Genomic DNA, 57,392 nt, shown 5'->3' with positions numbered 1-57,392 from the left:
GCACTGAAAACTAATTAAGTAAAATTTAAAAGGAACAGCTTTAATTGATAAAATATTTAGAAAAGTATTGAAAAGTGATTGTAATAGAGCCTCTGTTGTATTACAATTTTGGTACGGGCCATGCATTATAATGAATGTTTATGATAGCCTCATAAACGCCTCATATAATATCCGGTTCTGCAGGAGGCAAGTTCATGTACAGACAAAATACCGTCTATATCATCGGAGACAGCAAAACATCATTGAACAATCCGATTATGCAAAAATACAATGGCTTCTTTATAGGTCTTGTAATTGACAGGGACACAGATGAAATTGTAGATGCAGAATGCTCATCTACCATTAACTTAACCTCATTATTTATTAAATCTATATTTGTCGGCAAATCCATACTGGAAGCAGACAAGGTAATGGAAGAAATCGAAAGCCGCTACTTCGGCTCCTCGCAAAAGGCGCTAATGGTTGCCTTTAAAAATGCCCATATAAAATATACACAAATTATGAATAAGTAAAGCTGCTTTTTCTGTTTTCCGCAGATGAAATCCAGCTATCAGAGAAGAGCATTATTTTCTCCGATAGCTGGATTTTTTGCATTCTGCCTGTATAAGGCAGATTGGAGGTAAATTTTACAGAAAATATCAAATAATCTATAATATAAAACTATAACAATATAATATTTGGGGGATTCAAATGAAGCTTTATCTATCTGTTGATATGGAAGGAATAACGGGTTTGGCTGATCACACACATGTAGACTCTTCGAAGCACAATTATGAACGAAGCAGGGTAATCATGACTGATGAAGCAAATCATGTGGTAACAGCTGCCTTTGATGAGGGCTGCAGCGAGGTTATTGTAAATGACAGCCACTCGAAAATGAATAACCTGCTGATTGAAAGGATGCATCCTGAAACACAGCTGATTACGGGCGATGTGAAGCCATACTCAATGGTTCAGGGGCTTGACTCAACCTTTAGCGGTGCCATGTTTGTTGGTTATCATGCACGTGCTTCCATGAAGGGAGTGATGTCCCACTCTATGATATTCGGTGTTAGGCATATGTACATCAATGACCATGCCATTGGGGAAATGGGCTTTAATGCTTATGTGGCAGGTTATCATGGCGTACCGGTCCTTATGGTGGCCGGAGATGACCAGGCGGCTCTGGAAGCAGAAAAATTAATTCCGAATGTCACCACTGCGGTTGTAAAGGAGACGATATCCCGTTCAAGCGTGAAATCGCTGACACCTGCAAAAGCCGGACAGCTTTTAAGAGAAAAAGCAGCAGAGGCTCTTAGCAGGAAGGAACTTGTAGAACCGCTTGTTCCGCCAGAAAACCCTGTATTGAAAATTGAATTTGCCAACTATGGCCAGGCTGAGTGGGCTGCTTTAATGCCTGGTGCGGAGATAGAAGAGAATACAACCATTGTCCGCTATCAGGCTAAAGATATTCTTGAAGCATACCAGGCGATGCTGGTGATGACTGAGCTGGCCATGAGAACTACATTCTGTTAGGAAGTGTTAATGAATGACTGGATACATAATAAAACGCCTTATCGCAATGGTCGTCACACTTTGGTTCATTATCACTCTGACTTTTTTCTTAATGCATTCCATACCGGGGTCGCCTTTTAATGAAGAAAGAAATACAAGTGAAGCGGTCCAGCGGAATCTGGAAAAATTCTACCATTTGGATGAGCCGCTCTATGTCCAATATGGGATGTATTTGAAGTCCGTTGTGACATTCGACTTTGGGCCATCTATTAAAAAATCTTCCCAGACGGTTAATGAAATGCTCGGACGGGGTTTTCCGGTGTCTTTCGAACTGGGAATGGTCACATTGATCGTGGCAGTTTTTTCGGGAATTGCCCTCGGAATCATAGCTGCCCTCCGGCACAATGGCTTTATTGATTATTTAGCGATGACCATTGCTGTTCTGGGCATATCAGTGCCAAACTTTGTGCTTGCCACACTGTTAATTCAGCAGCTTGCTGTCAACCTGGCAATCCTGCCGGTGGCTACCTGGTCAAGTCCGAAGCATATGATCCTGCCGACTCTGGCGCTTGCGACCGGGCCCATGGCGATTATCGCCCGTCTGACACGTTCAAGCATGCTGGAGGTGCTGACTCAGGATTACATAAAAACAGCCAAAGCAAAAGGCTTATCACCGGTGAAAATTGTGTTTAAGCATGCACTGAGGAATGCCCTTCTGCCTGTCGTAACTGTACTGGGATCCTTGGCAGCGAGCATTTTGACAGGTACGTTTGTCATTGAAAAAATCTTTGCCATTCCTGGAATGGGAAAGTATTTTGTAGAAAGCATCAATACACGTGATTATCCCGTCATAATGGGAACCACCGTTTTTTACAGTTCAATATTGATTATTATGCTGTTCCTTGTGGACATTGCATACGGAATTTTAGACCCGAGAATTAAGCTGCACAAAAAGGAGGCGAGCTAATGGAACTGCGAAAACAGCATGATGACCGCAATCTTGCACCCGATATTCCGGATGATTGGTTTGTGCCTAAGGCCAAGGACCAGGATGCAGCGGAAGCAGTTGTAAGGCCGAGCCTTTCCTATTGGCAGGATGCATGGCGCCGGCTCTTGAAAAATAAGCTGGCAATGGCAGGTCTATTCTTTCTTATTGCTTTAGCCTTTATGTCTATTTTTGGACCGATGATTTCTCTGCATAGTGTATCTGAGCAGTCTCTGACCAATCAGAACCTTCCGCCATCATCGAAATATTGGTTCGGCACTGACGAGCTTGGCAGAGATGTATTCGCCAGAACATGGTATGGGGCAAGAATTTCCTTATTCGTGGGAATCGTTGCTGCCATGATTGATTTTGCAATCGGAGTCATCTATGGCGGTATCGCCGGCTATAAAGGCGGCAGAACAGATAATGCCATGATGAGGGTTGTGGAAATTCTATATGGACTTCCTTATTTGCTTGTTGTTATTTTAATCAGCGTCGTAATGGGACCAGGTTTATTCACGATTATATTTGCCCTTTCTGTGACGGGCTGGGTTGGGATGGCCCGGATTGTCCGCGGGCAGGTTCTGCAGATTAAGAACTATGAATTTGTACTGGCATCAAAGACTTTTGGGACAAAAACTTCGAGGATTATTAAGAAAAACCTGCTGCCGAATACAATGGGCCCTATTATTGTACAGATGACACTTACCGTTCCGTCAGCCATCTTTGCAGAGGCGTTCCTGAGCTTTCTGGGATTAGGCATTCAGCCTCCTTTTGCCAGCTGGGGATCCATGGCTAATGATGGGCTGTCTACAATCCTATCAGGTCACTGGTGGCGCCTGTTCTTCCCTGCCTTTTTCATCTCCCTGACCATGTTTTCATTTAATGTGCTCGGAGATGGATTGCAGGATGCCCTCGATCCGAAGTTAAGGAGGTAGCAGCATGGAGAAAGTACTGGAAGTAAAAGACCTGCATGTCACATTTACCACTTATGGCGGTGAAGTCCAGGCTGTAAGGGGAGTAACATTTGATTTGTATAAGGGAGAAACCCTTGCGATAGTCGGTGAATCCGGCTGCGGAAAAAGCGTGACTTCCCAGAGCATCATGCGGCTGATTCCATCCCCGCCAGGGAGAATAGCTGATGGCGCTGTCCTTTTTAAAGGGAAGGATTTGACTAAATTAAAAGAGTCTGAGATGCGGGATATTCGCGGTGCAGACATTTCGATGATCTTTCAGGATCCAATGACCGCTTTGAACCCTACGATTACCATTGGGGAGCAAATTATTGAAGGAATTATGCAGCATGAATCCATTTCCCGGCAGGATGCCCGTAAAAAGGCCCTGGAAATGCTAAATTTAGTTGGGATTCCAAATCCGTCCGAAAGATTGAAGCATTATCCGCACCAGTTCAGCGGAGGGATGAGGCAGCGGATTGTGATTGCCATGGCCCTTGTCTGTGAACCGGAAGTGCTGATTGCCGATGAACCCACTACAGCACTTGATGTAACGATTCAAGCTCAAATATTGGATTTGTTTAAAGATATACAGAGGAAAACAGGGGTATCTATAATCATCATTACCCATGACCTGGGGGTTGTCGCTCAAGTAGCGGATCGCATTGCCGTGATGTATGCAGGAAAAATAGTGGAAGCCGGTGAAAGAAGGGAAATCTTCTATAATCCTCAGCATCCCTATACGAAGGGCCTGCTGAATTCAGTTCCGCGTCTTGATTTGGACGGAGCTGATCTTGTTCCCATTGGCGGATCACCTCCGGATTTATTCGCTCCGCCGGCTGGCTGCCCATTTGCTGCCAGATGCGGCTTCGCAATGGAAGTATGTGACCGGGTCTATCCATATAAAACTCATTTAAGCCAGGATCATCATGTAGATTGCTGGCTCCAGGATGAGCGGGCACAGAAAATGCTTGCAGGTGTAAAATAGGTTTTTCCTTTCAAAGTGCCGGACCGGTACTTTGAAAGTTATGATTCTATCAGCTGTCAAACAGCCAGCTGATAGATAAAGAAATATATTTTAAGAGGGGGAAAAAGAATGAAAAAGTTTTTATCACTGCTGCTGGCGGGCGTATTGCTATTTGTCATGGCAGCCTGTACGGCAAATGAAAATGCCGGCAATGAATCAGACAGCAAGGATGATGGCAAGAAAGAAGAAGAAAGTGCTGAAAAAGTACTTTATTTGAACAATGGCCAGGAGCCGACTTCGTTTGACCCTCCTATCGGCTTTGACTCTGTTTCCTGGAGCGCACTGAACAACTTGATGGAAGGTTTGACCCGTCTTGGGCAAGATCATGAACCAGAAGCAGCAATTGCTGAAAAATGGGATATCTCAGAAGATGGAAAGACTTACACCTTTCATATCCGTGAGGATGCAAAATGGTCAAATGGTGATCCTGTAACTGCAGGTGACTTCGAATTTGCATGGAAGCGCCTTTTAAATCCTGATACTGGTTCTTCAGCCGCTTTCCTCGGCTACTTCATTGAAGGCGGAGAAGCTTATAACAATGGGGAAGGATCAGCTGATGAGGTAAAAGTAAAAGCAGTTGATGACAAAACATTTGAAGTTACTTTAGTTAGTCCGCAAGCTTACTTCTTAAGTGTGATTACTAATCCTGCGTTTTTCCCAATTAACGAAAAAGTTGCAACAGAAAATCCGAAGTGGTTTGCTGAAGCTGAATCCTTTGTCGGAAATGGGCCTTTCAACTTAACGGAATGGGAGCATGACAGCCATTTTGTGATGGAGAAAAACGATCAGTATTGGGATGCTGAGACTGTAAAGCTTGATAAAATTCACTGGGCAATCATTGATGATACAAATACAGAATATCAAATGTATCAATCGGGAGAACTGGATGTATCTGATGTACCTTCTGAGCTAAGCGAGCAGCTGCTGGGAGAAGCAAAGGTTGAAGACCAGGCTGGAGATTATTTCTATCGATTTAATGTAAACATGGAGCCATTCCAGAATCTAAACATCCGTAAAGCATTTGCGATGGCAGTGGACCAGCAGCAAATTGTTGATTTCGTCACAAAGAATGGTGAAAAGCCAGCATATGGATTTGTTTCATATGGTTTTGCTGATCCTACAGGAAAAGATTTCCGTGAAGTATCGGGTGACCTTGTAAAAACAAATGCAGAAGAAGCGAAGGCATTACTTGAAAAAGGTATGGAAGAAGAAGGATATGATAAGCTTCCGGAAGTTACCTTAACATACAGCACGGATGATACACATAAGAAAATAGCTGAAGCACTTCAGCAAATGTTCAAAGAAAACCTTGGCGTTGAAGTAAAGCTTGCCAACATGGAATGGAATGTATTTGCTGAAGAACAAAAAGCGCTTAAATTCCAATTATCACGCAGCTCATTCCTTGCTGACTATGCTGACCCAATCAACTTCCTTGAAAACTTCCAGACAGGACATTCCATGAACCGCACTGGCTGGAGCAACGAGAAATACGATCAGCTGATTAAAGATGCAAAGAATGAAGCAGACGAAGCAAAACGCTTTGAACTGATGTATGAAGCTGAAAAAATCTTATTCGAAGAAATGCCGATTATCCCTATCCATTACTACAACCAGGTTTATCTCTATAATGATGCAGTTTCAGGAATCGTCCGCCATCCGGTTGGATACCTGGAGCTTAAATGGGCAGATAAAAAGTAATACTTCTTCGGCTTGACGTGAAAGTGACAGGAAAAGGGGTGTTCGTGTGAACATCCCTTTTTTTCAGAGTAGCATTCTGAATTATTTCCCGAAAAATAATATATTTTCTCGAATTTTAGCTTATATCCTCGACAATTATTTCATTTCCCAAACAATGCTTTTACTTAAGGAGCATATAATGCTAATAAACAACTAAAAGGATGTGGCAGCATGGCAATGAAACCTCAGCGCTTGGAAAAAGGCGATGCTATTGGAATTATAGCACCGGCAAGCCCGCCCAATCAGGAAAACCTAAAGCGATCCCTGGCCTTTTTGGAGGAGCTTGGCGTAAAGGTAAAAATGGGCGATCATGTGACTGATCAATATGGATACCTTGCCGGAAATGACGAGGACCGGCTGGCAGATTTACATAAAATGTTTCTGGATAAGGAAGTCAAAGCAATCATTTGCGCAGGCGGCGGCTATGGCACAGGGAGAATTGCATCCCAAATTGACTACAGCCTTATTAAAGAAAACCCGAAAATTTTCTGGGGCTATAGTGATATTACATTCCTGCATACTGCAATCCGCCAGCAGACAGGATTGGTCACCTTCCATGGCCCGATGCTGGCATCCGATATTGGCAAGGAGGATGCTGATCCACTATCAAAGCAGTATTTTAACCAGTTATTTAAGCCTGTAACGCTTGACTATCCGGAAGGGATTTCGAATCTGGAGACGCTGGTGAGCGGGAGTGCTTCAGGAATCTTAACGGGCGGCAATCTGTCTCTCCTGTCCAGCACGATTGGAACACCATATGAAATTGATACAAAAGATAAGCTTGTGCTTATTGAAGACATCAATGAAGAGCCCCGTGCGGTCGACCGCATGCTAAACCAGCTGCATATGGCCGGGAAGCTTGAGGATGCGGCCGGCTTTATCATCGGGGACTTTAATAATTGCGTCCCGGAAAGAGAACTTTCCTTAGAACTGGATGAAGTGCTTGATACGTATATAAAAAGGGTGAATAAGCCGGCTGTAAAGGGCTTTAATATCGGCCATTGCTCTCCGCATATTTCTGTGCCATTAGGTGTAAGTGCAAAATTGGATGCGGCCGGTAAAAAGCTGATAATCGAAAGCGGCGTTAAGTAAAAGGGTGGTATGGATGAAAATAAACACGATCGAAACATTTAGAGCTGCGGTACCACTGAAAAAACCATTTAAAACAGCTTTGAGAACGGTTGAGACAGCTGAAACGATTGTTGTAAAAGTAACTTGCGATAACGGTATTGCCGGCTGGGGGGAGGCCCCTCCAACTGTGGTAATCACAGGAGACAGCCTATCAAGCATCGAATCCGCCATTCATCATGTATTAAAGCCGATGCTGGTCAATAAGAGCCTTCTAAACTATGAGGATATCTTCCAGGGAATTCAGTCAGCTTTGATAGGAAATCCGAGTGCAAAGGCAGCGGTGGATATGGCATTGTATGATTGTCTTGCACAGCAGTGCAAACTGCCTCTTTACCAATTTTTAGGCGGGCATAAAAATGAGGTGGAAACGGATTATACGATAAGCGTCAATGGCCCGGAGGAAATGGGGGAAGATGCTGTTTCCTATGTTCAGCAAGGCTTTAATGTCCTTAAGGTGAAAGTCGGCAAGGATGATATTTTAACAGATATTGAGAGAATTAGAGAAATACGCACACGAGTCGGACCTAAGATTAAAATCCGCCTGGATGCCAATCAGGGCTGGAAATCAAAGGATGCTATCTATGCCATTCGAAAAATGGAAGCTTTGGACTTGAATATTGAGCTTGTCGAACAGCCTGTGAAGGCATGGGATATAGAGGGCCTTAAGCAAGTTACCGATGCGGTTGATACACCGATTATGGCAGATGAAAGCGTCTTTTCTCCGAAGCAGGCATTTGAAATCATTAAAACGCGAAGTGCTGATTTGATTAATATTAAGCTGATGAAATCAGGCGGTATTTATCAGGCGCAGATCATCAATCAGCTCGCTGAAGTATGCGGGATGGAGTGCATGGTAGGCAGCATGATTGAAACCAAGATCGGCATTACGGCCGCAGCCCACTTTGCCGCAAGCAAAAAGAATATAACCCGTTTTGATTTTGACGCCCCATTGATGATGGCAAAAGAAATTGTAGAAGGCGGAATTCAATATTCCGGCCGCAAAATCACCCTGCCATCCGAACACGGCCTTGGCATCAGGAATGTATCGTTAATCGTAAACAAGCAGGAACTAACTTCCTGATAAAGTATGGATAATTTAAAGGAGGAATTCGTTTTGGCAATTCAGCAAAAATGGCTGGTTTCGGTTCCTGCTGCAACCTTGTGGACAGCAAGTGATTCATCAAGAGAAATAGACCTTGACGCCATCACCAATCCAGTTCATCTGGATTCCTGGCTTGAAAAACTCACATATGAACCCAGGCTGGAACTTTGCAATGGGAATCTTGTTCAATCACAAGTTCTGTACGGAGAAGAAGTAATTGTATTGGAGGAGAAGGATGGGTGGGTTCATGTTGTTGTGCCGAGCCAGCCTTCTTCTAAGGACGGGAGAGGATACCCTGGATGGGTGCCGATAGCCCAGCTAACAAAAAATGAAGATTGGAAGCTTGATAGCAGAAAGGCTGCGGTCATTCAGAAGAAAAAGGCAACGCTCTATTCTAATGATAGAGAGCCTGAACTTGTTCTAAGCTATCAAACTATACTCCCGGTGTTAAAAGAAGAAGCCGAGTGGATTCAGGTGCAGACACCTGAGGGAACAGGATGTCTAAAACCTGAAGATGTGCAGGTGTATGAATCAATCGGGGCTATACGGAAAGGCAACGGAAAAGACATCATCGATGCGGGGGTACAATTTTTAGGCCTGCCATATCTATGGGGCGGCATGAGCAGCTTTGGATATGACTGCTCAGGCTTCAGCTATTCTATGTGCAAAGCAAATGGATATATCATCCCCCGTGATGCCCATGATCAGGCGGAAGCAGGGAAACTGGTTGAACTTGACGCCATTGAACCCGGGGACTTATTATTTTTTGCTTATGAAGAAGGAAAAGGCAAACTCCATCATGTAGGCATCTATTATGGTGATGGAAAGCTGCTTCATTCTCCTAATACCGGTAAAACCATCGAAATTATCGACTTGAAAGATACTATCTATGAAAAGGAATTATGTGCAGCTAGACGTTACTGGCAAGAGACGGGGGAATAAATATGTCAAAAGAAGCACTCTTACAGGTCAATCATTTAAAAAAGCATTTTTCAATGGGGAAAGGCCAGACTCTGAAGGCAGTTGATGATGTCTCCTTTCATATCAAACAAGGCGAAACTTTCGGGATTGTCGGCTAATCCGGCTGCGGAAAATCAACCGCAGGGCGTACAATTATTGGTTTATACAACCGTACAGAAGGCGAAGTCCTTTATGACGGAAAGAATGTCCATACCATGACTGAAAAAGAAAGATTTGCTTTTCACAGGAAGATGCAGATGATCTTTCAGGATCCATATGCTTCGTTAAATCCGCGGTCAACCGTCCAGGAGATTATTTCGGAGCCCATGGAAGTGCATGGATTATATCCGAACAAAAAGGAACGGCTTGAGCGGGTCTATCAGCTTCTGGAGGATGTGGGTCTTAACCGCGATCATGCCAACCGCTATCCGCATGAATTCAGCGGCGGACAGAGGCAAAGAATTGGAATTGCCCGGGCTTTGGCGCTTGATCCGGAATTTATTATTGCTGATGAGCCGATCTCCGCACTTGATGTATCGGTACAAGCCCAGGTAGTCAATCTGCTTAAAGGGCTTCAAAAGAAAAAAGGTCTAACCTACTTATTTATCGCCCATGATCTCTCGATGGTCAAACATATCAGCGACAGAATTGGCGTTATGTATTTGGGGAATCTAGTGGAATTAACCACTAGCGAAAACTTATATAAAAATCCGCTTCACCCTTATACACAGGCCTTGCTGTCGGCGATTCCCATCCCTGACCCTGATGTCGAGGATCACCGGGAAAGAATTATTTTGGAAGGGGAACTCCCGAGTCCGATGAATCCTCCTAGCGGCTGCGTATTCCGCACGCGCTGCCCTTATGCGATGGAGGCCTGTGCTTCCATGAAGCCTGAGTGGCAGGAGATTGAGAAGGATCACTTTGTGGCCTGCCATTTATATAATGAAAAGGTAACGGGCGACCATAACCGGCCGCAAGTAGCCGCTGCGAAATAAAATGAACTTTCATACTTTCAAAGCGGAAATTCTTAAATTGGCCAGCTGCTGTGACGGCCGCGTTTCCGTATATATCCATACAGAAGATGGTGTAATCGAAACAAATGCCGATGATGTTATCTCTTCCGCAAGCTTGATTAAGGTTCCCATTTTACTCGCGGGGCTTTCACAGGCAGAAAAAGGGATGCTTCAGCTTGATGAAGAAGCAGAGGTGAAGGATGCTGCCCGGGTTGGAGGAGCCGGGGTATTGCAGTCCATGAGCAAGGGTCTGAAGGTGAAGTTTATAGACTTAATGACGCTCATGATCATTGTATCTGATAATACAGCAACTAATTTAATCATTGAGAGGCTGGGAATAGAGAAAATCAATCAGCTAATCAAAGGTTTGGGGTATAATTGTACAGAATTAAACAGGAAGATGATGGACTTTGAGGCATTGAAAAACGGCATGGACAACACTACGACTGCCAGGGATATGGTGTCTGGCATAAAGGCGTTGGCAGAGCAGTCACTTTTAACCGGGAAATACACACAAAAAGCACTGGATATATTGGAAAAACAGCAGTACAAAAACAAACTTGCAAACACGATAGACACGGAAAAAGTCAAGGTTGCCAGCAAAACAGGCGAACTTCCAGGAATAGAGCATGATTGCTGCATATTTACCCATAAAGGAAAAACTGTTTACGCCGCTGTACTTGTGGACCAGCTTCAAAGCCAGGCAGCGGGCAGAGAATTACTGTCCGCAATCGGCAGTCTCATTAATCAATATATAACCCTAAAATAAGGAACCGTATACTGAGAACGGTTCCTTATTTATTTATGCAGTTTTTGCTTTTCAGGTAAAATTAGGAGATGGACGTTCCTCGAAGATAATTCGTGCGTTAGGCGCTGCGCTTTCAAAATTATTTATGATGAAAAGGGCATTTCCCTTCGATTGGTTTAATGTCATCACCGATAAAGTATTGTTTCCACTCACGGTGTTCGGGATCGCCATAATGGCTGATGTTTGGATGGGTAGGGAGGCCATCCCATTTTTCAACCCGTTCCCTTACTTTTTCCCTGGACATGATGCCGCCTTTAGAGGTGCCTTCAAGGCCTTCAAAAATGCGGCGCGGCTGGAAACCGAGCACAAGGCTATTGCCCAAATCCCTCGTCTTTCTCTGCTTGTAGGCAGGCGCATTTCCAAACACAAAGAATGGTTCCTCGGCAAAAGAAAACGCCCATAAATGATGGTCAGGATCTGTCGGATAATCCTTTGGCCAAGGCTTTGTATCAACCTTATGCAGGTACTGAAGGATATTCCAGAAATATTTTCTGTAATGTTCAAGCGGGTTTTCATCTGTTTCCGGCTCCACAAATACAAACAAGCCATGTCGAATCAGTTTTGGTGCGTCAAATAGCTCGATAAAGGATTCGAGGGCTTCCGGCAGGTTAGACCAGTCCTCCTGTGTAATATAGGCATATCTCAATTCGCCGCGCATCTCAGCAGTCATTCCAAAATAGCACGGGAAGGTTTTATCTGTAACCGTATCATGAAATGTTTTATATTCTTGAATAACCCACTCAGGCACAATTTCGGGGTTAGTCATATCCTCTTTTGTTAAGAGAAACTTACTGGCAGTTTTCATTTTTTCACCTCAGAATGATTTACTTATGAAATATGTACCCCTTAAAAAGTCCTTTGAAACTAGCTGAGTGGAAACGAAAAAGAAAAAGAAAAAGACAGCCGTGTTGGCTGCCTTAAGCTTTATCTAATGATTTTCGGTATTTATATTGATTGAACTGAAAGCGGATAAAACAGCCTATGCAAAATCCCAGAATGGCAACAAATGCTGATAGGGCTACCATAGCTGTAAAAACATACCCTGCAGCTGTCCAGCCCAGAAGAAAGCTTATTAGGCCCAGCGCCAGGCAGGCAACGGCAATCACTTGATTAAATTGCTGCTGCTCCCAGTCTTCGGGAATGTAATCAGCAGGATTTTTTCTCAGAAAATGTTTTGCTGTACGCATAATGGGATTGTAGCTGAACAATAAGCCCATTATACCTGCAAGTAGGGGGATGGCAAGAATCCATGCTTCTCCGATAAGCCACGAAGCTAAAACACTTAATACGATCGACCATTGATTGGTTCTTACGAGCGGACGGGGAATAGAAACCGGTGTATTTGCCAATTATTTTCCGACCTTTCTCATTGGTTTTATAGGTATTATTAGTTTACTTAAATTGCAGGTTTTTGTGAAGAGAAAAAGCCTGGAAAATAAAAAAGCACGCCCACAGGGACGTGCTTCAAAAATTATTTCAGTGGCCCATTGTTTTCATCCATCCGGTTATTGCGCGGATTTAATGGGTCGTTTGCAGGATTCATAGACGGATCTGGGCTTGTTGGGTTAATCGGTTTATCAAAAGTACTAGTGGCGTTGCCTGGTTTCATTTCAGGCATGGCTTCTTTCATCACTGCTTTCGTATCGGCATCTTTGTTAATAGTTGTTTCTTCAATTTTACGATCAAGCTTTTGAAGATACTTGGCTGCAAAATCCTTTCCACCAAGACCAAATGATAAGCCGAATGCCAGGGCAAGTGCACCAAGCGTTAGAATGAACGCAGCATTTACAATGGAAGCGGCGAGACCAAGCTGATCGAGTGCCATAAAGATTGAAATCGCGATAATGGCTGCCTGAGCGATATTGGCAAGGAATTTATAATGCGGTCCTTGAAGAACCGTGCTTAGCAATTTCTTAACCAGACCTCCCAGCCACAAACCTACGCCAAGAATGACAAGAGCTGCAATCACATGAGGCAGGTAGGCAATTACACCTGTCGCCAATGTTACCAGGAAGTCAAGGCCAAGGATATTAAGAGCCTGTACCACAAACAACAGGACAATAATCACTTCTGCAATATAGCCAATCACCTGGGAGAAGCTTAAACCATTGCCTGCAGCAGCAGACTTATTTAATCCCATACCGGAGAAGTAAGAATTCAATCCAATGCGTTCGAGTAAACTGGAGACGAATTTGCGTACCCATTTTCCGAGCCAAACTCCAATCAGCACGAAGAATATAGCTACAGCAATATTCGGCAGCATCGTCAGGACATCATTCAGCATGGCAATGGCAGGTCCGGAAATGCCTTCAATATCCAATCTCTCTAGAGCGGCAATGACTGTTGGGATCAGAATAAGAACAAACACAACTGTGCCAATCACAGATGCCAGGCTTGTCCCTTCAAACAATCGGTTTAAGCCAAGTCTTGCGGTCAGTTTTTCACTTCCAATAGCCTGCAGGAAATTCGTTACAATATCACGGACGATTTTCGCAACGAACCAGCCTACAAATAAAATCAGGGCTGCTGCAAGAAGCTTAGGCAAAAAGGCCAGGATGCTTTCAAGCATGCCGGTGAACGGTCCGGCGATTCCATTCATGTTTAGAGCTCCCAATACAGCCGGCAGGAATACCAGCAATGTCAGATAGAACACAATTTTAGCTGCGTTATCAATAACATTGGCAGGCTGCTCTATATGGTCTGTTAAATTCCATTTGCTAAGCTTTTCTTGAACTTTGAGCGTTCTGCCGCTCTTTCTGATCAGCAGGCTGAGTCCGGTGGCGATAAGCCATGCGAATAATAGAATTAGAGCTGCTTTTAAAATGCTCGGCACTGCTGCCATTATGGAGGAGAACATGCCCACAAGAGGTGCAGCGATAATATCGAGGTCCAATATATTGAAGAACAGGATAAATACGAACACTAACAGCAGATAGAAAATAATCTTGCTGATTATTTTCTCAGATGAATACTTTCTATTTGCTTTATCAGGGAATACTCTGTCATCAAGGCTGGTTTTGCGCAGCCCTTTTAAAACGGCTTTTTCTATTGCTTTTGCAATCATCCACCCAACTAATAATACTAATAGTGCTAATAATAAATCAGGCAGTTTGGCCAAAAGGTAATCAAATCCGCCCCAGTACCGATTATTGTCCAATATTGTCACTCCTTAAAAGAATTTGTAGAATTGCATACTTTCATATACCCACTGCTTTTAGGAGTAAACAGTCCTTTTATCAAGATTGTTTTCGCAGAAGGGGCGTTTGACTTGCCCCATTCGGACAGAAGAAGAGGAAAACAGGAAGATGGAGTCCGAATGTGGCGCTCATTCGGACAGGGGAAGAGGAAAAAGGTAGATAGAGTCCGAATGTGGTGCTCATTCGGACAGAAGAAGAGGAAAACAGGGTGGTAGAGTCCGAATGTGGTGCTTATTCAGACAGGAGAAGAGGAAAACAGGGTGAAGGAGTCCGAATGTGGCGCTCATTCGGACAGGAGAAGATATAACACAGAAGGAAGCTTTATGAATCCTGCCTCTTCACCAAAACACAGCAGTTGTTATAGACACGCATAATACATGATAAAAACCTATCGATGAGATAACAGACTTTATAGAAAAGAGACGTTGGAGGTCATTTCCAAAGTCTCTTTTCTATAAATCTTACCTCGTAAATTCCTTACGTGCTAAATCGATTCTTTGCTGCTTTTTTCAATGAGAATTGCGGAATACTGATTCCAATCAGGATCAGCACAATTCCGAAAGTCTGTGCTTCCGAAATTCTTTCGCCTAGAATCAGCATGGCCGCAGCAACAGCAGCCGGGAGTTCGGCAGAACCTACAATTGTGGCAAGCCCTGAATCTAAATGGGGTGAACCGATTGCAAAAAATAAAATTGGGAAAATGGCTCCGAACAATGCCATCAGCAGGCCGAATTTCCATAGGCCTTCAAGCTGAATGCCGCCGCTTATTAAGACGGGGCCTGAAACAGCTGCAACCAGAAGAAGTCCGCCAAATGTGATGAAGATGCTCCTCTGAATGGTTGGAATTCCCTTACCTGCCTTGCCGCTCGCAAAAATGAATACGGCAAATGTTACCGCAGATAATAAGCCATAGATCAGGCCATCAGCTTGAATAGGATGTGACCCGGAATTAATCAGGTTGCTTGCAAATACTGTCCCTATAATAAGCAAGATCGAAGAAATGACTTTTGCTTTACTGGGCATCTTTCTTTCATATAGGGCTTCTAAAAGAATTCCTATCCAGGTGAACTGAAATAAGAGAACAACAGCGATGGAGGCCGGATTCCGGTCGAGGCTCATTCCATACAGAATGCCTGTTAAACTTAGGGAGGCACCGGTCAATAACAAAGCTGCTGTTTGTTTAAGGGTGATTTTCGTTCTTTTGATAAATGGGAAAGAAAGCAACAGCAAAAGGAGCCCAAATAAATATTGGCTTCCGGTCAATTCAGGAACAGAGTGGCCGGCCTGGAGTCCAAGTTTTACAATGGATGCCAGAATGCCATAACTGCATGCGCCAAGAAAAATAAATAATGAATATTTTAAATTTGCCATTATGGATACTCCTTTCTAAAGAGGATATGGGGCAAGGTCAATCATAACATCTCAGTGATCCTAAAGGGGAAAGATTTTTTTTCACAAAAATAAGAGCCAGTGATTTTTCTCACTGACTCTTTCTTTATTATCGTCTATTCTCCTAAGTAGGCATTTAACATCCAAATATGCGTATCTAATTTCTCCATAAGGCCGATGGCGAAGTCGCCTGTCACTTGATCTTCCTGCTCCTCAGCAAGCTGGGCTAAAGAAATTAATAGTTCTTTAATCTGTCTATAATCGGAAGTAAGAGCGGCAACCATATCTTCTGCTTTCTTTTCCCCATTAGTCTCTTCAAGAGTAGTGATGCTTAAGAACTCCTTTAATGTCGCTGCCGGTGAGCCACCGATTGCAAGCAGGCGTTCCGCTGCCTCATCCACAACTTCCGCTGCTTCATTATATAATTCTTCGAACTTTTCATGAAGGGTAAAGAAAAGCGGGCCTTTTACAAACCAGTGGTAGCGGTGCAATTTAGTATAAAGAACACTCCAGTTTGCGATTTGTACATTTAATGCTGCATGTAATTTTTCCATTTTTATATTCCCCCTATGTCATTTATATTTTTATTATAACAAATATTAAATTAAAATCAATACTTATTTATAATAATTATAAATAAGATAAATTAGAAATCCGCAGTATAACCCTGAACGATTATGGTAAAGTGATATAGTACCGCTTAATTGGGAAGACATAACGGTTAGTGAGGATTTGAAATGGAATACGTTTTATTTATTACACTCGGAGCGCTTATTAGTGTGCTTTCCGGTTTTTTTGGAGTAGGCGGGGGATTTATTCTTACTCCCACTCTCATGCTATTTGGTTTTTCTCCTGTAGAAGCGATCACCACGAGTTTGCTTTTTTCAATTGGAACCTCCCTTTCAGGCATCTTCGCTCATATCAGGATGAAGAATATACGGCTTAAGCAAGGGCTGATACTTGGACTAAGCGGCATGGCAGCTACTCAGGCTGCACACCCCTTTGTGCTGTTTCTTGAGGAAAAGGGCTGGGATACGTGGGCAGTGCCTTTGTTTTATATCATTCTCCTGTCTTATTTTGCTTTAGGTATGTTAAAAAGCGGGAAAAAGTCTGCCTCAGGCGCCGTTCCGCCTTCTGAACTATCTCCATCTATTGTGAAGATGGTGCTCATTGGATTTTTTGCTGGCTTTGTTTCTACGACTTTAGGTGTGGGCGGCGGCTTTATTATGGTGCCTTTATCGGTTGCTTATTTAGGGATGATGCCGAAAAAAGCAGTAGGGACCAGCTTGTTTGCTATTCTGCTGATTGTCACTGCAGGCTTTGTTTCTTATTCTTCAACCATATCCATTGATTATTGGATTGGCCTTTCACTGGTAGGAGGAGGCCTCATAGGGTCACAATTTGGAGCGAAGCTTACCTCCTATTTTGAAAACGAAGAGATCACCTATATGCTCGGAGCCTTATATATGGCTACTGTGGCAAGTGTGATTCTAAAGTTAATACACTTGAATTATACCGGCTTACTGGTGATGGCCATCTTTGTCGGCGGATTTTTAGTAAGAAGCCTTGTGAAAATGCAGAAAGCAAATACCCGCACAAAGGCAAAAAAGGAGAGACCATAATGGCCTCTCTTTTTACATTTGCTGGGGCACCTTCATGCCGAGTGTTTGCATGCCATCGGTAAGGACAATTGTGACTGCTTTGACAAGGGTAAGTCTTGATTTGATGCCGTTATCTTTCTCCAATATTCTTACCTGTCCGTAATATTTATTGAAGGCTTGAGCCACATCAATCAAATATTTAGCCAGGACAGAAGGGGAAAGCTGCATATAAGATTGTCTGATTTTTTCAGGATACTGATAGAGCAGCTTGATAATTTCCCAGCTGTAAGAATCAGATAGCCCATTTTCGGCAGATGGAACATTGTCTGCCTTGCGGAGCAGAGAATAGGCCCGGGCATTGGTGTATTGCAGATAGGGTCCTGTTTCTCCTTCAAATGTCAGCATATCTTCAAGTGAAAATTCAATATTATTCATGCGGTCATTTTTCAGGTCATGGAACAGAATAGCCCCGATGCCGACTGCTTCAGCGACTTCATCTTTGTTTTCCAAGCCGGGATTTTTAGCTTCGATATTGTTCTTTGCCAGAAGGATTGCTTCATTCAGGACCTCCTCAAGAAGGATGACTCTGCCTTTTCGGGTAGACATCTTTTTCCCATCTTTTAAATAGAGGCCAAAAGGGACATGTGTCATATTATCCGCCCACTCATAACCCATCTTTTTAATAACGCTTTTAACCTGTCTGAAATGGATGCTCTGTTCCTGACCGACAATGTATAGGGAATGATCAAACTGATAGGTTTCTTTTCTGTAAAAAGCTGCAGCGAGATCCCGTGTTGCATACAGAGTCGCTCCGTCGGATTTTTTTATCAGGCATGGAGGGAGGTCTTCAACAGGCAGTTGAACCACCTCTGCGCCATTAGACTCAGCCAGCAGGTCTTTTGCCATGAGTTCCTCTATGACGGGTTCCATTTTATCATTATAAAAAGCTTCACCATTGTATGAGTCGAAATGAATACCAAGCATATCATAAACCCGCTGGAATTCTTTCAATGATTCATCTCTAAACCAGCTCCAGAGTGCCTGAGCTTGCTCATTTCCGTTTTCAAGCTCTTTGAACCAGGAACGCGCTTCATCTTCAAGGGCTGGGTTAGCTTCTGCTTCTTCATGGAAGCGTATATATAGGCTAAGCAGTTCCTTTATGGGATTTTCCTTCACTTTATCCGGGCTGCCCCACTTTGTATAAGCGGTGATCAGCTTGCCGAATTGTGTGCCCCAGTCGCCTAAGTGGTTGATTCTGACCGCTGTATAACCGCATTTTTCGGCCAGGCTGCCGAGGGCGTTTCCAATGACCGTAGACCGCAAATGGCCCATGGAGAAGGGCTTTGCGATGTTTGGCGAAGAGAAATCAAGCACGGCTGTTTTGCCTGCGCCATCATTCAGCTGTCCATATTCTTTTCCTTCGTTCAAAATTTTTTCCATTATGACTGCACCGGCTGACTCTTTGGAAAAGAAGATATTAATGTAAGGACCAGCAGCCTCTGCTTTTTCGATATGCGGTCCCTGAATCAGGCACGCTGTCTCTTCAGCAATAGAGGCAGGTGACTTCCTCAATGCTTTTGCAAGTGTAAAACAGGGAAAAGCAAGATCGCCATATGCCGGATTCTTTGGCGTTTCGATTAAGTCTGCAATTGCTTCGTCTGAAAGCTGCCCATTCAGCACTGAAGCCAGCTGGGCTGTGAAAATAGCTTTAAAATTAATCATATTACACCTCCTGGAAAATAAAAAAGCCCGTCTCTATATAAATATAGAGACGAGCTGAATCTGCCCGCGGTACCACTCTGATTGTCCAAAGGACCTCTTGCAAAAGGACGTTTCCTAATATTTGAACTTCCTTATGGGGTTTGGTAACGGGACTCCTTACCCGGCATAGCCTACTTTTCTTTCAGCTATGCATCTCCGAAGTGCGCTTCGCAAAAAGGATTTTCCGACAGGCTTGCACCGTCCCTGTCTCGCTTTTAGGAAAGAGCCCTTTGCTACTCTCTTCATCATAGACACTAAATATATTAATGTTATTATACGCGGTTGGAATTATTTTGCAACATAATTTGAATCCGTTGAAAACATATAAGTCTTATGATGGTAGCGAATGCTGAAAATCAGGCCCATCGCCATCATGTTTCCCATAAGCGAGCTCCCGCCGTAGCTGATAAACGGCAGCGGAATGCCGGTGATTGGCAGTACCTGAATTGTCATACCGATATTTTGAAATACATGGAAGGTGATCATACTGATGACCCCGACACAAATATAAGTATTAAAGGGGTCGGTCGTCTCCAAGCCGGTTTTAGTTAAGTGATAGATAAGCAGAAAGAAAAGGCTGATTACTACACTGGCACCAAAGAAGCCGTACTCCTCGCCAATGACGCTAAAAATAAAATCAGTATGGGCATCAGGCACATATACCTGTCTGTCAGTAAACCCTTTTCCGGATATTAATCCTGAGCCGATTGCGAGCATGGAGTTGTACAGCTGCATTCCGGCTCCCTGCTTGTGATTAACCGGGTCAAGCCAGGAATAAATTCTGCTGAACTGATAGGGGTCTATCCCAAGGTACTTCTCCAAAATCTCTGGTGCTATGATGACCAGATAAAGCACCGTTCCCGCGAAGGCGCCAAGGATCCCATAAATCGGAACAAGGATTTTCCAGGTGATTCCGGAAACCAGGATGATTCCTGTTAAAATGGCGATGATGACAAGGGCGGTACCCAGGTCTTCAATAATGATCAATCCTAATGGAGGCAATGTGGCTGCCCCTAATTTGATTAGAAGGAAAAAGTCAGTTCCTGCAGTCTTTGCCTGATATTTTAGATGGTGGTCAGCGATGATTTTGCTGAGGGCAATAATAAGGAATACCTTAACAAACTCTGAGGGCTGCACAGAACCAAGTCCAGGAATGATATACCACAATGTAGCCCCTTTGCGTTCTGGTGCAATGCTTTCCGGTGCAATGAATAACCCGACAAGCAATAGGATGCCTAAACCATACAGCAGCCAGGTAAGCCTTCTGATTTGCTCGCTGTCAAAATACATGACAATTGCCACAATGATAGCTCCAACAACATAATTTTTTATTTGTGAGACGACAAAATTCCCTTCATATTGATTGGAGGATTGTCCGCTGTAAATAGCGATGCAGCTGATGAGGAAAAATAGCAGCAGAAGAAAGCATAATGTCCAATCGAATCGGTCTGAGAATCTATTATTCTGGTTCATTTGTATACACCTGGTTTCTTTACCTTTTTACATTTTTATCCTAACAAAGAAAAATAACCCTTACAATGGAGAACAGATTACATTTTTTCTCTGCATGTAGTTAGACGAATGAATCAGCACGATGGTTTCCTGTATTTTCAAAAAAACGGGCATGCTGCAATTTAAAATTTTTTCTCATCGGCAAATATATTTTCAGCTTTTTTTGCTACAATAAGAGAATAAAATACTGGATGTTTAACAGGCAGTTTCAAAGGAAGCTGTCTTTTTACTAATTTGTGAAGGTGCTTGTGCTATTCTTATCTGTCTAGCCCAGTGCTTTTCTTTGAAAACACCACTTTGGGTAACGGTTCGGAGGTTTCGTCATTGAAAAGAAGGAATCATGCAATTCGTGATCTCATCTACATCCATCTTAATGAACAGGATCAGTATGTGATGACTTATGGAATTGAGTTTGCAGAGTTTGCCCAAACTCTTTCAGATTCTATTAATAATCTGCTGCTGTTAAAGCATCGTTTTGAACATGGGGACTTTAATACCCATACGATGTTCGATTATGTGTCAAGGGACAAGCTGGGCAGGCTGGTTGAGGATGATGTATACGGCTATGGCGATTTTTGCTGGATCGACTTCGAGGAAGAGGAAGCGGTGAATGAGCTTCCCGGCCAGACAATTGCTGAGCTTCTTTATCTTGGTCATGTCAAGGAACATCTTAAGCCGCCTTTTTACAATTATCTGAGCAATCGCTTTGTGTACCTTGCCCATGATGATGGCTGGTTTAACCGCACATATTATCGCGATCTGAACGATTTTTACCGGATGCTTGGAGAAGTAATCCCCGGTAAAATGGGACAGATGAAAGTCGAAAAAACGCTCCTTGGCATTAAAAAGAAAAAGACGTATCCTCCAATTACCAGAGATGTCCTGCTTTCCTTAAAGCCTCTTATGAAAGAAGGAGCGGTCCTTTCCATTAAGGATATCGAACAGAATCGGGTCCGGATAGAAATTCCTATTTGGATCATTGGTGATTTTGCGAATATGGATGATATGTATGATGAGTATGAAGCCATTGTGAAAGAGCCATGTGAGGCTAAGATTGTGTTCGATAAGAAAACAAGAGAATGGAAAATATACTCGCGTTAGAATTCTGAACTTTTTTACAACATTCAGCAAATTTCTCTTACTTTTTCTGCGGGATGGTGTATAATCGGAGATAGAAAATTTTATATCCGCATAGAACAGGTGTCTTCTCAAAAGAGCTTTAAAACAGGCTCTTTTGAAGACTTAATAGGGAAGCTGGTGAAAGTCCAGCGCGGTCCCGCCACTGTAAATGGAAGCTGTCTGCAAATCCACTGTACAGGAATGTATGGGAAGGAGCAGAACGCATTGACCATGAGCCAGGAGACCTGCCTGATTCTTAGCACCCATAAACCTACGAGGATAGGGAGGTGTTTGGTCCGGCCATCCCTTTTGCACTGATTGATAAATGACCATACCAACATCTCCTTGCCGTTCGAGGGGATGTTTTTTTATTTTATAGGTGGTGACAGGCACCGCCCGAATTTTGTCGAAAGTTCTAGGAGGATTGCTGAGTATGAAAAAGTTTTATGCATTTTTATTAACGTTGCTTCTGGCTGCAGGAGTGCTTGCAGGCTGCGGCGAGAGTGCTGAACAGCCTAAAGAAGAGAACAAGGTTGAGGAAGGGCAGAATGCCGGCGGGGAAGAAGCTGCTTTTCCTGTAACAATAAAGGATGCTCTTGATAATGAAATAACCATTGAATCCAAGCCTGAAAGAATCGTGTCCATGATTCCAAGCAACACCGAAATTGCTTTTGAATTGGGGCTTGGAGAAGAAGTTGTCGGTGTCTCCGATTTTGATAATTACCCGCCCGAAGCCACAGAAAAAGAAAAGATTGGCGGCATGGAATTTAATGTAGAGAAAATTATTTCTTTAAATCCGGATCTTGTCCTTGCTCATGCTTCAAGCGCACATAATTCCGAAGCTGGTCTTCAGCAATTAAGGGATGCAGGTGTGACCGTCCTTGTTGTCAATGATGCGAAGAGCTTTGATCAGGTTTTTGAATCCATTGAAATGGTTGGAACCGCAGCGGGAGAGAAAGATAAAGCAGAGCAGCTTGTTTCAGACATGAAAAGCAAGCTCGAGGAAATCAAAACAAAAGCTCAGGGCATAAAAGAAGAAGACCGTAAATCCGTATTCGTGGAAGTTTCACCTGCTCCTGAAATCTATACAGCAGGTACAAAAACATTTATGGACGAAATGCTAAGTGCCATCAATGCAGAAAATATCATTACGGAAGAAGGATGGCCAAAAATGGATCCGGAAGCGATTATCGAACGGAATCCGGATGTAATCATCACAACTCATGGCTATTACACTGAAGATGCTGTCGGCAATGTAATGGGCAGGGATGGCTGGCAGGATATAACCGCAGTGAAAAATAAGCAGGTTGCCGATGTTGATTCCGATATGGTAACCCGCTCTGGCCCTCGTATTATTGAAGGAGTCGAGGAACTTGCAAAAGCAGTATATCCGGACGTATTTAAATAATAAATTTTTAGCTTATATAACAGCAGCGGCTTTCCTGCTTTTTGCCATGCTGATGGGGATATCAATTGGAACAGTGTCTGTTCACCCCATGACGATTATCAGAGTAATAAGCGCTGAGCTATTTCCTTTTATTTCGTTGGAAAACACGGATGCTATGCATTCAAATATCATTATGAATATTCGCCTGCCGCGCGTATTGCTGGCTGGCCTAGTAGGGGCGTCTCTTGCAATTGCGGGAGCCGCCTTTCAAGGTTTATTAAGAAATCCGCTGGCAGATCCATATACAATTGGGGTTTCGTCCGGGGCTTCACTCGGTGCTGTTTTAACATTATTCTTAGGCTTATCCATTCCGTTTGCAGGAATGTTTACGCTGCCGTTATTCAGCATTTTGTTTTCCTTTTTAACCATTTTTGCCGTTCTGCTATTTGCCAGAAAGATTGAAAGATCCATGAAAGTGGAAACGATTATTTTAACAGGCATTATCTTCAGTTCTTTTCTTGGCGCTCTAATTTCCCTAATGATAGCCCTTACTGGAGAGGAGCTTAGACAGATTATTGGCTGGCTTCTTGGCAGTGTATCCATGAGAGGCTGGGCGTATATTAACATTATCCTTCCGTTTTTTGTAATAGGTGCCATCCTTCTGTTAGTGAACAGTAAAGAGCTGAATGCCATGAGCTTCGGAGAGGAAAAGGCCCAGCATATAGGGGTGGACGTTCAGAAGAGAAAGATGATGGTCCTGGTAGCTGGCTCCGTCTTAACGGGTGCGGCTGTAGCTGTGTCTGGAACGATAGGGTTTGTCGGGCTAGTGATCCCTCATCTGACCAGGCTGTTATGGGGACCGGATCATAGGCACCTATTGCCGCTATCGATTCTTATGGGTGCAGGTTTTCTTATTATTGCCGATCTGGTTTCACGGACAATCATTGCACCTACCGAGCTTCCAATCGGTGTGATTACAGCGATCATCGGTGCACCTGCGTTTGCCATTATTTTAATTAAAAGAAAGAATAAACTTTGAACTTCGATTACTGTCCAGTATAAGCGTCCACCCATTCAAGGGGATGGCTTCCGGGATTTTCTTCGCTGGAACAAACGTTTCTGCTTGTTCTGAAGGCATATCTTAGTTCAGAAAGAAGTGGTTAATCATGCTTAGCGTTCATCAGGTTACTGGCGGATATGCCGGTACACCGGTTGTGAAAAATATCAGCTTTGAAGTAGAAAAAGGGGAGCTTTTCGGAATATTGGGGCCGAATGGAAGCGGCAAGACCACGATTCTAAAGATGCTGAGCGGAATTCTGCCTCATAAGTCAGGAGATATACTGATCAAAGGAAAGAACCTTTCACAGTATACACCGAAAGAGCTTGCAAAAATTATTGCTGTTCTGCCGCAGCACTCCTCTCAGGCCTTTTCTTATACCGTAAAAGAAACGGTTTCTCTCGGGCGGTATGCCCATCAAAAGGGGTGGTTCCAGAGCTGGTCCGGCAAAGATGAAGAAGCGGTCAATCGGGTCATGGAGCAGACAGGCATTTCCCATTTTCGGGATTATGATATACAGCAATTATCCGGCGGCGAAAGACAAAGGGTGTTTTTAGCCCAGGCCCTTGCCCAGGAGCCGGAAATATTATTGCTGGATGAGCCGACTAACCATCTTGATTTATCCTATCAAAAAGAATTGCTTGATCTCCTTTCTGTATGGTCAAAGGACTGCGGGCTGACGGTCATTTCCATTTTTCATGATTTGAATTTGGCTGGCCTGTATTGTGACCGCCTATTGCTGCTGGAGAATGGCGAAGTCAATATTAACCACATACCCAATGAGGTTTTAAAAGAAAGCAGAATACGCGAGGTCTATAGGACGAAGATTGAGAAGCTTCCGCATCCAAGAGTCCCGGCCCCTCAGATGGTGCTGGTGCCCCAGCGCTCTCAGGCGGAAAGTCAATCAGTGAATCGAATTGATCAATCCAGTCTTGAGGTAAAGGACGACTTACTTGTCATTTGTTCCCCATTTCCGCTGAAAACCATGTCATCAGGTGTAACCGGATCTGGCACCGGCTGGAATCGCATATTTCTAAACCGGCATGTGAGCAAGAATTATGATTGCAGTGATCATCGGGCGGAGATGGCGGATTTTGTCCGGGAGATTGGCTTTGAACCCGGGGAAACCGTGGGGATGATGACCGCTGTATATGTTGAAGATCATAGCAGTAAATTTTATGAAGAGGGAACCTTTTCTGTGTATGTGGTCGTGACAGCAGGTGTCGGCAATGCTGTTGATGCCTCGAAAAGTGAAGCACATTCTTATCATCTGACTCCGGGTACAATCAATACATGGATTTTCGTTAATGGCAATCTGACAGAGGAATCCTTTATCCAATGCATTATGACTGCAACCGAGGCAAAGACAAGAGCCTTATATGATCAGAAAGTAAAGGATGCAGTCACAGGGACGATTGCGACCGGAACATCGACAGACAGTATTATGATTGCGGCCACACAGCAGGGAGAAAACCTCGAGTATGCGGGTACCATTACACCGCTAGGCAAAGTGATCGGAAAAGGTGTCTACGAATGTACTGTAGAGGCGATAAAAAAATCGCAAAGAAGGATAAAGAGATGATTTTAAATCACCTGCTTGCCCTATCCTTTGCCTGCATAATAGATAAGCTGATAGGAGACCCGCCAAACTGGCCGCATCCGGTCAGATGGATGGGTGCCCTGATACATAAACTTGAACAAGGCCTTAATAAAGGGCGTTTTAGAAAATTAAATGGGATTATCATGCTTTTTATAGTCCTGCTGGCTGCAGGAGGAATAACTTTTTTAATCATCCGCCTCTTCTATGGAATTCACCCGATTGCCGGCATTCTGGCAGAGGGCATTTTTATCTTCACAGCCATTGCACAAAAGAGTTTAAAAGATGCAGCACTGGAGGTGTATGAGCCTCTGGCAGAAGGAGATATGGAAGAAGCAAGACTGAAGCTTTCATACATTGTCGGCAGGGATACAGATCGATTGGATGAGCCAGGCATTGTCAGGGCTGCCGTGGAGACAGTGGCTGAAAACACCAGTGATGGCATTACAGCTCCATTATTCTGGGCCTTGATTGGAGGTGCTCCAATGGCCCTTATCTACAGGGCCATTAATACATGCGATTCAATGGTTGGCCATAGAAATGATAGATATATGAATTTTGGATGGGCATCCGCCAAAGTGGATGATATCGCGAACTGGATCCCGAGCCGGCTGACATCGGTTTGCATCATGCTTACACAAAACCCGGGGCATTCTTCATATGGGGAAGTATGGAGAGTTCTATTAAGAGATGCACCAAAGCACCCGAGCCCAAATAGCGGCTGGGGCGAAGCAGCTGTTGCAGCCCTTCTGGGGGTTCAGCTTGGAGGAATCAATTTTTATAAGGGTGTAATCTCAAACCGTGCAACGATGGGAAAGCCGATGGTGCAGCTTGAAAAAGAACATATCATAAAAACCATTTCGATTATGAACAAGACGGTTTTCTTATTCTTGCTTTTATTATGGACAGGAGGGATGCTCCTTGATTTGGCCTTCACATGGATCTAACCCGCAATATTTATATAAAGCAATCGATAAACCAATGCCCGAGGAGCGAATTGATTTCAGTGCCAATATCAATCCCCTTGGCCCTCCCCGCGAATTAAAAGAAGGATGGGGAAACTTATTTCAATTTATTAGCGATTATCCGGATCCCCATTCTACTCTATTAAAAAGCAAATTGGCGGCTGCAGAGGGAATAAAAGAAACACAGATTTTGGTGGGAAATGGAGGCGCCGAGCTAATCACCCTGATTGGCCGGATGATAGCCGGAAAAAGGGTGCTGATTATTCAGCCGGCTTTTTCGGAATATGAAGAGGCCTGCCGCGTGAATCATTGTAAAGTCTCCTATCATCAGCTGGAGCCTGGGGCCTGGAATCTCAATATAGAAGCGCTATCTGAAAAGCTAAGAGCCGCTGATGTTGTTTTCTTCTGTAACCCGAATAATCCGACAGGTATTTTTTACCCATCTTCCATTGTGAAGGAATTGATTGAGAAGTGTCATATCCACAGCTGCCTGCTTATTATGGATGAAGCTTTTTATGACTTTGCCTGCGACTATCAATCTATTGTTCCTTTCATAGGAAAGGATTCGAATGTTGTGGTGCTGCGCTCCATGACAAAGATGTTTTCTATACCGGGCCTGCGCCTTGGATACATGATGGGAAGTGAGGGGTTAATTGAAAGAGCGAATGCTCTGAAACCGCACTGGAGCGTAAATGCTCTTGCTTTAAAAGCAGGAGAATGGTGTCTGGACAGCAAAGAGCATGTCAGGCTGACAAAGAATTTGATACGGCAGGAGAGAGAGCGGCTGGTTCAATTTTATCAGCAATTTGATTTTGAGGTTTCTCCTTCTTCAGTTAATTTCTATTTGTTAAGAGATCCGAAACTTGATATGCAGCTGCCTCTCTTTCAATTTTTGCTTGAGAAAGGAATTATCCCAAGGCACACAATGAATTTCCTTGGCCTGGAAGGAAGATGGCTGCGCTTTGCGATTAAAGGGCCGAAAGACAATGATGTGCTGATGGAGGCGATGCGGCAATGGCGGGAGGATCGCTGATTTTTATCTCCGGTGGAGTGCGGAGCGGAAAGAGCTCCTTTGCAGAGAGGACTGCTGCGGGGCTGGCAATGAAGTCGGAAGGAAAGCTTCATTATATTGCTGCAGGAAAAGCATACGATCCCGAGATGGAGGCACGGATTCAGAGGCACCAGGATTACCGCGAAAAGAGCGGTTTGAGCTGGACAACCTGGGAGAAGCCTTCCGAACTTGAAGAGATCTCGGGAAACTTTAATAATCAGGATATTGTTCTTTTCGATTGCTTGACTACTCTCTTGAATAATGAACTTTTTAGAGCGGAAGACGATTGGCGGAACAGAGAATTCCAGGAAAGTCTGTCATTTGATATTCTCAGGGCCATCACTGAAATCCGTAAAAATTGCAGGTACTTGATCGTTGTCAGCAACGAAGTCTTGAATGAGCCAATTGGCAAAAATGAACTGGTGATTACCTATTCAAAAATACTTGGGACGCTTCACAGGAATATAGTAGGTATGGCTGATGAAGCCTATCTTGTTGAAGCTGGCATCCCCATACAAATGAAAGGGGAACCGGAATGAAAGGAATAATGATTCAGGGGACTTCATCCGATGCCGGCAAAAGCCTGATTGCTACGGCTCTTTGCCGGGCCTTCTCCAATGAAGGTTTCCGCACGGCTCCTTTTAAATCCCAGAATATGTCTAATAATTCATACGTGACAAAGGATGGAAATGAAATCGGCAGGGCACAGGGCATTCAGGCTGAAGCGGCAAGAACTGAAGCTGCTGTCTGGATGAATCCCATTCTCCTTAAGCCGCAATCCGCTCAGAATGCGGAGGTCATTCTCCTTGGAAAAGCAGTCAATTCCCTATCAGGAAGAAGCTATCGGGAAACCTATTATGAAAAGGGACTGGAGACCATCAGAGAGGCACTGAGCCTGCTTGATGCTCAATACGAGCTGCTTGTGATAGAGGGTGCTGGCAGCCCTGTTGAAATTAATTTAAAAGATAAAGAGCTTGTGAATATGAAAGTCGCCGAAATGGCGGATGTGCCGGTCATCCTGGTTGCTGATATTGACAGGGGCGGTGTTTTTGCCAGCATTGTTGGAACCCTGGAGCTTTTCACCAAACAGGAAAGGCAGCGGGTTGCGGGCATTATTATTAATAAATTCCGCGGAGATATCACGCTGTTTGAGGATGGCATCCGCTGGATTGAGGAAAAGACGGGCATCCCTGTCCTTGGCGTTCTGCCTTACTTGGATAACCATATGATCGATGCAGAGGATTCCCTATCCATTCAGTTTGCTGCTCCAAGAGCTGGAGGAGGTATTCTGGATATTGCAGTGCTGCGGCCGCCATTTATTTCAAACTTTAGTGACATCGATCCGTTTTACTATGAAGATGACGTTAACATTAGATGGGTAAGACATCTATCAGAGGCTGGCTCGCCTGATGCGGTGATCATTCCCGGCACAAAGAGCACGATTCGCGATTTGCGCTATTTCAAGGAAAAAGGTCTGGCGGACTGGATTGTGCGCTATGCTGCCGATGGAGGTTCTATTGCCGGCATTTGCGGAGGATACCAGATGCTCGGCAGGAGATTAATCGATATGGCGGGTTCTGATACCGGTAATCCTAATGAAAAGGAAAAAGGCTTGAATTTAATACCGGCAGATACCATTTTTCATGAACGCAAGAAGACCGTGCAGGTGAAGGGCAGTCTGCATTCAAGTATGAACGTTCCCGTAAAAGAAATCTTGGATGGATATGAAATACATTTAGGTGAAACATTTCTTGAAAAAGACTTTGAAGGCAATCGCCTTCTTCTGCTTCAAAATGGCGAAGAAGATGGATTCTATGGAAATGAAGGCCGTCTGGTAGGGACGTATATGCACCACATCTTCCATAATGATGAATGGAGGGGTGCGTGGCTTAATTCCCTGAGAAAACAAAAAGGCATTCCAAGTAAGGAGCCTGTCCGAATAAAAGCCCTGAAGGATAGGAAATACAACGAACTGGCGGAAAATATTATTCAGCATCTTGATTGGGGAAAATTAAAGGAAATCGCCTTTAGCTGGAGAAAACAGAATGAAATGGCTTAAAGGATTATTGATCAACCTTCAATTTTTCACAAGCATTCCCATTCCAATTTCTCTGCCCATGGATAAGCCTCACTTGGAGAAGGCAATCAGAACCTTCCCTATAGCCGGCCTCATTCAGGGGAGCATATACGCATTTATTCTCTATGCTTTTCTGGAATGGACTCCTTTTTCAATCCTGGCTGCGGCTTTTGCCGTCTGGCTGGCCGGCATTTTGCTGACCGGCGGGATTCATCTTGATGGGTGGATGGATGCGAGCGATGCGTTCTTCTCCTATCGGGATCAGGAGAGGCGGCTGGAAATCATGAGTGATCCCCGAGTGGGGGCGTTCGGTGTGCTGTCCATCATCGTATTGATGAGTACCCGTTTTCTATTTATCTATGAAATTGTCCTTTTATCAAATCCATATTCCTATTTTTTAATCACAGTGATTCCTTTTTTAAGCAAGATGGTAATGGGGGTATTGCTGATAAAAGTTAAGGCAGCCAAAACAGAGGGGCTGGGCTCATTATTTCAGCAGGCTGCTTCGAAAACCACCTTAACTATTTACCCTATCTTCCTTCTGGCCGCCGCGGCAGCTGCCGTGCTGGCAGGTTACCCGACCATTGTTGGGTTTCTTATCATGGTTCTTTTTTCAATATTGTTATTCGCATTTTTATCAAGGAAAGTCATTGCCTGGTTTGGCGGAATGACAGGGGATGTACTTGGGGCCAGTGTGGAAGGGACGGAGGTGCTTTTATGGATGATACTGTGGCTGTTGCATTATTTCGTCATGGGCTGACAGAAGCCAATAAGTCCCATGCTTATCTGGGCTGGACAGATTCTCCTTTGTGTCAGGAACATAGGGAGAAGCTTGCCGCGGCGCCTCAATACTATTGCAGAATTTTCGCGAGTGATTTAGGCAGGTGCATGAAGACGGCGGCTATTCTTTTCCCGGATCATTCTATTGAATCATGTCCCGAATGGAGAGAAATGCATTTTGGCGAGTGGGAAGGCAGGACGTATCAAGAGCTGAAAGATAACCCGGCTTATCAAAAATGGCTGGAAAATCCTTTCTCAGAAGTGGTGCCCGGAGGGGAATCCTTTTCAGCATTTACAGCAAGAGTGGATAAAGGGTGGCAGAATTTAACCGATCAATTGCTTCGGAAGGATATACGCGATGCCGCAGTTATTACACATGGCGGAGTCATAAGATACCTTCTTGAAAAGTATGCACCGGAGAAAAAAGAGTTCTGGGAATGGCAAGTTCCGTTTGGAAGAGGCTATGAGCTTAGATGGACACGGGAAGAGTTTAGGAGGGGAGAGAGATGCACTTCATTACAGGAGGCGCCTTTAACGGGAAATCCCGATGGGTGAAGGGATTTTATCAATTGGATGATACTCCTCATAAATGGATTTCAGCTTATCATGGTGAGTTGGCCGGCGATTTGGATCAAAATCTAATCGTCTATGAGGGAATCGAACTGATGATTCGGGAATGGTCACAAGCGCTGGAGTTTGAAGAGATTCGGGACAAATGGCAGGAGATGCTGGCAAAATGGCAGGAGTGGGAAAAAACAGCTGTCAATCGAAGGATCGTTTTAATCGGATCTGATATTTCAAAAGGCATTGTTCCTATGGAAGCAGCTGACCGAAAGTGGCGGGATGCGTCAGGCTGGACCTTTCAGGATGCCGCTGCTGCTGCAGACAGAGTTGATTTGATTTGGTATGGCATCAGTCAAAAAATAAAATGAAATGGGGAATTGCTGATGAAACTTTATACACGAACTGGTGATGAGGGAAAAACAAGCATTATCGGAGGCAGGGTGGAAAAGGATGATGTACGGGTTGAAGCCTACGGAACAGTGGATGAAGTCAACTGTTTTGTCGGGCAGGCTATGACACAGCTGGATCCGTTCATTTTTCAGGATGTCCTGGAGGATCTGGAGAAGATCCAGCATGAACTTTTTGACTGTGGCGGCGACCTTGCAAATGTGTCAACAAAGCGGGAGCTGAAATTGACGAAGGAATCTGTAGACTATTTGGAGACTAAGATTGATCAATTGATTGAGGAAGCACCAAAGCTTGAAAGGTTCATTCTGCCCGGAGGAGCACCTGCATCTGCATCCATTCATATTGCCAGGACTGTAACCCGGAGAGCAGAGCGGCTCGTGGTCTCACTAAAAAAAGCGGATCCGGAAACCTCTGCAGTGGCACTGAAATTCCTGAATCGTTTATCTGACTATTTCTTTGCCCTGGCCAGAGTGGTTAATTTCCGTCTAAACCAGAAAGATGTGGAGTATGTGCGCAGTGCCAATGTATTCCGTGAAGGAAAGCGCAAGGAGGATAAAGAATGAAAAGCATGCGATTGGGCATGGCAGCCATGCTTGTTGCGTTGACAGCAATCGGTGCAGCGATTAAAGTTCCGGCCATTATCGGTAGCGTGGCACTGGATGCATTTCCTGCCTTGCTTGCAGCCGTGCTGCTTGGAGGCTATGGCGGTGCGGCCGTTGCGGCTATCGGGCATCTGCTGTCGTCGTTATTGGGCGGCATGCCATTAGGGCCTCTTCATCTCCTGATTGCTGTTGAAATGGCACTGTTAGCCTTTATTTTCAGTTCATTGTATCAGAGAGGCCGGCACTGGCTGGCGGGAATTCTTTTTGTGTTGGGCAATGCCTTTGCAGCTCCGCTTCCATTTATCTTTTTAATGGGCCAGGCCTTTTACCTGGCAATTGTGCCTTCTCTTTTTATAGGCTCTGTGATAAATGCTGTTATTGCTTATATAGCGATACCGAGACTTGTCAAGCTTGTGGGCCCGGCTATGACCAAAGCGGGTGCTGAGCAGTGAGGGATGTCTTAACCTTCCCTTTTAATTCTGAAGAAATGATTGTGATAGCAAGTGATAACAGCGGAGCAATCGGTGAGAAAGAACAGGACGCTGTCCAGGTTCCTTACGAAACCGTTTCGTATTATTCCTTCCGAGTCGCTGTCATGGAATGTATGTCAGCAGGTGCTCAGCCATTTGCAGCTGCCATTCAGAATTTCTGCGGAGATGATTCCTGGGACCAGCTTATACGGGGCATTAAGAAGGGGGCCGATGAATTAGGCCTTACGGAACTGCAAATCACCGGCAGTACAGAAAGCAATTTTAACCTGCTTCAATCTGCGGTAGGGTTATCTGTACTTGGTAAAAGGCAGGGAGCGCTTCCTTCTGAGAACCTAACGTATACAAATGATACAAGGATAGCGGTTATCGGTTCCCCATTGGTTGGCCAGGAGCTGATTGAAAGGGAGGCGGAGGCAGCACCCCTGAAGCTTTTTAAAATAATCAACTCCATTGAAGAAATTGAGACGCTTCCTGTAGGTTCAAAAGGCATACTGACCGAGCTGAACGGGCTGTTCTCCAATAGGAAGTTTGAGGTTAAGAATCTTGAATCAGAATTAGACCTGGAAAAATCATCAGGTCCATCGACTTGCTTTATAGCCGTTTTTTCCGAAGCGAAATCGGAAGAAATCAGGAAGCTGGCAGGAAGTTATTTTCATATACTGAAAAGAAGGGCATGAAAAAAGGGATGCTGACCTTATATATCATCCGGCACGGTGAAACGGAATGGAACAAAGAGAAAAGAATGCAGGGGCGCCTGGACTCTGATTTAACGGAGAAAGGCAGACGTGATGCGAAGCTGCTGGGGGAGAGAGTAGAGGATATAGAATTTAAGCGTATAATCTCTTCACCGAGCAAACGGACTTTACATACAGCCCAGCTTGTAAGAGGAACAAGGGAGATTCCTATCGACACAGATGAAAGGCTTATGGAAATAGATCTTGGCGATTGGCAGGGAAGAGTGGAAAGTGAAATAAGGGAGCTTTATCCTGCTGCCTTCGATGCCTATTGGAACCGGCCGGAGTCCTATGAAAGTGCAGGAGGAGAAAGCTTTTACGATGTGGCAAACCGTGTTGCTTCCTTTCTGGAAGACCTGCAAAACACCTTATCAGAAGGCAGTGTGCTAATTGTTACCCATGCAGTTGCTGTCAAAGCTCTGTATATGCTTTGCCGCAATGCTGCTGTCGAACGCATTTGGGACCCGCCCTTCATTCATGGAACCAGCCTGACCATCCTGCAAGTTGATCAGGATAAAAAGGAATTCCTCTTAGAAGGATGCATGGCTCACTGCGAATAAGGCTCAGGCTCGTTAATAAACGAGCCTATTTTTTACTAATGTACTTTTCTTCCCATTCTTCCCTCAGAACGCCCATCCGGATACTGTCATAATACTTCCCATTTACAATCCGGCATTTCCGCATTCTTCCTTCAAGCTGCATGCCAATCTTATCAGCGGCTTTCATCATTCTTTTGTTGCCTGACCAGGTGGTAATGCCTACCCGGGCAAGCGGAAGAGACGAAAATAGAAAGTCCACCCAAAGAGTAAGTGCTTCCGTTCCATACCCGCCATTCCAATACTCGGGGTCGTAAATCACAATTCCTGCTTCAAGCCAATTTGAATCTCGATGCTCCCAGTAGTATCCCACAATACCGATTACCTTTTCAGACGCTTCAATTACCATGCTGCGAGGCGGATGTTCTTCTGCCTTTTGGAGAAATTCCTGTTTATACGTTTCAAAGACTTTATGCTCAAGAGGAAAATAGGGAGCATCCCATTTTTTCCACTCAGGGTTGTCTGTTCCGTAAATATAGTCCCATAATATAGTCAAATCCTCTTCTTGTATGGGACGAATCTTCACCTTTAGGGCTGTATCCTTGTTCATAGAAGGTACTCCTCCATTAAATCTTAGTAAAAACCCTTGTCATGCTCGTTCCTTCTGTGTTGTGCTCTTCATCCCAAATGGAATGGATCTCAAAAGTCCCTTCTTCGAAAAAAAGCGGCAGCTTTCGCTTGAACCAATCCTGCATGGGAAGGTCCAATGCATTTTGTCTTGAAACCCATTGCAGTTCTCCTTCTGGAGGATCCGCAAGAAGGCTTCCTTCATAGGAATCTGCCAGATAGTTAAATACCATGTAGCGGACATTCGCCTGGGGATTTACGTACTCATCCCAGCCTTTAAAAATAACATTCTTGACGTGCAGCCCTGTCTCCTCAAGCACTTCGCGTTTCGCTGCGTCCGTAATGCTCTCGGGAAACTCTACTTTTCCTCCTGGTGCCAGATAGCCAGGGAAGCCTTTATGATTGGGCCGCTTTATGAGAAGGATCTGATCTCCGTCTGCAACCATGCACATCGTGTACATCTGATGTTCGATTTCTTTCCAGTTCATTGCTGCACCTCTATCATGAATATTTCCAAAGTTTATACATTCTTTTAAAAGGAGAAAATACCTCCTTTATTGAAATCATATAATGAATAGAATTATTGAAGAGGTGAACATAAGTGGAATTGAAGATGGGGTATGTCATTCTATATGCGGAAAGCCTGGAAAGAACGAAGCATTTTTATGGTGAATTGCTGGGTCTGAAGCTTAGGAATGAATTTGGAACTTATATTGAGTACGATACAGGCAGCACCATTCTTTCTTTTAATACGAGAGAAGGCGGGCGGGAAGTCACCGGGCTTCCGATACCGGATGGATTAAGAAAGGAGCAGACATTTGAGCTGGGTTTTGTTACAGAAGAGGTAGAAGCGGCAGTTGAAAAGCTAAAGGCCGCCGGAGTCCCTGTCCTGCTCGAGCCTGTTGAAAAGCCTTGGGGCCAGAAAGTGGCATATGTGCAAGACCCGGATGGGCATTATATTGAGGTTTGTTCGCCTATTGGATAATTTAATGACTCTGCTCCAGGGTCATTTTTTTTTTGGAGTTTATTGTTTATATGCATAGTAATCTGTTGATTTCAAAAGAAAAACATAGATTTTAAGTGTTTTTAGCGCTTACATAAGGGTTTGTAAATATAAGTAAATGTGTTATGATTCTATATGTTTTTGTCGGCCCGACTTTGATGAGAGTTCAAAGTCATTACTATAAATCTATTAATAAAGAGGTGTTTATTTGAAAGTTTTATCAAAAAAAGAACAATGGTTTGGCAATGTTAAGGGAGACATTCTTGCTGGAATCGTAGTGGCATTGGCGCTGATTCCTGAGGCGATTGCATTCTCGATTATTGCTGGTGTCGATCCAATGGTTGGATTGTATGCTTCTTTCTGTATTGCTGTAACCATTTCAATAGTTGGCGGAAGGCCTGGGATGATTTCTGCTGCAACTGGTGCGATGGCGTTATTAATGGTTACATTAGTAGCTGATCACGGACTGCAGTATTTATTTGCTGCGACCATTTTGACGGGAGTTCTGCAGATCTTATTTGGTGTGCTGAAGCTGGCCCGCTTTATGAAATTCATTCCGCGTGCAGTTATGATTGGGTTTGTTAATGCACTGGCTATATTGATTTTTATGGCGCAGCTTGAACAGTTTGTAGATGCTACATGGGTAATGTATGCGATGGTTGCGGGTGCATTGGCGATTATTTATATTTTCCCAAGATTCACTAAAGCAGTGCCATCTCCTCTGGTGGCTATTATTGTTATTACGATCATTGCCATCATGACAAAGAGTGATGTGCGCACTGTTGGCGACATGGGGGCTATAACATCAGCTCTTCCGGCATTCTTTATACCGGATGTTCCATTTAACCTTGAGACTCTGAAGATTATTTTCCCGTACTCTATTGCCCTTGCGATCGTGGGCTTGCTTGAATCTTTGCTGACTGCATCCATTGTTGATGACATGACCGATACGGCCAGTGATAAGAATATGGAAAGCCGCGGACAGGGGATTGCGAATATCGTGGCAGGTCTATTCGGCGGAATGGCAGGCTGTGCCATGATTGGACAGTCTGTCATAAATGTGAAGTCTGGCGGAAGAGGAAGACTGTCTGCTTTGGTAGCCGGGACATTCCTTATGTTTCTGATTTTAGTATTAGGAAATATTGTCGTTCAAATACCGATGGCTGCATTAGTCGGTGTTATGATCATGGTTTCGATCGGTACTTTTGATTGGTCATCCATTAAGGGACTTGCTAAGACGCCTGTCACAGATTCGATTGTTATGGTTACAACGACTGTTACAACTGTTTTCACTCATGACTTATCCAAAGGAGTTTTCGCGGGGATCATCCTAAGTGCGATCTTCTTTGTTGCTAAAATTTCGAAAGTGCATGTTGCATCACGAATTGAAGGAGATAAGAAAATATACGCTGTAACAGGCCAGGTTTTCTTTGCTTCTGTAGATGAACTTGTAGCAGCATTCGACTTTAATGAAGAATTAAAAGAAGTTGAAATTGATTTTACACAGGCGCATGTATGGGATGACTCAGGTGTCGCTGCCATAGATAAGATTGTAATAAAGCTTCGTGACAACGGTGTGCTGGTACGCCTATCAGGATTAAACGCGCCAAGCTCGAACTTGATTGAGCGTTTGGCCGTTCACCGCAAACCTGGTGCGAAATTTTCCGGCCATTAAAAAACTGGAATGAATACCACAGTCAGCTTTGACTGTGGTATTTTTTTTATAAGAATATGTTAGGGGTGAGGCTCTGTGTTTAAAAAAATACTGATTGCTGCAGATGGATCCGATCATTCCATTCGTGCAGCCGCTAAAGCCATTCAACTGGCTGAACAGAATCCTGATTCTGAAATTACCGTGGTGTATGCTGTTGATGGCCAGACCTCAAAAGAAGATATCCTTCATCATTTTGATAAAAGTATAGTGGACCAGGTGAGGAAAAAGCGTTTAGAGCCAATAGAAAATTTATTAAAAGAAAAGGGCATTTCATATGAAATAAAGATCCTGCAGGGAGAGCCTGGACCAGCCATTGTGGAATTTGCCAACAAAATGGATTTTGATGTTGCTGTAGTGGGCAGCCGGGGTCTGAATACGCTCCAGGAAATGGTGCTCGGAAGTGTCAGTCACAAAATAGCCAAACGTGTGAAGGCTCCTGTTTTGATTGTTAAGTAGAGTTCAACTGTGCACTTTTCACTATCAGTACCGTGTAAAGCTGATGCTGCGCCAGGTGACCGATAAATAAAAAAAGTGACCGATATCGAGTCCTTTCTGACCGATATATTTACAAAGTGACCGATAAAATTTAAAACTGACCGATAAACTAAGGTAAGTGACCGATATGTCGTCTTAGTACCGCAAAATTCATAAATACAGCACTTAAACCAAAAAAAGATGCCCCAGCAGGGACATCTTTTTTCAATTAGCCGGCTTTCACTGCAGATTGATGCTGAAGCTTCTTATCTTTGCCGCTTGCCTTATCAGAAAGCAACGTCAGAGCACCGTCACCTGTTACATTACACGCAGTTCCAAAGCTGTCCTGGGCAAGGTATAGGGCAATCATAAGCGCAAGCATAGTTTCGTTAAATCCGAGCATGCTTTCAAGCAGACCCAATGCGGCCATGACAGCTCCTCCAGGGACACCTGGAGCTGCAATCATTGTGATGCCAAGCATTAAAATGAAAGGCAGGATTTCTGCAAATGATGCCGTTTGACCCTGCAGCATCATCACGGCGATCGCACAGCTCACAATGGTGATCGTGCTTCCGGAGAGATGAATCGTTGCCAGTAATGGAACAGAGAAATCCGCGACTTTTTCACGTGCACCAAGCTTTTTAACCTGCTTAAGCGTAACAGGAATGGTGGATGCAGAGGATTGGGTTCCAAGTGCCGTAAAGTAGGCAGGCATCATATTTTTCATGAGCCTAAGCGGGTTGGCTTTCATAAGGCTGCCGGCCGCTGAATATTGAAGCAGTAAAAATAAAAGATGAAGAGCAATAATCATGACAAATACTTTGGCAAATACAGAAATAATGGCGCCAACCTGTCCGCCTTGCGTCATATTGGCGAAAATCCCAAAGATATGGACAGGAAGCAATGGAATGATGACCTTTTCAATCAGTTTTTCAATAATATCACGGAAATCATTCATAGCATTTTGCAGAGTGTTTCCTTTAATCGCAGCCAATCCAAGGCCTAGAGTGAATGAAATCAGCAGTGCCGTCATAACCCCCATTACAGGAGGCATGTCCACCTGGAAAAAGGGTGAAAGCAAGGCATCCTCAGGATTCTCAAACTCTTTGAAGCTTTGATTTTTTAATAGAACAGGGTATAACACCGTCGCAGAAAAATAGGCAACTAAACCAGCAGTGATCGTAGAAGCATAGGCAAAACCGGTTGTAATCCCAAGCAGTTTCCCTGCGCCTTTTCCCATGCTCCCGATTCCTGGCGCGATGAATCCGATAATAATTAATGGAATCGCAAAACCAAGAAAGTTCCCGAACAGTCCATTAAAAGTAGCAAATAGCTGAATAAGCCATTCAGGAGAAAAAGAACCTAATAAAATACCCAATGCTATTGCTGCGATAATTCTGGGAAGCAATCCGAACTTCATTTTTATGTCCTCCTAAAAAATACAGTTGTTTTTGTTAGGAGGATTATATCCTGTTTTGCATTAAAAGTTAATAGCTTAAGCTTTTGTTATAATAATAAAATAAGTCTGATTATTTATTAGGGATTATGGGTTTTTCTCGTTAATCGTTCTATCGTAGGGGGTTAAACGTTTTCTTAAGATAATAATAGAAGAAAGCGAGTTTAAATTAATGCCAGAAAAGGAAATTATTTTACTGGTTTAGATAAGAAAAGTTTCCTTTTTCAGTGCCCTTTCATACATATAGGAATATGGGCGTATGCGGAGAAAAAAATTCCTGTGGAATTGAACATGTAATCACTCCCTTTCTTAAATATGAAAGTGTTACAATAAAGAGTAGCTTGAAAGAGCATAAAAAGCAGTTAAGGTAAAATAACGGAATAAAGCGGCATGAGAAGCCGGTTAGTCCATGATTGAATATTGGAGGTTCTTTTATGAAAACAAAGGTTGGCCTTTTGTACGGCGGAAAATCTGCAGAGCATAAAGTATCCATGCAGACTGCAATGGCTGTGATTAAAGCATTGGATTTAGAGAAATTTGAAATCCATCCTATTTATATATCTGAAGAAGGGCAATGGGTAAAGGGCCCTCAATTGCATGGTCCTGTTTCCAGTGTAAAGGAGCTGGAATTTTCCCAGGGGGAGGCACTTCCTCCAACGGCTTTGGCACCGACTCTTTTCCAGGGTGCCCAGGATAAAGGTCCATTTGATGTAATCTTCCCGCTGCTTCATGGTCCAAACGGGGAAGACGGTACGGTTCAAGGTTTGCTTGAGCTGCTTAACCTGCCATATGTGGGGAATGGAGTATTGGCTTCATCTGCAGGAATGGATAAGGTCATCATGAAGAATATCTTTGCGCAGGCAGGCCTGCCGCAGGTAAAGTATGTCTGGTTTATCCGCAGCGAGTGGGAAAATGAGACGGAGGCAGCCTATGATCAAGTGGAACAGGAACTCGGATACCCGTGTTTTGTAAAACCGGCCAACCTGGGTTCAAGTGTAGGAATCAGCAAGTGCATAAACCGGTCAGAGCTTGAGGGAGCATTCAAAGAAGCTTTCCAATTTGACCGTAAAATTATCATTGAAGAAGGCGTTACAGCCAGAGAGATTGAAGCTGGTGTATTGGGCAATGATTATCCGGAATGTTCTGTTGCCGGTGAGATTGTCCCGAAAGTTGAATTCTATGACTATAAAGCCAAATATGAAGATGGGGACACAGCGTTAATCATTCCTGCTGAAATCTCAGAAGTTGAGTACAGTGAACTGAGGGACATGGCCATTAAAGCATTTAAAGCGCTTGACTGCTCAGGTCTGGTCAGAGCTGATTTCTTTTTAACAAGAGAGGGGAAACTATACATTAATGAGGTTAATACAATGCCAGGCTTTACACCTTTCAGCATGTTCCCGCTTCTATGGAAGCATACGGGAGTAGATTATCCTCAGTTGATCGAAAAGCTTGTCAACCTGGCCATCGAGCGCCATGCTGAGAAACAAAGCATCAAACACACAATGTAATAAGACATAATTGTTGAAGGAAACACGGCATCTTTGTCGTGTTCCTTTTGTTCATACATAACTGGCATTATGAGCTCATAATGCCGAAATAGGAGGCGCCATATGATAAAGAAAACACTTCAGGAAATTGAACAAATGATAAAGATTGAGAATGATGGTTCATCTTTTCACAATACATCCATACAGGGCGTCAGCATTGACTCCAGAAAAATCAATCCTGGCAATTTGTTCGTTCCATTCAAAGGTGAAAATTCGGACGGCCATCGATTTGTAGAAGATGCCATCGAAAAAGGGGCAGCTGCGGCTTTTTGGCAAAAGGATGTTCCCAATCCCCCGCTTCATCTTCCAATCCTGATCGTTGAAGATACACTAACGGCTCTTCAGGAATTGGCGAGAAGCTATCGTGATGAATTAAAGATAAAAGTCGCAGGCATTACAGGAAGCAACGGCAAAACAACAACCAAGGATATGACCGCAAACCTTCTTTCCCTGCAATATAAAGTTCAAAAAACGGAAGGTAACTATAACAACCATATCGGTTTGCCCTTAACCATTCTGGCTCTTGAGGAAGATACGGAAATCGCGGTGCTGGAAATGGGGATGAGCGGCAGGGGAGAAATCGATTTCCTTACGAAGCTTGCACGCCCTGACGCAGTGATTATTACGAATATAGGGGAATCCCATCTGCAGGATTTAGGTTCCAGAGAAGGGATTGCAGAAGCTAAGCTTGAGATCGTAAATGGGCTTCAGGAAAATGGCCTGGTTATTTATTACGGCGACGAGCCACTCCTGGATGAAAAGCTGAAATCCTACATTGGTTCGGCAGCTTTAAGAACCTTTGGAAGAACCGGGGAAAATGATGTGTATCCGATGGATATCAAGCAGAATGACAGCGGCAGCACGTTTGGAATCAATGTGTCCAGCGAGAAGTTTTATTTGCCTGTTTTAGGCACCCATAATGTTCTCAATGCCCTGGCAGCCATGATTGCAGCATCCCATTTCGGTGTTCCGTACGAAAAGATGAACGCAGGCTTCGCGAGCCTAAAACTGACGAACATGAGGATGGAACTTCTCGAGGGTCAAAGTGGAGAAAAAATCATCAATGATGCTTATAATGCGAGTCCAACATCTATGAATGCAGCGATTGAACTGATCGCCAACCTGCCAGGATATAAAAAGAAAATTCTTGTTCTGGGCGATATGCTGGAGCTTGGTCCGCAAGAGGAAGATTTCCATTACTCCATAGGAAAATCTGTGGATCCTGAAAAGGTTGATTATGTATTTACATTCGGGAAGCTTGGCGAATTTATCGCCAAGGGAGCGAAGGAGGTCCTGCCTGATGAACAGGTAGCCGCCTTTACTGACAAACAGCCGCTGATCGAAGAGCTGAAGAAACATGTGGATCAGGAAACGATTGTACTGGTTAAGGCATCCAGGGGAATAAAGCTGGAAGAAGTCGTCTCAGCCCTTCAATAATTGCTAAGAAAAGAATAACAATATGTCTTTAACAGAATACTATTGCAGCTGAAACAGCATGAAGACACCCTGTGCACTTCAGCACTCATTAACTTATTTAGTCAGAGAATGAATTTTTACCAAGGTAAAATTCATATATCTGTTATTATAGGAAAAAAACCCCTGTTCCACGTGAAACAGGGGTTTAAATTATTTTTATATAGTTCCTTCGTTATAATTTTTTATCTTCTAACAGGTTTGATTAGTATGGCAAAAAGGAAAAAGTGTAAAATATAATTGAATTAATTATCAAAAATGGCGGTGACTCGAGGATGATTGGCTGCATGTGCATACATGGTTTTACAGGAGCTCCATTTGAAGTAGAACCTTTGGCAGAGTATTTGAAAAAACATACAGACTGGGAGATTTCCGTGCCGACATTGCCGGGTCATGGCGATGAACTGAAGCTGAAAGGGATTGCCTATAACAAATGGATTGAGCATGCAGAGGGAGAGCTGAAAAGACTGATAAGCCGCTGTGAGAAGGTGTATGTAGTCGGCTTTTCGATGGGCGGCCTGATCGCCAGCTACTTAACAGTACATTACCCTGTAGACAAGCTGGTTCTGCTTAGTGCTGCTGCTTATTACGTAAATCCAAAACAGCTTTTCTTCGATATTAAAGAGATGGCAAGGGATGCCTTCAAGGGAAACCTGGCAGACAATGAGATGTTCGTCAGATATAAGCGGAAAATAAGTGCGACACCGATTACGGCAACTCTTCAATTCCGCAGGCTTGTGGCCGCTATCAAACCTATCTTAAACCAGATCACTGTTCCGACATTGATTGCGCAAGGGGAAAGTGATGGAGTTGTGCCTCCGCGAAGTGCCAGATATTTATACAATAATATAAGTTCATCTGCCAAAAAATTAATTTTTATAAAGGACTCGAAACATCTTATCTGCCATTGCGGGGAAGGGGAACGCCTCTTTCGGGAGATCCTTGGTTTTCTTCAAAAAAAGCCGGAATGATAAGGTTTTCAGCCAGCCTTCAAGTTTGCAATGCTTACTTGAAAATGGTAATATAAACACCAAAGTGCCAACAGGAACTTCTTTTGAGAACCCGGACATGCTCCAGCAGGAGAATGTCTTTTTTCATTAAATACAGAGGTATTGCTGAGAATGTCATACTTCAGTATGGCCAAAATAGATGAGTGCTTTCTCGATGTTAGAACTCATCTTTAGAGACCTGATTGTCCGTGAACAATTTGGATAGAATTTACCCTCATCCTTTCCTCAAGCGGGTTTCATAGTGAGTGGGACTCTTCTTAACGAAACATAACCGCACTTTTTATAAAAATAAGAAGTTACAGCATCTAGAGACCGGGTACTGTCGGTTAAAAGGCTCCTTACGGGGTGCCCTAACTTTTCTTATAATCGTCCGGAAGAGTGACTCATAGGCCAATTTTCAGGAGAATTCCTGCCTGCAGGTTTGCAGGGACAAAATTTTTCTATGATTAGAAGGAGAATGAATACATTGACAAAGTTTCAAGACTTGGGCATCAGCCCGGAAACAATGAAATCACTGAAGCGAATGGGATTTGAAGAAGCGACTCCTATTCAGACCCAGACCATTCCGTTGAGTTTAGAGAATAAAGACCTGATCGGGCAGGCGCAGACAGGAACAGGAAAAACTGCTGCATTCGGAATCCCGATGATTGATAAAATCGATAACACAAAGGATTTCATTCAGGGAATTGTGATTGCTCCAACTCGTGAGCTGGCAATTCAAGTATCGGAAGAACTGTATAAAATCGGCTACGGCAAAAGAACGAAAGTCCTATCTATTTATGGCGGCCAGGATATTAATCGCCAAATCCGCGCTTTGAAGAACAAGCCTCATATCATCGTTGGAACGCCAGGACGTATTTTGGACCACATAAACCGCAAAACATTGCGTCTTGACCATGTCCATACTGCTATTCTTGACGAAGCGGATGAAATGCTTAACATGGGATTCATTGACGATATTGAAGCGATCCTTGCACAAATTCCTGAAGAACGCCAGACGCTGCTTTTCTCTGCTACAATGCCTGCTCCAATCCGCAGAATGGCAGAACGCTTCATGAAAGACCCTCAAATTGTCCGTGTAAAAGCAAAGGAAATGACTGTGTCATCGATTGAACAATACTATATTGAAGTGCATGAAAAGAATAAATTTGATGTGCTGACAAGACTTCTCGATATACAATCACCTGAATTGGCAATTGTGTTCGGACGTACAAAGCGCCGTGTCGATGAACTGGCTGAAGCCTTGAACCTTCGCGGATACATGGCTGAAGGAATCCACGGTGACTTAAGCCAGGCTAAGAGGATTTCTGTTCTTCGCAAGTTCAAAGAGGGAAGCATTGACGTCCTAGTTGCAACAGATGTTGCTGCGCGCGGATTGGATATTTCCGGCGTCACACATGTGTACAATTTCGATATTCCGCAGGATCCTGAAAGCTATGTTCACCGCATCGGCCGTACAGGACGTGCTGGAAAAACGGGCGTTGCGATGACATTCATCAATCCGCGCGAAAAATCGTATCTGCATGTCGTAGAACGTACAACCAAGAGAAAAATGGAACGCATGGATGCTCCAACACTGGATGAGGCGCTTGAAGGCCAGCAAAAAGCAGTCATGGAAAAAATCATGCAAACCATTGAGGAAAACAATCTTGACAGCTATAAAGAAGCAGCAGATGAGCTTCTGGCACAAAAGGACGCTTCAACAGTGGTCCAGGCAGTGCTGAAAATGCTGACAAAAGAACCGGATACAACTCCGGTTAAATTAACAGAGGAAAAGCCGCTTCCATCTAAGCGTGACAGAAAGCCGAATGACCGCAGCCGTGGAGGCTATAACGGAAAAGGCAGACAAGGAGGCCAGAAGGGAGCATACAAATCCCGTCAAGGCCACACTGGAAAACGTCAAAGCCACAATAATCGTTCGAATAGCAGCAGCTATCGTTAATAAATTTGGAGAGCAGAGATTCTGCTCTCTTTTTATTTGGCCTCAATATTAAGAGCTGCAATTTCTCAGCGGCAGCCGTACATACTAAGGGAAATGCTGTACGGGAGGAACCGACATGACGATTGTACGCCTTGGGTATGTAGCGATGAGTATGAATCTGAAAAACGCGTCACCATCGCAAACGATGACGTTCAAGCAATTCTCGGCCATTAAAGACCGCGAGGCAGCTATAGCAAGACTGGAGCGGATCGCCGTATCAAATCTTGAAAACTGCCTGAGACTTCTCAAGCACAATGCAGCCCATGATATCCACTTTTTCCGCTTTAGTTCCCGGCTGATTCCTCTAGCCAATCATGAGGAACTCTCTGATTGGAAGTATATGCGCCCTCTTAAAGAAGCTCTATCCAAAATCGGGGACTTTCTGGATGAACATCCTATGCGGGTGGATTTTCATCCGGACCATTTTGTGCTCCTTAATTCACCGAAAGTTGATACATTGAATATTTCCATTAAAACGCTGGCAATGCATGAAGCCCTGCTGAAAGGCATGAGGCTGAATCCTGCTCATCGCTGTGTTCTGCATGTGGGCGGAGGATATGATGATAAAGAGAAGGCTCTCGAACAATTTATCCATAATTGGGGCTTTACACCTTCAGGAATCCAGCAAATGATGATCCTCGAGAATGACGATACCACCTTTACACTTGGTGATACACTCTACCTTTGTGAAAAACTTGGGATTCCTCTTGTGTTTGATTACCACCATCACCTTGCCAACTTTGAGAATGATAACTGGACGGGGCAATGGGAAAGGGTCGCAGCGACATGGGACCATTCAGAACTGCCTGTGAAAATGCATATTTCCAGTCCAAGATCAGACAAAGATTTCAGAGCGCATGCCGATTATATTAATGCTGATATGTTCATGGAGTTTCTTCAGAACATTAAGGGGTCAGTGCCTGAGATCCATTGTATGATTGAAGCGAAAATGAAGGACAGCGCATTATTTAAACTTGCTGAAGATTTGAGAATGAACCCCAATTTGACTTTTATTGATTCTTCCAGCTTTGAAATCTAAGAAGCACTCCCACTTTTTTCATAAAAGGGAGACACTTCTTTTTTCTGTCATGTATACTTATAGAAGTGAAAGAGCTGATTCAAAACGCCATATACTGAAGAGGTTTTGAGCGAGGAACTGACTCCTGGGCTTTTTGAATACTATTAATTTTATGGAATTGCGGGGGGTACTGCATGATTACAGAGCCGCATAAAAGGATACCGGCAAGGGGGCTGCTTGCATGGAGAATCTCCGGCACAATCCACTCTGTTTTTCCTTTTGTGTTATCAGGGGGCGCTATTGCTGCTGCTTTCCTGTTTAATTGGCCTATTTGGGTTATTGGAGCTTCCTTAATGTTTTATTCCGCTTATGCCTACCTGGTCATTATGACTTTCCCCTCTTTAAGGTGGAAAAGATGGAGGTATGAGGTCCGGGAAAATGAAATAGAGCTTAAACATGGGATATTTGTGATTAAAAGGACCCTTGTTCCCATGATTCGGGTGCAGCATGTGGATACCAAGCAAGGGCCGATATTGCGTAAATATCGTCTTGCTACTGTCACCATCTCGACAGCTGCGACAGTTCATGAAATACCGGCATTGGATGTGGACGAAGCAGAGGAATTGCGTTTTTGCATTTCCATGCTGGCAAGGGCTGCAGATGATGATGTTTAATCCTAAACGGCTGCACCCAATATCAGCGGTGGCCAACTTCCTGAAACACCTTAAGGAAATGCTGGTGCCTTTTCTTGTTTTTGTCGTCTTTGGAAGCAGAGGAGGAAATGGGGAAATTGTTCAGCTTGTCCTGTCTTTAGGGGTCATAATCGCGGTTTTTTTTATTGGGGTCCTTACCTGGTGGAGATATACCTATAGACTGGAGGAAGGCGAGCTTCGAATCGAGTATGGTGTTCTGATCAGGAAGAAGAGATATATTCCGCTTGAAAGAATTCAAAGTCTTGACTTATCGGAAGGTTTGCTGCAAAGGCCATTTGGCCTTGTAAAGATGAAAGTGGAGACAGCCGGATCAAGCGGTGCTGGTGAGGCAGAAGCGGTATTGACGGCTATTTCTAAAAAAGAGGCAGAGTTCATTCAGCAGGCATTTTCAGCCGCTAAAAAGAATCCTTCCGAAATGGAAGCAGCATTGCAGAACCGGGAAGTGATTTATAAAATTTCTCCTGGCGAGCTGCTCCTTCTGGCATCAACTTCAGGCGGGGCTGGTGTCGTTATTTCGGCTGTCTTTGCTTTTGTTTTTCAATTTGAAGAAATCATTCCCTATGAAAAGGTGTTTGCCGGGCTTGAAGGATTTATTGCCAACGGAATTATATTTGTAAGTATCCTGGTCTTCATCGTCTTTTTTATTGCATGGCTGATAGCCCTTATAGGCAGTATGCTGAAATATGCCGATTTTACATTAATAAAGACAGAGAAGGAATTGATTGTCACAAGAGGCCTGCTTGAGAAAAGGCAGATGACGATTCCGCTGAATCGCATTCAGGCTATCCAGTTCAGGGAAAATCTGCTTAGGCAGCCGCTTGGCCTGGCGACTGTCTATATTGAAAGTGCAGGAGGCTCTATTGAGGATAATGAAAGCGCCCGCCTAATGATCCTGCCGATTGTGAAAAAAACACGGATTGCCGGGCTGTTAAAGCCCCACTTGTTGCACTATGAACTGCAGCCCGGATTCTTTAAAGCTCCGAAAAGGGCGCTTAACCGCTATTTATGGAGAGGGTTTATGTGGGTGCTGCCTTTTGTGGCTGTTCCGCTTCTCTTTTTCAGGCCATGGGGATACTTTTCTTTAGTGCTGCTGATCCTTTCATTGGGGTGGTCGTATCTCAAATACAGGGATGCAGGCTGGGATATCAGCCCTCAGCAGCTTGCTCTCAGATATCGCGGGATTGTCAGGACTACGGTCTTTATGAAAAGAAATAGAATACAGTCCCTCACCATTAGCGAAAGTTATTTTCAGAAAAAGCGCAGTCTGGCTACCATAGAAGCTGTGGCCATGTCAGGGATTGGGGGGACAGGAGGAACGGTCCCTGATCTTGACCGGAAAGAAGTTTATGCTATTTATAAGTGGTACTCTTATACTGGATTAAACAGAAGTTATTTGAAAAAGGAAAAGCGCCCATGAGCGCTTTTTTTTGAATTATCTGGCTAAAAACCCCAGTACAGCCAAAATGATAATGATTCCCCAGAGAACAAGCTTTGAGGCTGGGACCCCTTTTAATGTAGGCCTGATGCCAGAAAGTCGTCCGGGCTGTATTGTGCTGGATGAAGAAGATGTACGGCCTTTGGCCAGTGATGCCGCACCAATCAGAAAACCTGCAAGGAGGCCGAATAAATGGGCTGTAATATTGATGTTTGGCTGCAGAAAGGTCATAACTACGCCGATTATAGTAATGGTCAGAATGATTTGTGAGTTTTCCCTGGATAAAAGTTCTTTTCGGAATACGATGATTGCACCAAAGTATCCGAAAAGGCCAAAAATCGCACCACTGGCACCCACATGAATATATGTCAATGGTTCAAGAAGCAGTGTTGCAATATTCGCTGCTGCCCCAGCTGTGATGTAAAGCAGGATGAATCTGGTTTTTCCGAGCAGCCGTTCCAGGACAGGGCCAAAGAGAACGAGAGAAAAGCTGTTAAACAAAACATGGGGGAAACCGCTGTGCAGTATGATTGGGCTCAGAAGCCGCCAGTATTCACCTTGAACAATATATAAATTGACACCTGCAAGCTTTTCGAAAATAAGTGTATTTGGAAATAGGGGAATGACTGTTAATAGATAGATGATAATATGGATACAAATGATAGCAGAAACAACAGGATAGTAGCGGATAAATTCCTTAAAACTTTCCGTTCTTGTAAACATGGCTCTCCTCCGTGCTTGAATTGTTGGACCGTGTATCTACATCATAGCCTGAAAAGCGGTTTTTCAGCATGCCAAAACACTTATTCATCTTATAATGTGTACATAATACTGCTTCTACTGTATTCTTTATGCAGCGAATAATATAAATAGAAGGAAGATGAGAGATGATTTCCGGTATTGGGATTGATATTGCAGATCTGGAGCGTATACGAAAAATTATCGCCAGGCAGGAGCGGTTTCCTGAACGGATTTTGACACCAAAAGAGCAGGCAGGCTATCGCTGCTTGCCGGAAAAGAGACGGGCTGAATATCTTGCCGGGAGGTTCGCAGCAAAAGAAGCTTTTTCAAAGGCATGGGGTACTGGAATTGGGGAAGAACTTTCCTTTCAGGATATTGAAATTGAAAAGGATGAAAAGGGAAAGCCTTATATTTCGAAGCCATTTAAAGATGGGATACACTTGTCGATTTCCCATAGCAGAGGATATGCGGTGGCTCAGGTGGTTATAGAAAAAACTTGATATTTGGCAAGCTGAAGAATTTCAAATGCTTGTCATTCCTCCTAGCATATTCCCTAAGGTTGTCTCATATATTCATAATGCGATAGGAGAGACAGGCCGGAAGTTTGGGCCGATCTCACTGAAATGAGACAAAGGGGCTGAAGGAATGAAGAAAAAGTGGTTCATGCTGCTTGCCGGGCTTTTGGTAGTTCTTGCATTGTCTGCCTGTGGAACTAAGTCACAGGAAGATGTCGTAAAGGATCTTAACAATAAGCTTGAAGACATTAAAGGATACAAGGCAGAGGCCAAGATGACTCTGCAGATGGGGACTGACCCGCAAACTTACGAAATTGAAGTATGGCATAAGGAGCCTGACTTTTACCGGGTGAATCTGAAAAACGCCCAAAAGGAACAAAGTCAAATGATTCTGCGTAACGATGACGGTGTATTTGTCCTTACTCCTGCGCTAAACAAGAGCTTCCGTTTCCAGAGCGATTGGCCGCAAAACAGCAGCCAGGCTTATTTATATGAATCATTAGTCAAGGATATTATGGAGGATAAAGAAGCTAAGTTCTCCGCTACAAAAGATCATTATGTGTTTGAAACAAAAACACGCTATCAAAATAACCAGATGCTCCCTATCCAGGAAATCAAGCTCAAGAAGTCAGATTTATCCCCAGTCAGTGTAAAGGTTATGGATCCTGATAAAAATGCACTTGTAACAGTAGATTTTTCAAATGTAAAGTTTAATGCAAGCTTCGATAAGAAAGATTTTGACATGCAGAAGAACATGACAGGCGCCCAGCTCGAAGTGCCGGTGATGGCAGAGGTGGAGGATCAGGAATTCGCGGTTAAATATCCGCAGATGGAAATGGCAGATGTAAAGCTGGTTGATGAGCAGGAAGTGCAAACAGAAGATGGCAAACGTGTTGTATTGACATACGATGGAGAAAAATCCTTCACTCTTGTGCAGGAAAAGGCAGCTGTCATGCCGACATCATCCGTCGTTACTTCAGTTAAAGGCGAGCCTGTTGACCTTGGCTTTACCATTGGTGCACTTTCTGACAACACCATTTCCTGGACCTACCTGGGTGTGGATTATATGATTGCATCCAACGATTTATCACCTGAAGAAATGTCCGAAATTGCCCGCTCTGTACAGGGGGAAATGGTGAAATAAATCACCGGCAAAAAGCAGGTCTCATAGGGGGCCTGTTTTTTTGATGGAGATGATTGGCCTGCATCGGAAATCAGCTTTCAAAGCTTTTTGATAAAAAATAACCATTTGACAAACCCTCTGCCCGAGTTTAATAATCGACATGTAGAGAAGCAACGGCTAAAGGACGTGAAGACATCGATGTATGAACAAACAAAAATGTACAGGGACACTTGGGCAGAGATAAATCTGGATCATATTTCATATAATGTAGAGTCAATGAAAAAACATGCAGAAGAAGGAACAAACCTCATTGCGGTTGTGAAGGCAAATGGGTACGGGCATGGAGATGCTGCGGTGGCCGAAGCTGCTCTGGAAGCGGGCGCATCCTCTCTGGCTGTTGCCACACTGGATGAGGCGATGGCTTTGAGAAATAAAAAGATTGCAGCTCCGATTTTAGTAATGGGAGCGAGCCGCCCGGAGCATGCAGGCGAAGCAGCGGCAAAGAATATTTCTCTGACCGTTTTTCAAAAGGAGTGGCTCACTCAAGCAAAAGAATATGTGGAAGAGGGAGAAGTCTTAAATATTCATATAAAGTTTGATACAGGAATGGGCCGCCTGGGTATTCGAAGCTTTGATGAGCTTAAGGGAATTGAGAGCGTTATTAAAAAGGACAAGCGCTTTCTGCTTGAAGGAGTGTTTACACATTTCGCAACAGCGGATTCATTGGAGAATGCTTATTTTGAAAACCAGCTGAGCAGATTTGAGGAAATGACCGGCTGGCTGGAGATTTTGCCGAAGTGCATCCATACCAGCAACAGCGCGGCCGGCCTTAGATTCCCCAAAGCCCACTTCAATGCTGTCAGAATGGGGATCAGTATGTACGGGCTGGCTCCTTCCATGGAAATTAAGCCTGAACTTCCTTTCCAGCTGAAAGAAGCTTTTTCTCTCCATACCTCTATTGTGCATGTGAAAAAGCTTCATAAAGGCGAGAAAGTCAGCTATGGTGCAACTTATGAGGCACAGGAAGATGAATGGATTGCGACATTGCCGATTGGCTATGCAGATGGCTGGATCCGAAAGCTGCAGGGACAGGAGGTTATTGCTGAAGGATTGAGAGTTCCAATTGTTGGAAGAATTTGCATGGATCAATGCATGATTAAGCTTCCGCATGAAATGCCTGTTGGTACAAAAGTAACCCTGATCGGTGAGCAGGGGAAAGAAAAGATTCCGGTTGACGAAATCGCCGGAAAACTTGAAACCATCAACTATGAAGTAACCTGCATGGTATCTTCCCGGGTTCCGCGCATATATAAAAGAGATGGTAAAATTATCGGGGGAATTAATTATCTGCTATAACGCGTAAATTTTATTTGCTGCCCAGTTGAGCTATCGTCCGGAAAAAGAAATGGAATAAGCGATGAGGCATACTGATAAGATAAACATGTAAGGCTTCGTCAGCATAAACATCGCACGATCAAAAGGAGAGCATTTGGGAGGATGCGGGTCATGCAGACGTTGCCACAGGACGTTGCGTTTTTAGTCTGCGTTCAATCGTGAGCAAGGCGCTTCCGCTTTTCTGGAATCATGCATAAAATACTATTTTTTTGGACGATAATACAGAAGAATTAAAGAATCCCCTTTGCATTGGGCTTTATTAATGGTAATATTGAAAATGGTAGATATAAAAATGGTGTGTAGTGATGGTGGAGGTGTATGTTTGTGTCTGATTCCAGCACAACAACAGAGATAATGGTGAAATTACCGCAGCATCTTTTAACCGAGTTAGACGGATTTGCAAAACAGGAAAACGTTAACCGGAGCGAATTCATTTATCAGGCAACCAAAATGTATTTGCGCGAACGCAGAAAGAGACAAATTCGCGAGTCCATGAGACGAGGCTACATGGAGATGGCGAAAATAAATTTGACGATTGCATCTGAAGCATTTCAAGCGGAATATGAGGCAGAACACACAGTTGAACGTCTAGTAAGCGGAGGATAATCCTTTGATTGTCAAACGTGGTGACGTTTATTTTGCAGACCTATCCCCAGTTGTTGGTTCAGAACAAGGCGGCGTCCGTCCAGTGCTTGTCATCCAAAACGACATCGGGAATCGGTTTAGTCCCACAGTAATTGTTGCAGCAATCACAGCTCAGATTCAAAAAGCGAAGCTGCCTACTCACGTTGAAATTGATGCGAAGCGTTATGGTTTTGAAAGGGATTCGGTCATCTTATTAGAACAGATTCGTACAATTGATAAACAACGCTTAACCGATAAAATAACCCATCTCGATGACGAAATGATGGAAAAAGTGGATGAAGCCGTGCAAATCAGCTTAGGCCTCATCGAATTTTAACAAACGCTCTTTTGAAGGGCGTTTTTTTATTTTATCAGGAAAGAGGTTTAGTTCCTTATAAAGAGGGTAAAAAAGAGAGTCATTTAATATATAAAATTATCTGGTATTGTAAATATACCCGTTTCATATGAGAATACACTTCAATGTTCGATGGTAATCAGCTGAGATGTGAAGTGAAAAAAGGGATTTAATTAAAAATTGTCGAATTAACCAACGATGGGAGTTTATTCATTACGCATCATATAGGTATCATTTGACTGGCATTCACTGTTATCATTTAATTGATATATACGGGACAGGAAGATTTTTTATCTTCTTTACAATAAAGGAGAATTGGAAGGCTAATAATAGATATATGCTAAGATAGGGAGGAACAAATGAATTCCACAATATTGAATTATATACAAAACAACAAAGATTCCATATTCAATGAGTGGCTTGAGGCCACAAAGGAAAATGCGGATGAAAGGGTTACGAAGGTAGTATCTGATCAGGTATTTATCGGAACAAGCCGGGAATTCATTGACCTGATTATCTCTAATATAAAAAGTTCAAATGAGGAATTCACTTCAAAATTGAGTGACTTCTCTGAGAAAATCGTACGTTTGGGCTGGCCTCTCAGTTTTGTGACAAAAGGGCTCCAAACATTCGGAAAGATTGTATTTGAGGACATGCAGGAAGCCGGGGTTGTTACCCAGGAAAACCAGATGAAAGTCATTTACGAGTTTGACAGCTGGATGACTCCCATGGTCAATGAAGTGGTAAATATGTATTCAACCACTTGGGAAAGAACTGTATCTCTCCAAAAAATTGCGCTTCAGGAACTATCTGCGCCGCTGATTCCAGTATTCGAAGGAATTACAGTCATGCCTCTTGTCGGAACAATTGATACAGAGCGGGCGAAACAGATTATGGAGAACCTTTTGAATGGAGTAGTAAAACACCGTTCAGAAGTGGTGCTTATTGATATAACAGGTGTGCCGGTTGTTGATACGATGGTAGCCCATCATATCATACAGGCAGCAGATGCTGTAAGGCTTGTCGGAGCGAAATGCATGCTTGTAGGCATCCGTCCGGAAATTGCCCAAACCATTGTAAACTTGGGAATTGATTTAAATCAGTTTACTACAAAGAATACCTTGAAAAAGGGTGTAGAAGCGGCGCTTGAGTTAACCAGCCGCAAAATTGTGAGTGTGGAGGGAGCGGAATGAGAGTGAGAATCCCAATTTTAAAGCTGAACGATTGCCTATTAGTCTCCATCCAGTGGGAATTGGATGACCAGACTGCTTTGCAGTTTCAGGAGGATCTGCTCCATAAAATCCATGAGACCAGCGCAAATGGAGTCGTGATTGATTTAACATCCATTGACTTTATTGATTCATTCATCGCTAAAGTTCTCGGCGACGTAATAAATATGTCCAAACTGATGGGTGCAAAAGTAGTCATAACCGGGATACAGCCTGCCGTAGCAATTACGCTTATTGAGTTAGGTATTGGGTTAGATGATGTCCTTACTGCATTAGATCTAGAAAAAGGTTTGGAGAAATTACAACAGGAATTGGGGGAGTAACTGTATGGAAAACCAATCCTGCGTTAAAATCATAAACGAATGGGACATCGTTGCAGCCCGCCAGCTTGGGCGGAATGTTGCTAAAGAGCTTGGTTTTGGTACAGTTGACCAGGCTAGAATCACTACAGCCATTAGTGAACTTGCCCGGAATATATACTTATACGCCGGACAAGGGCAAATCTGTATTGAAAAAATATACGACGGCGGAAAAGCGGGATTGCGTATAGTTGCGGTAGACAGCGGCCCTGGAATCAATGATTTACGCCAAGTAATGGAAGATGGATTCTCTACATCAGGGGGATTAGGAGCCGGTCTGCCGGGTGTGAAGCGGTTAATGGATGAGTTCTTAATTGACTCCAATCCTGGAACCGGAACAGATATAAAAGCAACTAAGTGGCTTCGTTAGGGGGAAGCGGTATGGATTTCCGAGAAATGATGGAATCAAAGTATCGGGATATTCTTGAGAATTATATTAAGGAACAATCTGAACAGGCTTTGTATCAGGGCCAGAAGTTCAGCAGGAAGTCGATCGAGCACAAAATCTCTCCTGAAGAGATTATCAGCGTTCATAAAAGTCTGATGGGCGAACTTTATCCTGACTTGCCTGAGTATGTTCACCATTCTTTTGATATCCTTCTGGAAGTCATGATAGGCTATGGTTTTGCCTATCGGGAACACCAGAACTTAAAGCATATTCAGCAGGAACTCAGGACAGAAATGGAAATAGCTGCGAACGTCCAGCAGACCTTGCTGGGAACACAGGTTCCTTCTGTTGAAGGTTTGGATATTGGAGCCATAAGTGTTCCTGCCAAGCATATGAACGGTGATTATTTCCATTTTGTTCAGGATGAAAACAGCACAATCAGCATAGCCATTGCTGATGTAATCGGTAAAGGGCTGCCGGCGGCCTTGTGTATGTCCATGATTAAATATGCCATGGACAGTTTGCCTGAAAACCGCAATGACCCTAAAACGGTTCTGGAAAATCTGAATCGGGTCGTAGAACAGAACGTAGATTTAACAATGTTCATTACTATGTTTTATGGAATATATGATACGAACAGCCATATGTTCTCTTACGGTTCTGCCGGACACGAACCTGGACTATTCTTTGCTGCTGAGACGGGTGAATTTACCGAACTGACAGCGAAAGGCCTCCTTCTCGGCATTGATAAAAAAACTAAATACCGCCAGTATGAAAAAGGAGTAAATCCCGGAGATATGATTATATTAATGTCAGATGGGGTTACTGAATGCCGTACAGAAGAAGGGTTTATAGAAAAGGAATCATTGCTGGAATTAATCAAGAAATACATTCATTTAAGTGCACAGGAAATTGTTAATAACGTATATAAAGAACTTGAAAAACTTCAGCATTTTCAATTGCGGGACGATTTTACCTTAATTATTTTAAAAAGAAATGTTTAATGGGTTTTAAAAGCGGGTAACTATTTAAAAAGCAGTTGACATGTAAAGAGGTGGGTCAGTTATGAATATTACAATAGATGTAAAAGAAAATGATATGCTGATTGAAGCAATGGTAAGCGGAGAAATTGATGCGTATACAGCTCCTAAACTCCGTGAAGAGCTGTTTCCTTTAACAGAAAAAGAGGGCGTAGAAATGGTGGTCAACCTATCTGAAGTCTCTTATATGGATAGTACCGGCTTAGGTGTATTTGTTGGTGTATTTAAAAATGTCCGCGCCAATAACGGCAAATTTCAGATTGTTGGCTTGTCGGACCGTTTAAAGAGACTTTTCGAAATTACAGGCCTAGCCGATATTATTGATATTAACAGCGGGATTGAAGGTGGAGTACAATGAACGAGCCATTTGATTATATAGAGGTGAAAATTCCGGCTAAGCCGGAATTTGTCGGGGTAATCCGCCTGACGCTATCAGGGATCGCCAGCAGAATGGGATTTGCATATGAAGAAATTGAAGATCTTAAAATCGCTACAAGTGAAGCTTGCACCAATGCAGTCCAACACGCATACAAACAGAATGAGCAAGGAGAAGTAGTCATCGGGTTCGGTTTATACACTGACCGTCTAGAGGTAATGGTCGCAGACAGCGGAAAAAGTTTTGACTTCCAATCTGCAAGACAAGGCATTGGGCCATACGACCAGACTGATTCTGTGGAATTCCTGCGTGAAGGAGGCTTGGGTCTATACCTAATTGAAACATTGATGGATGAAGTAAGAATTCATCACAAAGAGGGTGTTACGGTCTTTATGACCAAATACCTAGAGGGAGAGCAGGTGGAGAGGGATGCAAAAATGAAAATCTTAAATTAGGTTCTGCAGCATTTATTAATACATCTTCAAGCACTCTTGAATCAAACTTGAAATATGAAAATATATTTGAAGAGTTATCACATAATTCCTATTCAAAATACAGAAGTCTTGTAGATAAGAATAATCTCATTAATTATTTTGAGAATTTTACACCCGTAAGCTTACTATCAACATTAAATATCGGCTCTAGACCTGTAAAAAGATCTAATAAAGTTACTTCATTAGACAACTACAGAGCTATTCCGTGGGTATTTGGCTGGGCCCAAACACGTAATACACTAACCGGCTGGTATGGAGCTG

The 57,392-nt window shown here is 43.6% G+C and carries 60 protein-coding genes, 1 pseudogene, 1 riboswitch and 1 other annotated feature (1 of these 63 running past the window's edge); of the genes and pseudogenes, 50 read left to right on the top strand and 11 right to left on the bottom strand.

Features of this window, described 5'->3' with window-relative positions; all coding sequences use genetic code 11:
- The 12 genes and pseudogenes from ACEQ1T_RS21585 to ACEQ1T_RS21530 all read left to right on the top strand — a co-directional run.
- Nucleotides 1–14, top strand: partial view of a DHHA1 domain-containing protein gene (locus ACEQ1T_RS21585; RefSeq protein ID WP_370224693.1) — the 3' portion only. Its footprint begins 1,189 nt before the window's first position; 14 of the gene's 1,203 nt are visible here — the last part of the coding sequence; its start codon lies off the left edge, out of view; the stop codon is at nt 12–14.
- Between the two features lie 180 nt (nt 15–194).
- Nucleotides 195–512, top strand: a complete 318-nt coding sequence (locus ACEQ1T_RS21580) for a DUF3870 domain-containing protein (RefSeq protein ID WP_206845526.1) — start codon at nt 195–197, stop codon at nt 510–512.
- A 178-nt stretch (nt 513–690) separates the two neighbouring features.
- Entirely contained in the window at nt 691–1,515 is an 825-nt protein-coding gene (locus tag ACEQ1T_RS21575) for a M55 family metallopeptidase (RefSeq protein WP_370224692.1), read from the top strand.
- A 13-nt stretch (nt 1,516–1,528) separates the two neighbouring features.
- On the top strand, nt 1,529–2,461 hold the full coding sequence (locus ACEQ1T_RS21570) for an ABC transporter permease (protein WP_206845521.1): 933 nt from the start codon (nt 1,529–1,531) through the stop codon (nt 2,459–2,461).
- A complete protein-coding gene (locus ACEQ1T_RS21565; RefSeq protein WP_206845519.1) occupies nt 2,461–3,417 on the top strand; it encodes an ABC transporter permease in 957 nt (318 codons plus the stop codon). Before ACEQ1T_RS21570 ends, ACEQ1T_RS21565 begins: the two co-directional genes overlap by 1 nt.
- Before the next feature lie 4 nt (nt 3,418–3,421).
- Nucleotides 3,422–4,420: an ABC transporter ATP-binding protein gene (locus tag ACEQ1T_RS21560; protein WP_370224689.1), complete on the top strand. Its 999-nt coding sequence runs from the start codon at nt 3,422–3,424 to the stop codon at nt 4,418–4,420.
- Nucleotides 4,421–4,528: 108 nt separating this feature from the next.
- Nucleotides 4,529–6,157, top strand: a complete 1,629-nt coding sequence (locus ACEQ1T_RS21555) for a peptide ABC transporter substrate-binding protein (protein WP_206845517.1) — start codon at nt 4,529–4,531, stop codon at nt 6,155–6,157.
- A 210-nt stretch (nt 6,158–6,367) separates the two neighbouring features.
- Nucleotides 6,368–7,288, top strand: a complete 921-nt coding sequence (locus ACEQ1T_RS21550; RefSeq protein ID WP_206845516.1) for an LD-carboxypeptidase — start codon at nt 6,368–6,370, stop codon at nt 7,286–7,288.
- 13 nt (nt 7,289–7,301) lie between these two features.
- Nucleotides 7,302–8,408, top strand: coding sequence for a dipeptide epimerase (locus ACEQ1T_RS21545; protein WP_370224687.1), 1,107 nt, complete (start codon nt 7,302–7,304; stop codon nt 8,406–8,408).
- A gap of 33 nt (nt 8,409–8,441) precedes the next feature.
- A complete protein-coding gene (locus ACEQ1T_RS21540) occupies nt 8,442–9,371 on the top strand; it encodes an NlpC/P60 family protein (RefSeq protein ID WP_370224686.1) in 930 nt (309 codons plus the stop codon).
- Nucleotides 9,372–9,373: 2 nt separating this feature from the next.
- Nucleotides 9,374–10,384: pseudogene (locus tag ACEQ1T_RS21535) on the top strand (ABC transporter ATP-binding protein).
- 1 nt (nt 10,385) lies between these two features.
- Entirely contained in the window at nt 10,386–11,171 is a 786-nt protein-coding gene (locus ACEQ1T_RS21530; RefSeq protein ID WP_206845509.1) for a serine hydrolase, read from the top strand.
- A 118-nt stretch (nt 11,172–11,289) separates the two neighbouring features.
- Here ACEQ1T_RS21530 and ACEQ1T_RS21525 read toward each other — a convergent pair whose 3' ends face one another.
- From ACEQ1T_RS21525 to ACEQ1T_RS21505, 5 genes are all read right to left on the bottom strand, one after another.
- Nucleotides 11,290–12,015, bottom strand: a complete 726-nt coding sequence (locus ACEQ1T_RS21525) for a YqcI/YcgG family protein (protein WP_370224685.1) — start codon at nt 12,013–12,015, stop codon at nt 11,290–11,292.
- Nucleotides 12,016–12,127: 112 nt separating this feature from the next.
- Entirely contained in the window at nt 12,128–12,559 is a 432-nt protein-coding gene (locus tag ACEQ1T_RS21520; RefSeq protein ID WP_206845506.1) for a DUF4395 domain-containing protein, read from the bottom strand.
- A gap of 122 nt (nt 12,560–12,681) precedes the next feature.
- Nucleotides 12,682–14,367 carry a mechanosensitive ion channel gene (locus ACEQ1T_RS21515; protein ID WP_370224684.1) on the bottom strand — a complete coding sequence of 562 codons (1,686 nt, stop codon included), beginning with the start codon at nt 14,365–14,367 and terminating at the stop codon, nt 12,682–12,684.
- A 517-nt stretch (nt 14,368–14,884) separates the two neighbouring features.
- Nucleotides 14,885–15,778, bottom strand: coding sequence for a DMT family transporter (locus tag ACEQ1T_RS21510; protein WP_206845504.1), 894 nt, complete (start codon nt 15,776–15,778; stop codon nt 14,885–14,887).
- A 134-nt stretch (nt 15,779–15,912) separates the two neighbouring features.
- Nucleotides 15,913–16,350 carry a Dps family protein gene (locus ACEQ1T_RS21505; protein WP_206845503.1) on the bottom strand — a complete coding sequence of 146 codons (438 nt, stop codon included), beginning with the start codon at nt 16,348–16,350 and terminating at the stop codon, nt 15,913–15,915.
- Between the two features lie 183 nt (nt 16,351–16,533).
- On the opposite strand from ACEQ1T_RS21505, the gene ACEQ1T_RS21500 reads away from it, so the two are divergent.
- On the top strand, nt 16,534–17,418 hold the full coding sequence (locus ACEQ1T_RS21500; RefSeq protein ID WP_370224683.1) for a sulfite exporter TauE/SafE family protein: 885 nt from the start codon (nt 16,534–16,536) through the stop codon (nt 17,416–17,418).
- A 12-nt stretch (nt 17,419–17,430) separates the two neighbouring features.
- On the opposite strand, the gene argS is transcribed toward ACEQ1T_RS21500, so the two are convergent.
- Nucleotides 17,431–19,116: an arginine--tRNA ligase gene (gene argS, locus ACEQ1T_RS21495; protein ID WP_370224701.1), complete on the bottom strand. Its 1,686-nt coding sequence runs from the start codon at nt 19,114–19,116 to the stop codon at nt 17,431–17,433.
- 45 nt (nt 19,117–19,161) lie between these two features.
- Nucleotides 19,162–19,416, bottom strand: a binding site (T-box leader).
- A gap of 30 nt (nt 19,417–19,446) precedes the next feature.
- Nucleotides 19,447–20,631: an FtsW/RodA/SpoVE family cell cycle protein gene (locus ACEQ1T_RS21490; RefSeq protein ID WP_206845501.1), complete on the bottom strand. Its 1,185-nt coding sequence runs from the start codon at nt 20,629–20,631 to the stop codon at nt 19,447–19,449.
- Between the two features lie 363 nt (nt 20,632–20,994).
- On the opposite strand from ACEQ1T_RS21490, the gene ACEQ1T_RS21485 reads away from it, so the two are divergent.
- The 15 genes from ACEQ1T_RS21485 to ACEQ1T_RS21415 all read left to right on the top strand — a co-directional run bounded on the left by ACEQ1T_RS21485 (nt 20,995) and on the right by ACEQ1T_RS21415 (nt 34,062).
- Nucleotides 20,995–21,771, top strand: coding sequence for a hypothetical protein (locus ACEQ1T_RS21485; protein WP_206845499.1), 777 nt, complete (start codon nt 20,995–20,997; stop codon nt 21,769–21,771).
- A gap of 80 nt (nt 21,772–21,851) precedes the next feature.
- Nucleotides 21,852–22,057: riboswitch (cobalamin riboswitch) on the top strand.
- Nucleotides 22,058–22,222: 165 nt separating this feature from the next.
- Complete coding sequence (locus ACEQ1T_RS21480; protein ID WP_206845496.1) at nt 22,223–23,197, top strand: ABC transporter substrate-binding protein; 975 nt, start codon at nt 22,223–22,225, stop codon at nt 23,195–23,197.
- On the top strand, nt 23,163–24,215 hold the full coding sequence (locus ACEQ1T_RS21475; protein WP_370224681.1) for a FecCD family ABC transporter permease: 1,053 nt from the start codon (nt 23,163–23,165) through the stop codon (nt 24,213–24,215). The genes ACEQ1T_RS21480 and ACEQ1T_RS21475 overlap by 35 nt, the downstream gene beginning before the upstream one ends.
- 127 nt (nt 24,216–24,342) lie before the next feature.
- Nucleotides 24,343–25,815: an adenosylcobinamide amidohydrolase gene (locus ACEQ1T_RS21470; RefSeq protein ID WP_206845491.1), complete on the top strand. Its 1,473-nt coding sequence runs from the start codon at nt 24,343–24,345 to the stop codon at nt 25,813–25,815.
- Nucleotides 25,812–26,777 (top strand): adenosylcobinamide-phosphate synthase CbiB, encoded by a 966-nt coding sequence (cbiB, locus tag ACEQ1T_RS21465; RefSeq protein WP_370224680.1) that lies wholly within the window; start codon nt 25,812–25,814, stop codon nt 26,775–26,777. The genes ACEQ1T_RS21470 and cbiB overlap by 4 nt, the downstream gene beginning before the upstream one ends.
- Nucleotides 26,752–27,828 (top strand): threonine-phosphate decarboxylase CobD, encoded by a 1,077-nt coding sequence (cobD, locus tag ACEQ1T_RS21460; protein WP_370224678.1) that lies wholly within the window; start codon nt 26,752–26,754, stop codon nt 27,826–27,828. Before cbiB ends, cobD begins: the two co-directional genes overlap by 26 nt.
- Nucleotides 27,810–28,385, top strand: a complete 576-nt coding sequence (locus tag ACEQ1T_RS21455) for a bifunctional adenosylcobinamide kinase/adenosylcobinamide-phosphate guanylyltransferase (protein ID WP_370224677.1) — start codon at nt 27,810–27,812, stop codon at nt 28,383–28,385. Before cobD ends, ACEQ1T_RS21455 begins: the two co-directional genes overlap by 19 nt.
- Complete coding sequence (locus ACEQ1T_RS21450) at nt 28,382–29,905, top strand: cobyric acid synthase (protein ID WP_370224676.1); 1,524 nt, start codon at nt 28,382–28,384, stop codon at nt 29,903–29,905. Before ACEQ1T_RS21455 ends, ACEQ1T_RS21450 begins: the two co-directional genes overlap by 4 nt.
- Nucleotides 29,892–30,683, top strand: coding sequence for an adenosylcobinamide-GDP ribazoletransferase (gene cobS / locus ACEQ1T_RS21445; protein WP_370224674.1), 792 nt, complete (start codon nt 29,892–29,894; stop codon nt 30,681–30,683). Before ACEQ1T_RS21450 ends, cobS begins: the two co-directional genes overlap by 14 nt.
- On the top strand, nt 30,641–31,258 hold the full coding sequence (locus ACEQ1T_RS21440; RefSeq protein ID WP_370224672.1) for a histidine phosphatase family protein: 618 nt from the start codon (nt 30,641–30,643) through the stop codon (nt 31,256–31,258). The genes cobS and ACEQ1T_RS21440 overlap by 43 nt, the downstream gene beginning before the upstream one ends.
- Complete coding sequence (locus ACEQ1T_RS21435) at nt 31,210–31,635, top strand: bifunctional adenosylcobinamide kinase/adenosylcobinamide-phosphate guanylyltransferase (RefSeq protein ID WP_206845473.1); 426 nt, start codon at nt 31,210–31,212, stop codon at nt 31,633–31,635. Before ACEQ1T_RS21440 ends, ACEQ1T_RS21435 begins: the two co-directional genes overlap by 49 nt.
- Before the next feature lie 15 nt (nt 31,636–31,650).
- Nucleotides 31,651–32,238, top strand: coding sequence for a cob(I)yrinic acid a,c-diamide adenosyltransferase (locus ACEQ1T_RS21430; protein WP_370224670.1), 588 nt, complete (start codon nt 31,651–31,653; stop codon nt 32,236–32,238).
- On the top strand, nt 32,235–32,729 hold the full coding sequence (locus ACEQ1T_RS21425) for an ECF transporter S component (RefSeq protein ID WP_370224669.1): 495 nt from the start codon (nt 32,235–32,237) through the stop codon (nt 32,727–32,729). Before ACEQ1T_RS21430 ends, ACEQ1T_RS21425 begins: the two co-directional genes overlap by 4 nt.
- Entirely contained in the window at nt 32,726–33,445 is a 720-nt protein-coding gene (locus ACEQ1T_RS21420) for an ATP-binding protein (protein ID WP_206845467.1), read from the top strand. The genes ACEQ1T_RS21425 and ACEQ1T_RS21420 overlap by 4 nt, the downstream gene beginning before the upstream one ends.
- Nucleotides 33,442–34,062: a histidine phosphatase family protein gene (locus tag ACEQ1T_RS21415; protein WP_370224667.1), complete on the top strand. Its 621-nt coding sequence runs from the start codon at nt 33,442–33,444 to the stop codon at nt 34,060–34,062. Before ACEQ1T_RS21420 ends, ACEQ1T_RS21415 begins: the two co-directional genes overlap by 4 nt.
- Nucleotides 34,063–34,087: 25 nt before the next feature.
- Here ACEQ1T_RS21415 and ACEQ1T_RS21410 read toward each other — a convergent pair whose 3' ends face one another.
- Complete coding sequence (locus ACEQ1T_RS21410; RefSeq protein WP_370224665.1) at nt 34,088–34,648, bottom strand: GNAT family N-acetyltransferase; 561 nt, start codon at nt 34,646–34,648, stop codon at nt 34,088–34,090.
- 16 nt (nt 34,649–34,664) lie between these two features.
- On the bottom strand, nt 34,665–35,153 hold the full coding sequence (locus tag ACEQ1T_RS21405) for an 8-oxo-dGTP diphosphatase (RefSeq protein WP_370224664.1): 489 nt from the start codon (nt 35,151–35,153) through the stop codon (nt 34,665–34,667).
- Nucleotides 35,154–35,266: 113 nt separating this feature from the next.
- Between ACEQ1T_RS21405 and ACEQ1T_RS21400 the strand changes: the two genes are divergently transcribed.
- The 3 genes from ACEQ1T_RS21400 to ACEQ1T_RS21390 all read left to right on the top strand — a co-directional run bounded on the left by ACEQ1T_RS21400 (nt 35,267) and on the right by ACEQ1T_RS21390 (nt 37,838).
- Nucleotides 35,267–35,650, top strand: coding sequence for a VOC family protein (locus tag ACEQ1T_RS21400; protein ID WP_370224663.1), 384 nt, complete (start codon nt 35,267–35,269; stop codon nt 35,648–35,650).
- A 226-nt stretch (nt 35,651–35,876) separates the two neighbouring features.
- The gene (locus tag ACEQ1T_RS21395; RefSeq protein ID WP_370224662.1) at nt 35,877–37,343 is read left to right on the top strand and encodes a SulP family inorganic anion transporter; all 1,467 of its coding nucleotides are present in this window, start codon (nt 35,877–35,879) and stop codon (nt 37,341–37,343) included.
- Between the two features lie 75 nt (nt 37,344–37,418).
- Complete coding sequence (locus tag ACEQ1T_RS21390; protein ID WP_206845456.1) at nt 37,419–37,838, top strand: universal stress protein; 420 nt, start codon at nt 37,419–37,421, stop codon at nt 37,836–37,838.
- 247 nt (nt 37,839–38,085) lie between these two features.
- On the opposite strand, the gene ACEQ1T_RS21385 is transcribed toward ACEQ1T_RS21390, so the two are convergent.
- Nucleotides 38,086–39,276 (bottom strand): dicarboxylate/amino acid:cation symporter, encoded by a 1,191-nt coding sequence (locus ACEQ1T_RS21385; RefSeq protein WP_206845455.1) that lies wholly within the window; start codon nt 39,274–39,276, stop codon nt 38,086–38,088.
- A 470-nt stretch (nt 39,277–39,746) separates the two neighbouring features.
- Between ACEQ1T_RS21385 and ACEQ1T_RS21380 the strand changes: the two genes are divergently transcribed.
- From ACEQ1T_RS21380 to ACEQ1T_RS21350, 7 genes are all read left to right on the top strand, one after another.
- Nucleotides 39,747–40,823 carry a D-alanine--D-alanine ligase gene (locus ACEQ1T_RS21380; RefSeq protein WP_370224661.1) on the top strand — a complete coding sequence of 359 codons (1,077 nt, stop codon included), beginning with the start codon at nt 39,747–39,749 and terminating at the stop codon, nt 40,821–40,823.
- Between the two features lie 102 nt (nt 40,824–40,925).
- The gene (gene murF, locus ACEQ1T_RS21375; protein WP_370224659.1) at nt 40,926–42,299 is read left to right on the top strand and encodes a UDP-N-acetylmuramoyl-tripeptide--D-alanyl-D-alanine ligase; all 1,374 of its coding nucleotides are present in this window, start codon (nt 40,926–40,928) and stop codon (nt 42,297–42,299) included.
- 311 nt (nt 42,300–42,610) lie between these two features.
- Entirely contained in the window at nt 42,611–43,306 is a 696-nt protein-coding gene (locus ACEQ1T_RS21370) for an alpha/beta hydrolase (protein ID WP_370224658.1), read from the top strand.
- A gap of 505 nt (nt 43,307–43,811) precedes the next feature.
- Nucleotides 43,812–45,287 carry a DEAD/DEAH box helicase gene (locus ACEQ1T_RS21365; RefSeq protein ID WP_280516132.1) on the top strand — a complete coding sequence of 492 codons (1,476 nt, stop codon included), beginning with the start codon at nt 43,812–43,814 and terminating at the stop codon, nt 45,285–45,287.
- Between the two features lie 115 nt (nt 45,288–45,402).
- Nucleotides 45,403–46,365, top strand: a complete 963-nt coding sequence (uvsE, locus tag ACEQ1T_RS21360) for a UV DNA damage repair endonuclease UvsE (protein ID WP_370224657.1) — start codon at nt 45,403–45,405, stop codon at nt 46,363–46,365.
- Nucleotides 46,366–46,538: 173 nt separating this feature from the next.
- The gene (locus ACEQ1T_RS21355) at nt 46,539–47,018 is read left to right on the top strand and encodes a PH domain-containing protein (protein WP_370224656.1); all 480 of its coding nucleotides are present in this window, start codon (nt 46,539–46,541) and stop codon (nt 47,016–47,018) included.
- Nucleotides 47,005–48,474, top strand: a complete 1,470-nt coding sequence (locus ACEQ1T_RS21350) for a PH domain-containing protein (RefSeq protein ID WP_370224654.1) — start codon at nt 47,005–47,007, stop codon at nt 48,472–48,474. Before ACEQ1T_RS21355 ends, ACEQ1T_RS21350 begins: the two co-directional genes overlap by 14 nt.
- A 15-nt stretch (nt 48,475–48,489) precedes the next feature.
- Here the strand turns inward: ACEQ1T_RS21350 and ACEQ1T_RS21345 are convergent, their stop codons facing one another.
- Nucleotides 48,490–49,215: a rhomboid family intramembrane serine protease gene (locus tag ACEQ1T_RS21345; RefSeq protein ID WP_370224653.1), complete on the bottom strand. Its 726-nt coding sequence runs from the start codon at nt 49,213–49,215 to the stop codon at nt 48,490–48,492.
- Between the two features lie 164 nt (nt 49,216–49,379).
- Here ACEQ1T_RS21345 and acpS point away from each other — a divergent pair, with 164 nt between their 5' ends.
- From acpS to ACEQ1T_RS21285, 12 genes are all read left to right on the top strand, one after another.
- Nucleotides 49,380–49,733: a holo-ACP synthase gene (gene acpS / locus ACEQ1T_RS21340; RefSeq protein ID WP_370224652.1), complete on the top strand. Its 354-nt coding sequence runs from the start codon at nt 49,380–49,382 to the stop codon at nt 49,731–49,733.
- A gap of 145 nt (nt 49,734–49,878) precedes the next feature.
- The gene (locus ACEQ1T_RS21335) at nt 49,879–50,892 is read left to right on the top strand and encodes an outer membrane lipoprotein carrier protein LolA (protein WP_206845444.1); all 1,014 of its coding nucleotides are present in this window, start codon (nt 49,879–49,881) and stop codon (nt 50,890–50,892) included.
- A 177-nt stretch (nt 50,893–51,069) separates the two neighbouring features.
- Nucleotides 51,070–52,227: an alanine racemase gene (gene alr / locus ACEQ1T_RS21330; protein WP_370224651.1), complete on the top strand. Its 1,158-nt coding sequence runs from the start codon at nt 51,070–51,072 to the stop codon at nt 52,225–52,227.
- 363 nt (nt 52,228–52,590) lie between these two features.
- Nucleotides 52,591–52,872, top strand: a complete 282-nt coding sequence (locus ACEQ1T_RS21325) for a CopG family ribbon-helix-helix protein (RefSeq protein ID WP_206845441.1) — start codon at nt 52,591–52,593, stop codon at nt 52,870–52,872.
- A 4-nt stretch (nt 52,873–52,876) separates the two neighbouring features.
- A complete protein-coding gene (ndoA, locus tag ACEQ1T_RS21320) occupies nt 52,877–53,227 on the top strand; it encodes a type II toxin-antitoxin system endoribonuclease NdoA (RefSeq protein ID WP_009336311.1) in 351 nt (116 codons plus the stop codon).
- A gap of 377 nt (nt 53,228–53,604) precedes the next feature.
- Nucleotides 53,605–54,438 carry an RsbT co-antagonist protein RsbRA gene (locus ACEQ1T_RS21315; RefSeq protein WP_206845439.1) on the top strand — a complete coding sequence of 278 codons (834 nt, stop codon included), beginning with the start codon at nt 53,605–53,607 and terminating at the stop codon, nt 54,436–54,438.
- Nucleotides 54,435–54,797 (top strand): STAS domain-containing protein, encoded by a 363-nt coding sequence (locus tag ACEQ1T_RS21310; protein ID WP_009336309.1) that lies wholly within the window; start codon nt 54,435–54,437, stop codon nt 54,795–54,797. Before ACEQ1T_RS21315 ends, ACEQ1T_RS21310 begins: the two co-directional genes overlap by 4 nt.
- A 4-nt stretch (nt 54,798–54,801) precedes the next feature.
- Nucleotides 54,802–55,203: an anti-sigma regulatory factor gene (locus ACEQ1T_RS21305; protein ID WP_026580738.1), complete on the top strand. Its 402-nt coding sequence runs from the start codon at nt 54,802–54,804 to the stop codon at nt 55,201–55,203.
- Nucleotides 55,204–55,214: 11 nt separating this feature from the next.
- Nucleotides 55,215–56,225, top strand: coding sequence for a PP2C family protein-serine/threonine phosphatase (locus ACEQ1T_RS21300; RefSeq protein WP_206845437.1), 1,011 nt, complete (start codon nt 55,215–55,217; stop codon nt 56,223–56,225).
- Between the two features lie 61 nt (nt 56,226–56,286).
- On the top strand, nt 56,287–56,619 hold the full coding sequence (locus ACEQ1T_RS21295; RefSeq protein WP_009336305.1) for an anti-sigma factor antagonist: 333 nt from the start codon (nt 56,287–56,289) through the stop codon (nt 56,617–56,619).
- Complete coding sequence (rsbW, locus tag ACEQ1T_RS21290; protein ID WP_370224649.1) at nt 56,616–57,092, top strand: anti-sigma B factor RsbW; 477 nt, start codon at nt 56,616–56,618, stop codon at nt 57,090–57,092. Before ACEQ1T_RS21295 ends, rsbW begins: the two co-directional genes overlap by 4 nt.
- A partial coding sequence (locus tag ACEQ1T_RS21285) for a phosphoenolpyruvate carboxylase (protein ID WP_370224699.1) occupies nt 57,038–57,392 on the top strand: 355 nt, incomplete at its 3' end. The genes rsbW and ACEQ1T_RS21285, both read left to right, overlap by 55 nt.

The organism is Cytobacillus sp. (assembly GCF_964223445.1).
Classification (GTDB): Bacteria; Bacillota; Bacilli; order Bacillales; family Cytobacillaceae; genus Cytobacillus.
Note: the sequence above shows the minus strand (reverse complement) of the source record. Positions and strands in the feature narration are given on the sequence as shown.

Bases quoted from the DNA above. Each gene is read 5' to 3' on its own strand.
- ACEQ1T_RS21580 (WP_206845526.1), top strand. From the start codon at position 195: ATGTACAGACAAAATACCGTCTATATCATCGGAGACAGCAAAACATCA.
- ACEQ1T_RS21575 (WP_370224692.1), top strand. From the start codon at position 691: ATGAAGCTTTATCTATCTGTTGATATGGAAGGAATAACGGGTTTGGCT.
- ACEQ1T_RS21570 (WP_206845521.1), top strand. From the start codon at position 1,529: ATGACTGGATACATAATAAAACGCCTTATCGCAATGGTCGTCACACTT.
- ACEQ1T_RS21565 (WP_206845519.1), top strand. From the start codon at position 2,461: ATGGAACTGCGAAAACAGCATGATGACCGCAATCTTGCACCCGATATT.
- ACEQ1T_RS21560 (WP_370224689.1), top strand. From the start codon at position 3,422: ATGGAGAAAGTACTGGAAGTAAAAGACCTGCATGTCACATTTACCACT.
- ACEQ1T_RS21555 (WP_206845517.1), top strand. From the start codon at position 4,529: ATGAAAAAGTTTTTATCACTGCTGCTGGCGGGCGTATTGCTATTTGTC.
- ACEQ1T_RS21550 (WP_206845516.1), top strand. From the start codon at position 6,368: ATGGCAATGAAACCTCAGCGCTTGGAAAAAGGCGATGCTATTGGAATT.
- ACEQ1T_RS21545 (WP_370224687.1), top strand. From the start codon at position 7,302: ATGAAAATAAACACGATCGAAACATTTAGAGCTGCGGTACCACTGAAA.
- ACEQ1T_RS21530 (WP_206845509.1), top strand. From the start codon at position 10,386: ATGAACTTTCATACTTTCAAAGCGGAAATTCTTAAATTGGCCAGCTGC.
- ACEQ1T_RS21525 (WP_370224685.1), bottom strand. From the start codon at position 12,015: ATGAAAACTGCCAGTAAGTTTCTCTTAACAAAAGAGGATATGACTAAC.
- ACEQ1T_RS21510 (WP_206845504.1), bottom strand. From the start codon at position 15,778: ATGGCAAATTTAAAATATTCATTATTTATTTTTCTTGGCGCATGCAGT.
- ACEQ1T_RS21505 (WP_206845503.1), bottom strand. From the start codon at position 16,350: ATGGAAAAATTACATGCAGCATTAAATGTACAAATCGCAAACTGGAGT.
- ACEQ1T_RS21500 (WP_370224683.1), top strand. From the start codon at position 16,534: ATGGAATACGTTTTATTTATTACACTCGGAGCGCTTATTAGTGTGCTT.
- ACEQ1T_RS21490 (WP_206845501.1), bottom strand. From the start codon at position 20,631: ATGAACCAGAATAATAGATTCTCAGACCGATTCGATTGGACATTATGC.
- ACEQ1T_RS21480 (WP_206845496.1), top strand. From the start codon at position 22,223: ATGAAAAAGTTTTATGCATTTTTATTAACGTTGCTTCTGGCTGCAGGA.
- ACEQ1T_RS21470 (WP_206845491.1), top strand. From the start codon at position 24,343: ATGCTTAGCGTTCATCAGGTTACTGGCGGATATGCCGGTACACCGGTT.
- cbiB (WP_370224680.1), top strand. From the start codon at position 25,812: ATGATTTTAAATCACCTGCTTGCCCTATCCTTTGCCTGCATAATAGAT.
- ACEQ1T_RS21455 (WP_370224677.1), top strand. From the start codon at position 27,810: ATGGCGGGAGGATCGCTGATTTTTATCTCCGGTGGAGTGCGGAGCGGA.
- ACEQ1T_RS21450 (WP_370224676.1), top strand. From the start codon at position 28,382: ATGAAAGGAATAATGATTCAGGGGACTTCATCCGATGCCGGCAAAAGC.
- cobS (WP_370224674.1), top strand. From the start codon at position 29,892: ATGAAATGGCTTAAAGGATTATTGATCAACCTTCAATTTTTCACAAGC.
- ACEQ1T_RS21440 (WP_370224672.1), top strand. From the start codon at position 30,641: ATGGATGATACTGTGGCTGTTGCATTATTTCGTCATGGGCTGACAGAA.
- ACEQ1T_RS21435 (WP_206845473.1), top strand. From the start codon at position 31,210: ATGCACTTCATTACAGGAGGCGCCTTTAACGGGAAATCCCGATGGGTG.
- ACEQ1T_RS21430 (WP_370224670.1), top strand. From the start codon at position 31,651: ATGAAACTTTATACACGAACTGGTGATGAGGGAAAAACAAGCATTATC.
- ACEQ1T_RS21425 (WP_370224669.1), top strand. From the start codon at position 32,235: ATGAAAAGCATGCGATTGGGCATGGCAGCCATGCTTGTTGCGTTGACA.
- ACEQ1T_RS21415 (WP_370224667.1), top strand. From the start codon at position 33,442: ATGAAAAAAGGGATGCTGACCTTATATATCATCCGGCACGGTGAAACG.
- ACEQ1T_RS21410 (WP_370224665.1), bottom strand. From the start codon at position 34,648: ATGAACAAGGATACAGCCCTAAAGGTGAAGATTCGTCCCATACAAGAA.
- ACEQ1T_RS21405 (WP_370224664.1), bottom strand. From the start codon at position 35,153: ATGAACTGGAAAGAAATCGAACATCAGATGTACACGATGTGCATGGTT.
- ACEQ1T_RS21385 (WP_206845455.1), bottom strand. From the start codon at position 39,276: ATGAAGTTCGGATTGCTTCCCAGAATTATCGCAGCAATAGCATTGGGT.
- ACEQ1T_RS21380 (WP_370224661.1), top strand. From the start codon at position 39,747: ATGAAAACAAAGGTTGGCCTTTTGTACGGCGGAAAATCTGCAGAGCAT.
- murF (WP_370224659.1), top strand. From the start codon at position 40,926: ATGATAAAGAAAACACTTCAGGAAATTGAACAAATGATAAAGATTGAG.
- ACEQ1T_RS21370 (WP_370224658.1), top strand. From the start codon at position 42,611: ATGATTGGCTGCATGTGCATACATGGTTTTACAGGAGCTCCATTTGAA.
- uvsE (WP_370224657.1), top strand. From the start codon at position 45,403: ATGACGATTGTACGCCTTGGGTATGTAGCGATGAGTATGAATCTGAAA.
- ACEQ1T_RS21355 (WP_370224656.1), top strand. From the start codon at position 46,539: ATGATTACAGAGCCGCATAAAAGGATACCGGCAAGGGGGCTGCTTGCA.
- ACEQ1T_RS21350 (WP_370224654.1), top strand. From the start codon at position 47,005: ATGATGATGTTTAATCCTAAACGGCTGCACCCAATATCAGCGGTGGCC.
- ACEQ1T_RS21345 (WP_370224653.1), bottom strand. From the start codon at position 49,215: ATGTTTACAAGAACGGAAAGTTTTAAGGAATTTATCCGCTACTATCCT.
- acpS (WP_370224652.1), top strand. From the start codon at position 49,380: ATGATTTCCGGTATTGGGATTGATATTGCAGATCTGGAGCGTATACGA.
- ACEQ1T_RS21335 (WP_206845444.1), top strand. From the start codon at position 49,879: ATGAAGAAAAAGTGGTTCATGCTGCTTGCCGGGCTTTTGGTAGTTCTT.
- alr (WP_370224651.1), top strand. From the start codon at position 51,070: ATGTATGAACAAACAAAAATGTACAGGGACACTTGGGCAGAGATAAAT.
- ACEQ1T_RS21315 (WP_206845439.1), top strand. From the start codon at position 53,605: ATGAATTCCACAATATTGAATTATATACAAAACAACAAAGATTCCATA.
- ACEQ1T_RS21310 (WP_009336309.1), top strand. From the start codon at position 54,435: ATGAGAGTGAGAATCCCAATTTTAAAGCTGAACGATTGCCTATTAGTC.
- ACEQ1T_RS21305 (WP_026580738.1), top strand. From the start codon at position 54,802: ATGGAAAACCAATCCTGCGTTAAAATCATAAACGAATGGGACATCGTT.
- ACEQ1T_RS21300 (WP_206845437.1), top strand. From the start codon at position 55,215: ATGGATTTCCGAGAAATGATGGAATCAAAGTATCGGGATATTCTTGAG.
- ACEQ1T_RS21295 (WP_009336305.1), top strand. From the start codon at position 56,287: ATGAATATTACAATAGATGTAAAAGAAAATGATATGCTGATTGAAGCA.
- rsbW (WP_370224649.1), top strand. From the start codon at position 56,616: ATGAACGAGCCATTTGATTATATAGAGGTGAAAATTCCGGCTAAGCCG.